Below are 53,655 nucleotides of genomic sequence, written 5' to 3'. Positions count from 1 at the left end.
ATGGGTGCGGACCACGGTGAACTCGGTCTCGGCCATCCCCGGCTCGATCGTGGTCACGCGCACGCCGGTGCCGTGCAGGTCCGAGCGCAGGCCGAGCGAGAACTGGCTGACGAAGGCCTTGGTACCGCCGTAGGCATTGCCGCCCGGGTACGGGTAGACACCGGCCACCGAGGAAATGTTGATGATCGCGCCCTTGCGCTCCACCAGCTGCGGCAACAGGCGGTGGGTCAGGGTCACCAGCGCGGTGATGTTGGTGTCGATCATCGTGGTCCAGTCCGACAGCCTGGCGCTCTGTGCCGGTGCGGTGCCCTGCGCGAGGCCCGCGTTGTTGACCAGCAGGTCGATCTCGCCGAAGGCCGGCGGCAGCGCCAGCAGCGCCGCTTCCATCGCCACCGCGTCGCGGATATCGAAGGCGGCGGCGTGCACCACGTCCTTGCCGTAGCGCTCGACCAGCGGCTGCAGGCGTTCACTGCGGCGGCCGGTGGCGATCACCTTCCAGCCCGCCTGGGCGAAGCGGTGGACAGCGGCGGCGCCGAAGCCGGACGTGGCGCCGGTAATCAGGACAGTGCGGGTCATCAGGCAACTCCAGGGGGAAAACCAGACCCCCATTCTGGCACCGTCGGTTGGCCTCTGTGTTGCCCGATCAGCCAGATCCGGGGTCAGATCCCCTTGCTCCGCAACGGGATCTGACCCCAGCTGCAGGGTGACCGGTACAATCGGGCCATGATCAACAACGATGTCCTGCGCAGCGTGCGCTATTCCCTGGACCTGGGTGACCAGCACGTGGTCGCCCTGTGCCAGATGGCCGATCCGGCCTTCACCGTGGATACCGAACAGGTGAAAGCCTGGCTGCGCCGCGAGGACGAAGCCGGTTTCGAGGCGATGAACGACAGCGCGCTGGCGCACTTCCTCGACGGCCTGATCGTGCACCTGCGCGGACGCGACGAGAGCCAGCCGCAGCGGGCGGTGGAAACCCGCATCGACAACAACCTGGTGCTGAAGAAGCTGCGGGTGGCCTTCCAGCTGCGCGACGTGGACCTGATGGAGATCTTCGCCAGCGCCGGCTTCAACGTGTCCAAGTCCGAAGTCGGCGCGCTGTTCCGCCAGCCCGGGCACGCCAACTACCGGCGCTGCCTGGACCAGATGCTGCGCAACTTCCTCAAGGGCCTGAGCCTGCGCCTGCGCGGCTGAGCACCGCCTCGACGAAGGCGCGCGCGGCCGGCGCCGGCAGTCGCTGCCAGACCAGGTGCACGCGCCGGGTCGGGGTCGGCTGCAATGGAATCCGCACCACGCCCTCGAAGCCGTCGGCGATCGACGCCGGCACGATGCCGACGGCCAGCCCATGGCGGACGAAGCGTTCGACCAGTTCCATCAGGTTGACCTCGAAACGCACCGCGTGCGGCACGCCAGCGGCGGCGAACGCATCGTCGGTCTGCCGGCGCGCACCGGTGCCGCGCGGGAAGTCGACCAGCGCCTCATCCTGCAGTGCGGTCAATGGCAGGCGCGGCTGCCCGGCCAGGCGATGCGACGGCGCCAGCACGGCCACCAGATCCTCCTCCTGCAGCATCTGGTGGCAGACGCCGTCCAGAGGCGCCGAGGGCGCCAGCCCGACCAGTGCCACATCCAGCGCGCGCGACTGCACCTGCGCGATCAGGTCCTCACTCCTGTCCACCCGCAACTGGAATTCCACCTGCGGGTGCACCTGCTGGAACGCCGCGAGCATCGCCACCAGGTCGATGCCGGCCAGCGAGGAGATCTGCCCGATGGCCAGCAGTCCGCGTACCTCGCCGCTGACGGCGGCCACGTCGGCGCGCAGGTGGCGCAGGCTGGCCTGCACCTGGCGCGCATGCACCAGCAACGCCTCGCCGGCCGCGGTGGCCCGTACCTGGCGCGGCAGGCGCTCGAACAGCGTGACCCCCAGTTCCTGCTCCAGATGGGCGATCTGGTGGCTGAGCGCGGACTGCACCACGTGGCAGCGTTCGGCGGCACGGGTGAAATTGCCCTCTTCGGCCAGGGCCACGGCGAACTCCAGCTGCTTGAGATTCATCCTGCTATCTTGTTTACAGATGACACGGATGATGATGATTCATTTCCATCATGCGCGCAGCAGGCGGACACTGTGTACCCCACTTGCTGGAACACCGCGTGAGTCCGTCGCTCCCCCCTCTGCACCGCTGGCAGGTGCTGCTGATGTCGGTCGCCACCGGCGTGGCCGTGGCCAGCAACTACTATGCGCAGCCACTGCTGCACACCATCGCCGACGCGTTCAGCGTGCCGTTCGGCCAGGCCGGCATGGTGGTCACCGCCGCGCAGCTGAGCTATGCCGCCGGCCTGATCCTGCTGGTGCCGCTGGGCGACCTGTTCGAACGCCGGCGCCTGATCGTGGTGATGAGCCTGCTGTCGGCCGGCGGGCTGGTGATCAGTGCCTGCGCACCGTCGCTGACCTGGTTGCTGGTGGGTACCGCGATCACCGGCCTGTTTTCGGTGGTGGCCCAGGTGCTGGTGCCGTTCGCGGCCACGCTGGCGGCACCGGAACACCGTGGCCGCGTGGTCGGCACGCTGATGAGTGGCCTGCTGCTGGGCATCCTGCTGGCGCGCACCGTGGCCGGCCTGCTGTCCAGCCTGGGTGACTGGCGGCTGGTGTATGCGATCGCCGCCGGCGCCCTGGTGCTGACTGCACTGGCACTGCAGCGCGGCCTGCCCCGCTTCCACCACAGTGCAGGGCTGGGTTATTTCGCGTTGCTGCGTTCGATCGGCGTGCTGTTCGTGCAGGAACCGGTGCTGCGCCAGCGCACGCTGCTGGGCGCCTGCAGCTTCGCCATGTTCGCGATCTTCTGGACACCGCTCGCGTTCCTGCTGGCACAGCCGCCCTACGGCTACAGCGACGCGACGATCGGCCTGTTCGGGCTGGTGGGTGCGGCCGGCACGCTGGCCGCCGGCCTGGCCGGCCGCATGTCCGACCGTGGCCAGAGCGGTCGCGCCACCGCCATCGCCCTGGTGCTGTTGCTGCTGTCGTGGCTGCCGCTGGGGCTGTCGTCGCACTCGTTGTTGGCACTGCTGATCGGCGTGGTGGTGCTGGACATGGCCGCGCAGCTGCTGCACGTCAGCAACCAGAACCTGATCTACGCACTGCAGCCTGCGGCGCGCAACCGGCTCAATGCCGGCTACATGACCGGCTACTTCATCGGCGGCTCGCTGGGTTCACTGCTGTCGGCACAGGTCTACCCGCGCTTCGGCTGGACCGGCGTGTGCGTGGCCGGTACCGCCGTGGCCGTGCTGGCGCTGCTGCTGTGGCTGCCCGGCGCGCTGCGTGCGCGCCAGGCGGCATCGTCGAACTAGAAGCTGCCCTGCAGCGCCAGCTCCCAGCGTCCACCGGCATTGCCCGGGAACAGGCGCTTGGCGGCGTTGTCGGTGTCATGCACGGTGGCGCGCAGCTCCCATGCCGGGGTCAGCGTGGCAATGGCACTGAGCTGGCCATGCAGGTAATCCGGGCCCTGTGCAGTGGCCAGCCAGTACTGGCCCACGGCCGCTTCCAGGCGGAAGCGTTCATGCAGCGGCACACGCACGCCCAGCTGGGCATAAGTGCCGCGATGGCCGCCGGCCAGTGCATCGTTGGAATGGGCGACCTGCAGCCAGGCACGCTGCTTCCAGGTCACGGTGGTGCTGAGCTCGGTCCAGTCCAGCGCGCGGCCGGTGCCCGGGTACACATAGCGGGTCAGGTTGGCATCCAGGGTCCAGTCCGGTGCCAGCGTGCCGGACCAGCCTGCCACCAGATCGAACTCGCTGCGCGCGCCATTGTCCGGTTTGAACGAGACGTTGGAACCCCAGACGCTGGCGTACCACCCCGATGCGATCGCGATCTTCGCGCCGGCCTGTACTGCCGGGTCGCCCTCGCTCTGCGAACTGCCGCGCCACACGTAGTCGCTGGTCAACGCGGCGCTGCCACTGGCCTGCACCTGTGCCTGCGCGCTGCCGATCCCGAGCAGCCCTGCCAGTGCGGCCACCACCGCCGCCATCATCCCCTTGCTGTTCACTGCACTGTGTTCCTCGTCGAAGGCGGTCGCGCCGCCGGGACGGCAGTGTCGGGCGCGTGCCCGTAACGGAGCGAGGGTGCTGCCCGGCCGGCGGCGCAAATTCGGCGTAAATCCCGTGGATCGGGGCCATGTGCCAGCGGCGCGGTATCATGGCGCCCTGTTTCCAGGAACCAACCGCGTGGACGCCATCCTGACCCCGGTATCGATCGGCGAGCTGATCGACAAGATCACCATTCTCCAGATCAAGGCCGAACGCATCGACGACGCCGCCAAGCTGGCCAACGTACGCACCGAGCTGGACGGCCTGCTGCCCCTGTTGCAGCAGCAGTTGCAGGCACAGCCGGCGCTGGCCGCGCTGCAGCAGCAGTTGAAGGCGATCAACGAGCGCATGTGGGACATCCAGGACCGGCTGCGCGACAAGGAAGCGGCGCAGGTGTTCGACGATGCGTTCATCCAGCTGGCACGCGGCGTCTATGGCACCAATGGCGAACGCGTGCAGGTGAAGAACGAGATCAACCGCGTGGCCGGTTCGGCGCTGGTGGAAGAGAAGCAGTACCAGGGCGAGTGAGCGCGCTCATCCGCAATCCAGCAGCTGCCGGAAGCGGAACAGGTCGCCATCGCCGCGGATGCCGAGCTTGCGGTAGGCCGAGGTTTTCTGCGAACTGATCGTGCTGGCCGAGCGCCCTGACCGCAGGGCCATTTCGCTGGTGCTGAACCCTTTCAGCACCAGCCCGAGCACTTCACGTTCGCGCCGGCTCAGTGGCGCCAGCGTGGGCGCCGGCATCCTGCGGGTGCGTGGCAGGTTGAGTGCCGCACGCAGCTCCGGAGGCACGAAGCGCCCTCCGCGGGCGACCACGTCGATCGCGCGCAGCAGCAGGTCCGGCGGCGTCGACTTGGACAGGAAGCCACGCGCGCCGGCACGCATGGCGGTCGTTACCGTACTGGCATTGCAGTGCGCCGAAAGCACCAGTACCGGCAGCGCCGGCCAGCGCTGCGACAGCACGTGCAACAACGCCATGCCATCGCCCAGGTTGCCCATCGGCAACGCATCGATCAGCAGCAGGTCGACACAGCGTGGACTGCGCTGCAGCAGCTGCAGCAGATGGGCCTCGCTGGACAGGCTCACCCGGACCTGCACGCCACTGTGCTGGCGCAGCAGCACTTCCACGCCCAACCGCAGCACAGGATGCGGGTCCAGCAGCGCCAGGCGGCATGGCCGATCAGGCAGCAGGGGCGGGAGAGTCGGCGGCATCGCGGCATGTCCAGGCAACATGGGGCATCCACCGTAGGCCGGTGCCCGCAGCGGCGGAATCCAATTCCTTGCAATGCCCGGCCCGCGCACGCCACCAGTCAGATGGCATTTCGTTTTGCATCCCCGCAAATGCAACAGGCCCGGCAAATGCCGGGCCTGTCGAAGCGTCTGCAGCGCGGAATCGCGCCGAGGGCGCAATTACCAGCTGAAGCGCGGGCCGACGGTGTATTCCTTGTCGCCGTGGCGGTTCATCTTCAGCTCGCCGTTCAGGCCCCAGTTCTGGTTCAGCTTGACCTGACCACCCAGGCGGCCGTACCACTGGCCATCCGGATTGACGCCGTGCTTCTTGGCGTAGTCTTCGTAGCCGACCATGCCGTAGACCTCGGCGTGGGCGCCGAAGGCGGTGCGGATACCGGCTTCAGCGCTGTAGCCGTTGAAGTCCAGGCCGTGCTTCGGGTCGAACTTCTGGTAGGCGACGCGGGCAACGAAGTCGGTGGTCGGCGCGATTTCGACGTTGTAGCCGGCACCGATCTTCCACTGGTCAACCTTCAGGTTGGTGTGGTCGATTTCCTGGCGGCTGTACTCGCCGAAGGCGTGGAAGTTCGGCAGGAAGCCGTACGAACCCTTCACGCCCCAGCCGTCGGCCTTGATGCCTTCGACGTCGGTCTTGGCGTAGTCGGCTTCGGCGTAGTTGTAGGACAGGTTCTCAGCAGCCGAGGCGGTGAACGGCAGGGCAGCGGCCAGGGCCAGAGCAATCAGCGAATTCTTCATGGGGGTACACCTTTACTTTCTTATGGTGTGCAGCAGCGCCAGGGCGCCATCGCATCGGGAATGTAAATTCTCCGTTATTCGCCACAACGCTCCCTGAAAACAGCAGTCTTCGCATTGCTGAATTTTCTGGCTTGATTCAGGCTCTATCTGGCATACGCGCGCGGCGCGCGTGCATTCTGCTTCCAGCTTTCACCCACCTTTCCCCCGATGTCGATCCGCGATGCCCGGGTTCGTCGGTTACTTGAAGACCGTGCATGCGGCACGGTCCATGCGGAGGTAGGCAATGAGCTACATCGATGGTTTCGTCCTGGCGGTACCCACCGCCAACAAGGAGAAGTTCCTCGCCCATGCGCGCGCCGGCGACGTGGTGTTCATCGAATACGGCGCGCTGCGCGTGGTTGAGTGCTGGGGTGACGACGTACCGCACGGCAAGACCACCGACTTCTTCGGCGCGGTGAAAGCCACGCCGGAGGAGACGGTGGTGTTTTCCTGGATCGAATGGCCGGACAAGCCGACCCGCGACGCCGGCATGAAGAAGATGATGGAGGACCCACGGCTGGATCCGGCGAAGAATCCGATGCCGTTCGACGGCGCGCGGATGATCTACGGCGGCTTCGTGCCAATCTACGAGCTGACGCGCTGAAGCCGGCGGACGTGCTCAGCGCGCGTCCGTTTCATCGCTGCCAGCGGCATGGCCGGCGCCCAGTGCGGCGCCGGCACCGAGGCCCATGCCGCCCATCCCGGCGCCCATGCCGCCCCCGCCGCCACCGCCCGCACGCCCACTCCTGGCATCGCCATCATTGCGGCCCTTGCCACCGCCACTGGCACCAGGCCGGGTCGGGCCCTGCGGTGGAATCTTCAGGTCGGCCGGAATCGGGGCGAGGTCCAGTGCTTCGCGCACGAAGTCACGCAGCGACACCACCAGTTCGTGGGTATGCACCGGGCGCCCCTGCGCCAGTTCATGGGCGGCACGCGCGGCCAGCCGCACCTGTTCGTCGGTGCCCAGCAACAGGATGTCCGACAATGCGGCTTCGACCGCGTCACGGATGCGCCGCGCGCGGTCCGAGCGCGGTTCGGCGATGGCTTCGGCACCTTCGCGCTGGCCCAGGTCGCGACGATGGCGCGGATCCACGCCCAGCTCGCCGGTGAACGAACCACCGAGGGTCTTGTAGGCCGCCATCAGCGTGCGCAGCCGCTCGTTGATCTGCCGGTTCTCGCGCTCGCGGCGCTGCTGCAGGGTCTGCATCACCAGCAGGCGGATGCCCACGCCCAGCAGGGTGATCAGGACCAGGCCGGCCAACGTGGACAGCACGCCCTGCCAGGAACTGAAGTCGATACCGCGCATGCGTGGGCTCCGGCGGGAAGAACCTGCATCTTGCCCCAGTCCCTGCCCCGGAAACGCGAAGGCCCCGCCACCCGGTGGGCGGCAGGGCCTTCGGTCACGGCGCGATTACTTGCGCTTGGCGACCTTGCGCACGGCCTTGGCCGGGGCCTTCTTGGCCGGCGCCTTCTTGGCGGCGACCTTCTTCAGCGGCGCTGCCTTCTTGGCGACCGTCTTGCGGGTGGCGGCAACCTTCTTGCCCACCGCCTTCTTGGCGACGGCGGTCTTCTTGCCGACAACCTTCTTGGCAGCGGCGGTCTTCTTGCCGACGGCCTTCTTGGCAACAGCAGCCTTCTTGCCGACCACCTTCTTGGCGGCTGCGGTCTTCTTGGTAGCGACCTTCTTGGTGGCGGCAACCTTCTTGCCGACAACCTTCTTCGCAGCCACGGCCTTCTTGCCGGCGACCTTCTTGGCGGCAACGGTCTTCTTGGCCACAGCCTTCTTGGCAGTGGCGACCTTCTTGCCGACCACCTTCTTGGCGGCCGCGGTCTTCTTGGCAACGGTCTTCTTCGCGACGGCGGCCTTCTTGGTGGCGGCCTTCTTCACGGTGGCGACCTTCTTGCCGGCAGCCTGGGTGGCGGCCTTGGTGGTCTTCTTGGCGGCGGCGGCCTTCTTGGTCACGGCCTTGCCCGCGGCGGCCTTCTTCTTGGCCACTTCCTTCTTCAGGGCAGCGGCTTCGGCCTTGGCGTTCTGCTTGGCCGCTTCCAGCTTCTTCCTGGCGTTGGCAACGGTCTTGCCGACCGACTTGGCGGCCTTCTCGGCCTTCTTGGCCACGGTCTTCTCGACCTTGGCGACAGCCTTCCTGGCCTTGGCAACGCGGGTGCCGGCCGCCTTGGTGGCGCGCTTGACGGTCTTCTTGACCGACTTCACTGCGTCTTCGGCAGCGTGGGCGATGGTCTCGCCAACGTTGGTGGCGGTTTCTTTGACGTTCTCGACGGCGTCGGTCACGACCGACACACCATTACCGTTGCTCATGTTGCCCTCCTGCGGGCCTTAAGTATCAAAACGGGGCGATGCTATACCGACATTGACGATCGTGGAACGGGGCATGTGCCAGCAATCGCATCTGCTGCGACACCGATGGTGTACGCAGCCGTCCCCACCATCGCCTGCGCTTTGCAGCAAACCCCTTTTTTTCAGCGATGTGCCGCGCCCATCGCGTGGTGTCCGGCAGGCCCCGCGCGTGCCCGCGCGAAGGCGGCAGCCTGCACGCATCGTGGCGCATTGCGGTGCCGGCTTGCGCGGAACTGCGCAAGGTTCGGCTGCGGCCGGCGCGCTCGGCGATCGCCTTCGGTGGCGCGCGAATCCGCTGCCCGGTGTGTCGCTACGGCCCTGTTTCCGCCCCTGCCGCCGACGTCCAGGCACGCCGTTTTCATGGCGCATTTATCCAGATCGCGACACACTCATTCAGCTTGTTTTACCGTAGGGCCGAACCGCCCCCACCCACGCCAGCGAACCGACTCCCATGCGACCGCTACCTACCCTGCTCACGCTCGCAATCGCCGCCGCCTTCGGTGGCTTCGTTGCCACCGGCCTCAATGCGCACCTGGACAACCGTGCCGACGCAGCGCCACTGCCTGCGGTGCTGCCAACCACCGCGGCGTTGCCGGCCTCGGTGGCCGGGCAGGCGGTGCCGTCGCTGGCGCCGATGCTGGAAAAGGCGATGCCGGCGGTGGTCAGCGTCAATACCAAGCAGGTGGTGCGCGTGCGCAACCCCTTCTTCAACGACCCGTTCTTCCGCCGCCTGTTCCCGGACATCCCGCAGGAACGCATCAATGAATCACTGGGCTCGGGCGTGATCATCGATGCCCGGGAGGGCCTGGTGCTGACCAACCACCACGTCATCGACAACGCCGATGACGTGCAGGTGACCCTGGCCGACGGGCGCACGGTGAAAGCGGAGTTCCTCGGTTCGGACCGCGATACCGACATCGCGCTGATCCGCATCCCGGCGCAGAACCTGACCGACATCAAGCTCGGCAACAGCGACCAGCTGCGCGTGGGCGACTTCGTGGTGGCGATCGGCAATCCGTTCGGCTTCAGCCAGACGGTCACCTCGGGCATCGTTTCGGCGGTGGGCCGCAGCGGCATCCGTGGGCTGGGCTACCAGAACTTCATCCAGACCGACGCGTCGATCAACCCGGGCAACTCCGGTGGCGCGCTGGTCGACCTGCAGGGCCAGCTGGTCGGCATCAACACCGCCAGCTTCAACCCGCAGGGCAGCATGGCCGGCAACATCGGCCTGGGCCTGGCCATTCCATCCAACCTGGCGCGCAGCGTGGTGGACCAGCTGGTCAAGCACGGCGTGGTGGTGCGTGGCACGCTGGGCGTGGAGAGCCAGAACCTGACCGCGCAGATCGCGCAGGGCCTGGGCCTGGGCGAAACCCGTGGCGCGCTGATCACGCGGGTACTGGCCGGCTCGGCCGCGGCCGCGGCCGGACTGAAGCCGGGCGACGTGGTGGTTTCGGCCAACGGCCAGCGCGTGGACAGCGCCGAAGCGCTGCACAACGTAGAAGGCCTGGCGGCGGTCGGCAGCCCGATGACGCTGGACGTGCGCCGCGAAGGCAAGCCCCTGCAGATCAAGGCAACGCTGAAGGAACAGGCGCGTGCGGTCAGCGGTGAGAGCCTGGACCCGCGCCTGACCGGCGCGACCTTCGTCGACCTGCCCGAGTCGCTGCGGCAATCGGGTGTCGGCGGCGTACTGGTCAGCGAGGTCAAGCGCGGCAGCCGCGCGGCCAGCAATGGCCTGCAGCAGGGCGACATCATCACCGACGCCACCGTCGGTGAGTTCGCCGATCTGGCCAGCTGGCGTGCCAACTTCCAGCAACGCCCGCCGACCCTGGTGGTGCGCGTGCTGCGCAACAACGGCCAGCAGCAGGGCCAGCTCGTGATGCGCTGATCGCCCTGCCGTAACACCCCCTATACCCTGGCAATGGTATTGCTGTCAGTCCAGGTCGGCACCGCCGACGCCCGTTCCCCCATCGCAACAGGAGTGATTCGATGAGCCCCACCAATACCGAGAACCTGAAGGAACACCTGGGTGAAGCCGGTTCCCACCTGAAGCAGGCCGCCAGCGCCGCCGGCGGTGCGATCAAGGGCGCCACCGGTGCAGCAACCGACGAGCTGCGCATCGGCAAGGCCAACGTGAAGGCCGAACTGTCCGACAGCGCGCTGTCCGGCCTGGCCGCCGCCGAGTTCGGCGGTGCCGCCGCCAAGGAACAGGTCGACGCACTGATGGACAAGGGCAAGGACCTGATCGACAGCGCCGCCGAGCTGATCCGCGAGCGTCCGCTGGCCTCGTTCGGCGTCGCCTTCGCTACCGGCTGGATCATTGCCAAGCTGGCCCGCGGCAGCAGCGACAAGTAAGCCGCGGCGTGAGCGAAGACAACGCGCAAGCCCCTGATCCGGCGGCCACCCCGCCGCTGGATGAGAGCATCCGCCAGGTCGGCGCGGCCGGTCGTGCCGCCGCCGATTCGGCCAAGCACACCGTGCGCTCGCTGCGCCGGCTGGCCTCGGCCGACTTCGCCCTGGCCCGCAGTGCCTTCGGCCGTGCACTGGCCTGGGCCGGCGTGGCGATCGTATTTGGTGCCTCGGCCTGGCTGCTGATGGCGGCCACTCTCATCGCGCTGCTGCAGAGCTGGGGGCTGAGCTGGCTGCAGGCGCTGCTGATCACCTCGCTGCTGAGCCTGGCCGTCACCGGCTATGCCATCTGGCGGGTGTCCTACTTCTTCCACCACACCGGCATGCACGCCACCCGGCGCCAACTGTCACGCCTGGGGCTGTTCGACGAGCCCAGCGAGGACGATCCGGATGCCGAGGTGCAGCTGCCCGAGGGCAAGCCATGAAGTTCGGTGCGCTGCAGCGGCGGGTAAAACGCTGCGAACAGGTGGTGACCGTGCGCCTGGTCGAAACCCAGGACCACTGGTCCACGCTCAGCCAGGTCTGGCGCCGGGGCTGGTCGCCGCTGCGCATCGTCGTGGTCGGACTGGCCGGCGGTTTCATCGCCGGCAAGCTGGAAGTGCCAGGCAAGGTGAACGGTGCGCGCTGGCTGCAGATGGCCGGTTCGGTCTCGAACCTGTTCGCCAGCGCACAGGCGGCGTTCGCCACCGCGATGGCGGCACAGGCGGCAGCCACAGCCGACGACGCGGCCGAAGAAGCCGGCGATGCCAGCGAACAGGCGCAGGCAGCCGTCTCCGCCGCCGACGCACGGCCCGCACCGGCGCCGCGACCGGTGCCGGAAGCGGAGCTGCGCGAACCGCGTCCGGCCGAAGCGGCCACCGAGCTGTCCGAACGTTGATCCATGGAAACCGCCGTGCCGCGGACGGCCGGCGGATAATGCGTTTCCCTTTCCGGCTGGTGCGTCGATGAGCGAGTCCCTCCTGTCCCCGTCACCGGCCGATCCACAGGAACCGGACGCGCCGCTGCCGCCTCCCTCGCGCCCGCGCGGGCCGATGTCACTGGTGGTGCTGGCAACCCTGGCCGTGGGGTACACGCTATGGGCCGCGCAGGACATCATCCTGCCGGTGCTGCTGGCGATGTTCTTCGCGCTGGTCGGCAATCCGATCCTGCGCCTGCTGCAGAAGCTGTGGATTCCGCGCGCCCTGGGCGCACTGCTGATCCTCGGCGCCGGCCTGGGCGTGACCGGTTCGCTGGCGGTGCAGTTGATCGGCCCGGCGATGGAATGGGCGCAGGAAGCGCCGCAGCAGCTGCGCAAGGTCGCCCGCCAGGTACAGAACCTGACCAAGCCGGTGCAGCAGGCCAACCAGGCCGCGGAGAACTTCGCGCGCGTGGCCGGCGGTGACAGCAACCACAAGGTGCAGGTGATCCGCACCCAGCTGGACGACCCGTACCGCATGCTGACCCGTGCCCCCCGACTGGCGGCATCGGTACTGGCGGTGGTGTTGCTGACGCTGTTCTTCATGATCTACGGGCAGAGCCTGCAGCGCGCGGCGATCGCCCTGTTGCCCAACCGCCAGCAGCAGCGCTTCACCACCGACATCCTGCGTTCGATCGAGCGCGAGGTCTCGCGCTATGTGCTGACCATCAGCGTGATCAATACGCTGGTCGGGCTGGTGTTCGCCGGCGTGCTGATGCTGCTCGGCATCGGCCTGCAGGAAGCGCTGTTGTGGGGCACGGTCGCCGCGCTGCTGAATTTTGCGCCCTACGTGGGCCCGCTGATCGGCGTGGCGCTGATGCTGCTGATGGGCTTCGTGGAATTCCCCGACCCGCTGCAGGCGCTGCTGCCGGCCGCCGCCTACCTGGCCCTGCACACGCTGGAAGGGCAGATGGTGACCCCGATCGTGCTGGGCCGGCGCATGAAGCTGTCACCGCTGGTGCTGATCCTGGCGCTGATGGTGTTCGGCTGGGCCTGGGGCATGATCGGCCTGCTGCTGGCGGTGCCCCTGCTGGTATGCATCAAACTGGTGCTGGCACGGCTGGATGGCACCCAGGGCTGGGCGCGGCTGCTGGAATGAAAGCCCGCGCGGGCAGGCGTAGAATGGCGGGGTGAATTTCCCCGTCCAAGCCATCACCCTCGACCTCGACGACACGCTGTGGCCGTTCGCTCCGATCGGCGCCCGCATCGAGCAGGTCCTGCACGCGTGGATGCGTGAACACAGCCCCGCCACCGCCGCGATGTATCCGGTGGCCGCGATGCGCGAACTGCGCGAGCGCCTGTACCACGCCCACCCGCATCTGCACCACGACCTCAGCGAACTGCGCCGGCTGACCCTGCACGAAGCGCTGCACAGCAGTGGCGCCAGCCTGGACCTGCTGGAGCCGGCGTATGAGGTGTTCTACGCCGCGCGCAACCAGGTCGAGTGCTACCCCGATGCGATCGATGCGCTGGCGCGGATTGCCGCGCGGGTGCCGGTGGCTGCGTTGAGCAACGGCAATGCCGACCTGGAACGGATCGGCCTGGCCCATCACTTCGCCTTCCAGCTGGGCGCGCGCGAACACGGCGCGGCCAAGCCCGAAGCAAGCATCTTCCACGCTGCCTGCACCCGCCTCGGCGTGGTGCCGGCACAGGTACTGCATGTCGGCGACCACGCCGAGATGGACGTGGCCGGGGCGATCGCCGCCGGTCTGCGCGGCTGCTGGATCAACCGCGACGCAGCCACCTGGACCCATCCGCAGCTGCAGCCGGACCTGCAGTTCGACACCCTCACCGGCCTGGCCGACTGGTTGGACGCCAACCTCGACGCCGCCGCATCCCGGAGTACCTGACGCATGAGCGAGATCACTGGTTTCACCGCCGACAGCGGCGCAGCACTGCCGCTGTACGTGCTGGACCGCGAACAGTTCGCGGCCTGGAAGGACGGCCAGCCGGCCGCCACCCAGGCGTGGCTGGCGTCGCAGGGCTTCAGCGCCGGCGCGCACAGCGTGGCGTTGCTGCCGGGCGCCGATGGCCTGGCCGGCGCCGTGATCGGCGTCGGCGACCGCGCCGATGCCTACAGCTATGCGCACGCCCCGCACGCACTGCCCGAAGGCAGCGTGTGGCAGCTGGCCAACGAACTGCCGGCCGCCGAACGGGCGCTGCTGCAGCTGGGCTGGGGCCTGGGCAGCTACCGCTTCGACCGCTACCGCAAGCGCAACCGTGCGCCGGCACAGCTGGTGGCGGCACCGTCCGGGGAAGTGGCCGACCTGATCGCTGCCAGCCTGCGCGTGCGCGACTGGGTCAATACCCCGACCGAAGACATGGGCCCGCAGCAGCTGGAAGACGCCGCGCGTGCCCTGGCCGCTGCCCATGGCGCGCAGGTCGAGGCGATCACCGGCGATGAACTGCTGAAGCAGAACTTCCCGGCCATCCACGCCGTCGGCCGTGCGTCGCACCGCGCGCCGCGCCTGGTCGTGCTGCGCTGGGGCAAGGACACCGATCCGGCGCTGGTGCTGGTCGGCAAGGGCGTCTGCTTCGATACCGGCGGGCTGGACATCAAGCCGGCCGACGGCATGCGCAACATGAAGAAGGACATGGGCGGCGCCGCGCATGCACTGGCGCTGGCCGGCCTGGTGATGGCGCGCGGGCTGCCGGTGCGCCTGACCCTGCTGGTGCCGGCGGTGGAAAACGCGATCGGTCCGGATGCATTCCGCCCGGGCGAAGTGATCGCCACCCGCAAGGGCCTGAGCGTGGAGATCGACAACACCGACGCCGAAGGCCGGGTGATCCTGTGCGATGCGCTGACCTTCGCCAGCGAGCAGAAGCCTGACCTGGTGCTGGACTTCGCCACCCTTACCGGCGCTGCACGCATTGCGCTGGGTCCGGACCTGCCGGCGCTCTTCAGCAATGACGACAGCGTGGCCCAGCAGTGGCTGCAGGCCGGCGACGCCACCCGTGACCCGGTCTGGCGCATGCCGCTGTGGCGCCCCTACCTGCGTTACCTGAGCAGCGGCATCGCCGACCTGGCCAACGCTGGTTCGCGCATGGCCGGCTCGGTGACCGCCGCGCTGTACCTGGAACGCTTCCTCGAAGACGGCCAGCGCTGGGCGCATCTGGACGTGTACGCCTGGAACGACGGCGAGCGCCCGGGACGCCCAGCCGGTGGCGAGGCGCTGGCCCTGCGTTCGGCGTGGGCGATGCTCAAGGCGCGTTACGCATGATGGCGGCGCCGGGCACGGCCCGGCGCGTCCCCAGGCGGGGCTGGCAATTCTGACGAAAAATTGAATTCCGGCCCCGGCCGGGTTCTGCGAGGATGTGAGGGTCGACCACCCACACGCTCCGTGAAGGCAGGACTCCGACCATGTCGCTCTTCCGCTACACCCGCGCCGGCCAGACGGCAGGCGCACCGCGCAGGCATTCGCCGCTGCTCTGGATCGCATTGATCGCACTCATCCTGGGTGGCGTCGCGCTGGCCTTTGCCTGGCTGGCCGGCTGGATGGGCGACCGCCTCACCGCGCAGCGCTTCACCGACACCATCGAGGCCACCGGCCCAGCCCATCCGGGCTTCCGTCGTGCGCACAGCAAGGGCATCTGCGTAAGCGGCTGGTTCGAACCCAGCGCACAGGCCCCCACCCTGTCCAGCGCGCGGGTGTTCTCGCAGGCCCGCGTACCGGTGATGGGCCGCCTGTCGATCGGTGGCGGTGATCCCTACGGCGCCGACAACACCGCACGCGTGCGCAGCCTGGCGGTGCAGTTGGTCAGCGACGATGGCCAGGAATGGCGGATGGCGATGAACAGCTTCCCGTTCTTCGCTGTGCCCAGCGCCGAGGCGTTCTACGAGCAGACCCGTGCCTCCATTCCCGACCCGGCCACCGGCAAGCCCGACCCGCAGAAGATGGCGGCGGTGCTGGCTAAGTACCCGAGCGCACAGGCGTTCCAGCAGTGGGCGAAGACGGCACCCTGGACCAGCAGCTGGGCCGACACCACCTTCAACAGTGTCAACAGCTTCTGGTTCACCAACGCGCAGGGCCAGAAGCGTGCGGTGCGCTGGCGCTGGCAGCCGCAGGCACCGGTAGTGGAGATGGACGCGGAAACGCGCAAGCAGGCCAGCGTCGATTTCCTCAGCGAGGAACTGCAGCAGCGCCTGGCCAAGGGCCCGGTGCGCTGGAACCTGGTCGTGACCACTGCCGAGCCCGGCGATGCCATCGACGATCCATCGGTACCCTGGCCGGAATCGCGTGACCAGGTGGTGGCCGGCGTGCTCAGCCTGGACCACATGCAATCGCAGGAACAGGGTGCGTGTGGCCAGATCAACTTCGATCCGTTGATCCTGCCCAGCGGCGTGCGCGGCAGTGACGACCCCATCCTGGCGGCACGCTCGGCGGTCTATTCGCAGTCCTTCAACCGCCGCGAACGCGAGCGCGCCAGCGGTAATGTCGAGCCACCGAAGGAGGCCGCACGATGAGCACCGGTAACGGCCACTTCAACCTGCTGGCGCGGGTGCTGCACTGGTCCATGGCGCTGATGATCATTGCCATGCTGTTCATCGGTGTGACCATGGTCGCCTCGCTGCACCTGCGGCCGATGCTGATCGACCTGCACCGCCCATTGGGCATCGCCCTCGGCGTACTGGTGCTGCTGCGCCTCTACAACCGGCTGCGGCATCGCCCGCCGCCGCTGCCGGCGGATCTTCCGGTGTGGCAGGTGATGGCGGCCAAGGCTTCGCACTGGATGCTGTATGCACTGATGCTGGCGATGCCGCTGATCGGCTGGGCGATGCTGTCGGCCGGCGGCTACCCGATCGTGCTGTGGGGTGGCCTGCACCTGCCGCCGATCGTGCCGCACACTCCGGCGCTGTATGCCGCGTTGCGCAATGCGCACAGCCTGCTGGCCTATGTGTTGTTTGCCACGGTGCTGATGCATGTGGGTGCGGCGCTGTTCCACCTGTGGGTGCGGCGTGACGGGGTGTTCCAGGCGATGGCGCGCGGCAAGGAGTGATGGTCGGGTTCACCGGGAGTTCCCGGCGGGTTGTTTGCGCGACCGCGGGGGTGTCACTTTCTTTGCGCGCAAAGAAAGTAACCAAAGAAACGCTCCGCCGGCCGCGAGCCGCCGCTACGCGACGGTTCCCTGCGCTCCTCGGTCCGTCGAGGTACGGCGCGGGAACTCGCTGCGCTCAAACACCCGCGCCTCTTCGCCCTCGCCGGACCTGCGGTGCTCGGCTCGCTCAAGGCGGACTGGAAGGTCAAGATCAACAGCAAGAGCATCCACGCATGGCGTGGATATACTGGGTGTGGCTTCTGCCTCAGAAACCCGCGCCTCTTCGCCCTCGCCGAACCTGCGGTGCTCGGCTCGCTCAAGGCGGACTGGAAGGTCAAGATCAACAGCAAGAGCATCCACGCATGGCGTGGATCTACTGGGTGCTGCTTCTGCCTTTGACGTTGGGTCCGCCTTTTAGCGAGCCGAGCATCGCAGGGGAATCAGGGGCGTAGAGGCGCCGGTGTCTGAGCGCAGCGAGTTCGGCGCCGTCCCCTGATTCGCCGAGAAGCGCAGGGAACCGTCGCGTAGCGACGGCTCGCGCTCTGGCGGCGTGTTTCTTTGGTTACTTTCTTTGCACGAGCAAAGAAAGTGACACCCCTCCACAGGCGCGGAAATGATCCGCCGGGCAGCGCCCGGCGCTACCAGTGCGTCGGCGCACGCCGCTACAGCCACCCCTTCTGCCGCGCCAGCCGGTACGCCTCGATCCGGTTGGCCACGCCCAGCTTGCCGATGCACTCGGACAGGTAATTGCGCACCGTGCCGTGCGACAAGCCCAGCTGCTCGGCGATCTCGCTGGCGGTACGGCCCTCGCCCGCCAGCCGCAGCACGCGGCGCTCGCGGTCGGTCAGCGGATCGGCCTGTGACCATGCATCCAGCGCCAGCTGCGGGTCGATCGAACGGATGCCCTGCTTCACCTTGCGCAGTGCATCGGCCAGGTTCTCGGCCGGTGCATCCTTCAGCAGGTAGCCCAGCACGCCGGCTTCCAGCGCGCGGCGCAGGAAGCCGGCGCGGGCGAAGGTGGTCACGATCACCACCTTGATCGGCAGCTCGTGGCGCGCGATGCGCTGGGCAAGCTCGAGCCCGGACAGGCCCGGCATCTCGATGTCGGTCACCAGGATGTCCGGCTGCAACTGCTGCAGCATGCGCCACGCGGTTTCGCCGTCGGCGGCGCTGCCCAGCACCTCGATATCCGGCTCCAGGCCCAGCAGCGCCGACAGTGCGCCGCGTACCATCGCCTGGTCCTCGGCCAGCAGGATGCGGATCATGCGGCACCGTCCTGCGCCAGCGACGGCGGCGTTCCCGGCGGCAACGGTGTGGTCGCGGCAGCCAGTGGCACGCGCACGGTCAGTCGCGTGCCCTCGCCCCTTGCGGACTGTACCTGCAGGCTGCCCCCCAGGGCGGCCACGCGTTCGCGCATGCCGCTCAGCCCGTTGCCCTCGGCCTGCACGCCGCCACGGCCATCGTCGCGGATCTGCATCGCCAGCATGCGTCCCTCCAGCATGAACTCCACCCGCGCCTGTGTCGCCTGTGCATGGCGCACGATATTGGTTGCGGCCTCGCGCAGCACCAGCGCCAGCCCGCGTTCGACATCCACCGGCATCGCCGGTGGTGGTGCGTATTGAAGGTGGACCTGCTGGCACTCCAGCAGCAGCCGCGCCGACGCCAGCTCACCGGCCAGGTCGCTGGCGCGGATGCCGGTGACCGCGCTGCGGACCTGTGCCAGCGCTTCGCGGGCGATGGCCTCGGCCTCGCCGATCTCCAGCCGCGCGCGCGCGTCGCCGCGGTCGTGCAGCTTGCGCGCCAGCTCCAGCTTCAACGTGATCAGCGACAGGGTGTGGCCGAGCAGGTCATGCAGGTCGCGGCCGATGCGTTCGCGCTCGGCCGTGGCCGCCAGCCGCCGCACCTCGTCCTGCGACAGCTGCAGTGCCGCATCCTTCTGCTGGTTGAGCGCTTCCACGTTCACGACCAGCCCCACGATATAGGACACGGCCGGGATCCAGACCAGGCTCTGCCATGGGTACTGGAACAGCAGCGCGAGGCTGCAGAACAGCAGATTCAGGCCAGTGAGCTGCAGCAGATACTGCCACCAGCCACCGCGTCCGCTCACCCGCAGCAGCACGCAGCCGAACACGAAGTAGGTCAGCCCGGACGGGTACCAGGGCAGCAGCACCAGCGACATCGCGATCAGGCCCAGTGCATAGCGCGGAGCGTGATGGCGCGGCGCCACCATCACCTTGGCGTACAGCAGCAGGAACACCGGATAGCTGGCCAGCGTCAGCAGCAGCCAGCGCAGGGTGAAGCCGTGGCCAAGCAAGGGCGTCAGGAAGATCCACACCGACCACAGCAGGTGGATTGCCTCGCTCCAGGGCGATTTTCCACGGCGCAGCGTATCGGCCACCGCCGAGTCCGGCGCGGGGCGCAGCAGCGAGGCAAGCCATGTCGAGGGCACGGGCGGTTCCAGGCGGGGACGATCGCCGCCGATCATGCCAGTTCAGCCGCCTGCGCGCAGGCGCCGCCGACCGGGCGGCACCGGCGCAACCGGGCGCAGATCACGGTACGCTTGGCGGCGCCGCTGCGGCGGGCCGGCAATGGGGCGATCGGATCCATGGGCAGTACCGGTAGCGGGAACGTTGCCATCCTGTGCCGCCGTGGTCACATTTCGCAGTTGCCGCCGTCAGTGTCATCGGGTGACAGCTGTCACTGCCGTCATCGCTGTGCCTGCCTTCATGCTGTGCCGCACGCTCCACCGCCGGAACCGCCGCCGTCCGCCCTTCCGGCCACACCCGCCCGAACGCCTGTGATGGAACGAATGAACGCTTCTGCCGAGCTGTTGAAGGAACTCCGTATCGACCGCAAGTCGCCACCGCCGGCCTCCGGAGGCAATGGCGGTGGCCGCCGCTGGCTGTGGATCGCGATCATCGTGGTCGTGCTGCTGCTTGCTGCTGCCGTGGCCTTCGTGTTCGGCCGCGCGCCGGCCGTGGAGGTGGAAACCGCGCCGGCGGTGGCCATCCAGCAGGGCAGCGCCAGCAGCTCGGTGCTCGACGCCAGCGGCTACGTGGTCGCCCGGCGCATGGCCACGGTATCGGCCAAGATCACCGGCAAGGTGCGCGAGGTGATGATCGAAGAAGGCATGCGGGTCGAGGCTGGCCAGGTGATGGCGACGCTGGACCCGATCGACGCCGACGCGCAGCGCAGCCTGTACGCCTCGCAGCTGCAGGCCGCACGCAGCCAGGTCGCCGGGCTGCAGGCGCAGCAGAGGCAGGCCGCCGCCGAAGCCAGCCGCCTGCAGGCGCTGGTCGGCCAGCAGCTGGTGTCACGCTCGCAGTACGACCAGGCCGTGGCCCAGCGCGACAGCCTGCGCGCGCAGCTGGATACCGCGCAGCGCAACGTCAAGGTCGCCCAGGACCAGCTGGCCATCGCCGACCTTGGCGTGGACAACAACGTGGTACGCGCGCCGTTCTCCGGCGTGGTCACCGCCAAGGCGGCGCAGCCGGGTGAAATCGTCTCGCCGCTGTCGGCGGGCGGTGGTTTCACCCGCACCGGCATCGGCACCATCGTCGACATGGACTCGCTGGAGATCGAAGTCGAGGTCGGCGAGGCCTTCATCGGCCGCGTGCAGCCGAAGATGCCGGTGGAAGCCATCCTCAACGCCTACCCGGAATGGAAGATTCCCGGCGAGGTGATCGCCATCATCCCCACCGCCGACCGCGGCAAGGCCACGGTGAAGGTCCGCGTGGCGCTGAAGGTGAAGGACCCGCGCATCGTGCCGGAAATGGGCGTGCGCGTCAGCTTCCTGGAACAGGCGCAGCCGCAGGCCGCGGCCAAGCCGCAGGGCGTGCGCGTGCCGGGCGGCGCCGTGGTGCAGCGCGACGGCGCCTCGGTGGCCTTCGTGCTGGGTGACGAGAACCGCGTGCAGCAGCGCACGGTCGAGGCTGGCCAGGCGATGGGCAAGGACCGCCAGATCCTCAAGGGCGTAAGCGCCGGTGAATCGGTGGTGGTGAACCCGCCGGACACCCTGCGCGATGGCGCCAAGGTGCAACAGAAACAAGCGCAGTAACGGCCTGGCGCCCGTGGGCGCCGCCGGCAGCACCGCTCGACGCTCGCCCGCGGCCATCGCGGGTGCGCTTCCCCGTTTCCCGCCTTCCGTGGAGAACCACCCATGTCGACCCTGGTTTCACTGCGCAACATCACCAAGACCTACCAGCGTGGCCCCGAGAAAGTGCAGGTGCTGCACGGCATCGACCTGGACATCGCCAGCGGCGACTTCGTCGCGCTGATGGGCCCGTCCGGCTCGGGCAAGACCACCCTGCTCAACCTGATCGGCGGCCTGGACAACCCCAGTGGCGGCGAGATCAGCATCGAGGGCGAGCGCATCGACCAGATGAGCGGCGGCCAGCTGTCGACCTGGCGCAGCCACCATGTCGGCTTCGTGTTCCAGTTCTACAACCTGATGCCGATGCTGACCGCGCAGAAGAACGTGGAACTGCCGCTGCTGCTGACCCACCTCAATGCCGCTCAGCGCCGCCGCAATGCCGAGATCGCGCTGACCCTGGTCGGCCTGGCCGACCGCCGCAGCCACCGCCCGAATGAGCTGTCCGGCGGCCAGCAGCAGCGCGTGGCGATCGCCCGCGCGATCGTCTCCGACCCGACCTTCCTGATCTGCGACGAACCCACCGGCGACCTCGACCGCCAGTCCGCCGAGGAGATCCTCGGCCTGCTGCAGCAGCTCAACCGCGAGCACGGCAAGACCATCATCATGGTCACCCATGACCCGAAGGCTGCCGAGTACGCCACCCACACGGTGCACCTGGACAAGGGCGAGCTGGCCGACGCGCCGCTGGCCCACTGACGGAGGCCACGGCGATGAAATACTTCTCGTTGGTGTGGGCACAGCTGTTCCGCAGCCGCACCCGTACCCTGCTGACCCTGCTTTCGGTGGTGGCCGCGTTCCTGCTGTTCGGCATGCTCGATTCGGTGCGCGTGGCGTTCTCGTCCGGTGGCAGCGTGGAAGGGGCCAACCGCCTGGTGGTCGCTTCTCGGCTGTCGATCACCCAGTCGCTGCCGATCCGCCTGGAAACCCAGGTGCGCCAGGTCGCCGGCGTGCGCGACGTGGCCTATGGCATGTGGTTCGGCGGCATCTACCAGGACCCGAAGAACTTCTTCCCGAATTTCTCGGTGTCGCCCAACTACTTCGAGGTCTACCGCGAACTGCAGATCGACCCGGCGCAGCTGGAAGACTGGAAGCAGACCCGTACCGGCGCCATCGTGGGCGAGACCCTGGCCAAGCAGTTCGGCTGGAAGATCGGCGATACCATCCCGCTGCAGGCCACGATCTTCCCGCGCGGCGGCAGCAACGACTGGCCGTTGGTGCTGAAGGGCATCTACCGCTCCAAGGACCGTGCGCTGGCCGCCAACGAAGAGCGCCAGCTGATGATGAACTGGAAGTACTTCGATGAATCCAACGACTACATCAAGAACCAGGTGAGCTGGTACACGGTGACGCTGGACAACCCGGACCACTCTTCGCGGGTGGCTCAGGCCATCGATGCGATCTCGGCCAACTCCGACCACGAGACCAAGACCCAGACCGAATCGGCGTTCCAGCAGGCCTTCGTCAAGCAGTTCGCGGACATCGGCATGATCGTCACGTCGATCATGGGCGCGGTGTTCTTCACCCTGCTGCTGCTGACCGGCAACACCATGGCGCAGGCGGTGCGCGAGCGCGTGCCGGAGCTGGCCACGCTGAAGACGCTGGGCTTCAAGGACAGCACCGTGCTGACCCTGGTGATGGTGGAGTCGGTGCTGTTGATCGGCCTGGGCGGCCTGATCGGCATGGGCCTGGCCGCGCTGATCCTGCCGGCGATCGGGCCGAAGAGCATGGGCATGCTGCCGCCGCACGTACCGACGCCGACCTGGCTGATGGGGCTGGGCCTGATCGTGGTGATCGGCATCATCGTCGGCCTGTTGCCGGCGCTGCGTGCCAAGCGCCTGAAGATCGTCGACGCACTGGCCGGCCGCTGAGGAGGACACCGACATGTTCAAGAGCAAACTCAAGAAGTGGCTGGGCAACGGCGTGACGGTGCTGCTGCTGGCGGTCGGCCTGGTGCTGTGGATCAGCCTGCCGTGGATCGGCGTGCTGGCCGTGGCCGTGCTGGTGGCGCTGTGGCTGCTGCTGACCCGCGGTGGACGGCTGGCGCTGGCCGCCACCCGCATCGGCGTGGCCAGCCTGCCGCAGCGCTGGGGCGCGTCCTCGGTGATCGTGGTCGGCATCGCCGGCGTGGTCGGCGTACTGGTGGCGATGCTGGCGATGGGCGAAGGCTTCCAGGCCACGCTCAACAACACCGGCGATGACACCACCGCCATCGTGCTGCGCGGGGGCTCGCAGGCCGAGACCAACTCGGTGATCACCCGCGAGCAGGTACCGATGCTGTCCACCCTGCCCGGCATCAGCCGCGATGCGCAGGGCCGGCCGTTGCTGTCGCCCGAGTTGTCGCAGGTGGTCAATCTGGTGTCGAAGTCCGATGGCACCGACGTCAACGCGCAGTTCCGCGGCGTCGGCCCGCAGGCGTGGCCGGTGCATGACAAGGTCAAGATCGTTGAGGGCCGCAAGTTCGCCACTGGCCTGCGCGAGATCGTGGTCGGCCAGGGCGCCAAGGGCCAGTTCCGCGACATGGAGGTCGGCAGGACGCTGACGCTGGGCAATCAGACCTGGACCGTGGTCGGCACATTCGCCACCGGCGATGCACATGATTCGGAACTGTGGACCGACGCCGATACGCTGGCCACCACCTACCAGCGCAGCGCCTGGCAGTCGATCAGCGTGCGCACCGAGGGCAAGGCTGGCTTCGAGCAGTTCAAGGCCGCCGTCGCCGCCGACCCGCGCCTGAAACTGGACGTGGAAACCACCCGCGTCTACTACAGCAAGCAGGGCGGCGGGCTGACCAAGCTGATCGACATCCTCGGCAAGGTGATCGGCACGATCATGGCGGTGGGTGCGGTGTTCGGCGCGCTCAACACCATGTATGCGGCCGTGGCCACGCGCGCCCGCGAAATCGCTACCATGCGTGCGATCGGCTTCCGCGGCCTGCCGGTGGTGACGGCAGTGATGCTGGAGACGATGCTGCTGGCGCTGCTCGGTGGCCTGCTCGGCTGTGCGGTGGCGTGGCTGCTGTTCAACGGCTACAGCGTGTCCACCATCGGCAGCAACTTCAGCGCGGTGGTGTTCAAGTTCCACGTGTCGCCGGAACTGCTGTGGACCGGCCTGAAATGGGCACTGGGCATCGGCCTGGTCGGCGGCCTGTTCCCGGCACTGCGCGCGGCGCGCCTGCCGATCACCACGGCGCTGCGCGAAACCTGAGCCCCCGGCTTCGCAGCGGCACACCCGCAAGGACGGAGCGAAGGCTCCGTCCTTTTTTTTTGTCATGCGTCTGTGGATTGTTGGACGCGATTCATCTTGGCGGCACGCTGCCGGACCATCGCCAATGGAAACCCTCTAGAATCGCGCGCCCATCATCTGTATCCGCGTTCCCACCACGGCCATCTCTCTCCTGGCCATGGCTGGAAGCAGAACGGCGCCTCTCGGGGCGCCGTTCTTTTTTGCGCGAAAACGGGGTCAGAGCCCTCCGCGTTGGGGAGGGATCCGACCCCGTAGCTGCGCCTGCGCTACCGCTTGGCGCGCATCGTGCGGATGTTGTCGCCGACGAACAGGATCAGGCCGGCCCAGATCGCGGCAAAGCCGATCGCCTTGGCGGTATCGAACGCTTCATGAAAGAAGAACACGCCCAGCAGCAGCTGCAGGCTCGGTGCGATGTACTGGAGGATGCCGACCAGCGACAGCGGAATGCGCTTCACACCGTAGGCAAAGCCGATCAGTGGAACAGCAGTCACTACGCCACCGAAGATCAGCAGCAGGTCGTTGCGCCAGCCCCAGCCATGGAAGAACGCGCCGCCATGGCCGTTCTCGGCCCAGATCGCGAAGGCCAGCGCCGGCAGGAACAGGTACATGCTCTCCACGCCCAGCCCCGCCACCGGGTCGACCGAGACCAGCTTGCGCAGCAGCCCATACAGGCCGAACGAACAGGCCAGGCCCAACGCGATCCACGGCGGCGTGCCGGCGTCGATGGTCAGCCACGCCACGCCCACCGCCGCCATCGCCACCGCCACCCACTGCAGGCGGCGCAGCCGCTCCTTCAGTACCAGCACGCCCAGCAGCACGTTCACCAGCGGGTTGATGAAATAGCCCAGGCTGGTCTCGATCACATGGCCGGCGTTGACCGCCCAGATGTACAGGCCCCAGTTGAACGCGATGGTCAGGCTCGAGACCAGCAGGATCGGCAGCGCGCGCGGCTGCGCGGCGATCTTGCGCCACCAGCCCAGGCGTGCGCTGAGCAGCAGCCAGCCCAGCACCAGCACGGTGCTCCAGATGATGCGGTGGGCGATGATCTGGAACGACGGCACCTCATTGAGCAGGTGCCAGTACACCGGCACCAGGCCCCAGATGACGAAGGTGGAGGCCGTGACCAGCAGGCCCCGGCGCTGTTCTTTCTCGTCCATGCTCATTTCTTGCGCGTCCTTGCCATCGTCAGTACCACCACACCCAGGAGAATCACCGCCATCGCCAGCAGGTCGCGCCAGCCGAAGCGCTCACCGTTGAGCAGCGCGCCCAGCAGCACCGCGATCACCGGATTGACGTACGCATAGCTGCCGGCCAGCGCCGGGCGCACGTTCTGCAGCAGCCACACGTAGGCGGTGAACGCGACGATGGAACCGAACACGCACAGGTAGGCCATCGCCAGCAGGCCACCGGTATCGGGCAGCGTGGTCGGGCGCTCGCCGACCGCCAGGCCGATCAGAACCAGCAGTACGCCACCGCAGATCATCTGCCCGGCCGCCGTCATGAACGGGCCCGGCAGGTCCAGCCCGCGTGCCCACACCGAACCGAAGGCCCAGCCGATCGGCGCGATCAGCAGCAGCACCAGCCCGGTCGGCGAAGCGGTCAGGCTGCTGCCCGCATTGAGCCAGACCACACCGAGGAAGCCGATGGCAATGCCCAGCCATTCACCGCGGCTGGCGTGCTGGCCGCGCAACGCCGAGAACAGTGCCATCCAAAGCGGCACCGAGGCCACCGCGGTGGCGGCCAGGCCCGAGGACACCTCACGCTCGGCCAGCACCACCATGCCGTTGCCCAGCACCAGCATGGTCACGCCCATGATGACCAGGTTGCGCCACTGCCGCAGTGTCGGGTTGGGCAGCTTCCAGAACAGGCGCAGCGCCAGGAACATCAGGCCGCCCGCGACGATGAAGCGGCTGCCGGACACCATCGTCAGCGGCAGCGCGCCGCCATGCAGGGCCTTGGCGATGCCCAGGTAGGTCGAGCCCCACACCACATAGACCAGCAGCAGCGCCAGCGCGACAAGGCCACCCCGGGGGGCAGCCGCAGACGAAGAGGGGGGAGCCGACATGACACACCAGGGAGCCGGGGGAAGGCGGATTCTAGGACGTTTTGAGTATGGTCCGGCACCCCGTACGGTGGCACGCTGTCATCCATCCATGCACCCTGCGCTGGTCTGCTACCCCGTGTTGACGGCCGATGCAGTACCAAGAAGGCTGCCCGGTCGCGCCGTCCCGATGACCGTGCGCCGTTTTCCCTGCGCACGGACGCGCCGCATCGAGGATTTCCACCCAGATGAGCACCACGTCCCAACCCGCCGTCCCCGCCAACGACCGCGCCGCCCTGCGCCGGTCGATCTCCAACACACTCAAAGGCTCCGCCGGCAACCTGGTGGAGTGGTACGACGTCTACGTGTACTCGGTGTTCGCCGTGTACTTCGAATCGCAGTTCTTCTCGCCGGACGACAAGAACTCCACGATGTACGTGTGGGCGATCTTCGCAGCGACCTTCCTGATGCGCCCGATCGGCGCCTGGTTCTTCGGCCGCTTCGCCGACCGCCACGGCCGCCGCCTGGCGCTGACCGTCTCGGTCACGCTGATGGCGCTGTGTTCGTTCCTGATCGCCGTCACCCCCACCGCCGCCAGCATCGGCATCTGGGCCGCCGTGATCCTGCTGTTCGCGCGCCTGCTGCAGGGCTTCGCCACCGGCGGCGAGTACGGTGCCAGCGCCACCTACATGTCCGAGGCTGCCATTCCGGGCCGACGCGGCTTCCTGTCCTCCTTCCACTACGTCACCCTGGTCGGCGGCCATGTGCTGGCCCAGCTGACCCTGCTGCTGATGCTGACCTTCTGGGGCAAGCCGGAGATCTCCGAGTGGGGCTGGCGCATCGCCTTCGGCATCGGCGGCATCGCCGCGGTGGTGGTGTTCTGGCTGCGCCGGGGCATGGACGAGTCGCTGTCGGAGTCGTCGATCGAAGCTGCGCGCGAGGGCAAGGCGCAGAAGTCCGGCTCCATGTACGAACTGTTCGTGCACCAGTGGCGGCCGCTGCTGCTGTGCTTCCTGATCACCGCCGGCGGCACCGTGGCCTTCTACACCTACTCGGTGAACGGCCCGAAGATGATCCAGAGCGCCTTCGCCGGCAACGATCCGATGACCGGCACCCTGATCAACCTGGGCGTGCTGGCGTTCCTGATGGTGCTGCAGCCGGTCGGTGGCTGGCTGTCGGACATCATCGGCCGCAAGACCCTGCTGGTGTTCTTCGGCGTCGGCGGCGTGCTGTACAGCTGGTACCTGATCACCCAGCTGCCGCACCAGCATGATGCCACCCTGGCCTTCCTGACCCTGGCGCTGGCCTTCGTCATCCTCACCGGCTACACCTCGATCAACGCGGTGGTGAAGGCCGAACTGTTCCCCACCCACGTGCGTGCACTGGGCGTGGGCCTGGGCTATGCGCTGGCCAACTCGCTGTTCGGCGGCACCGCCCCGCTGCTGTACCAGGGCGCGCTGAAGACCGGCCACGTCGACTGGTTCGCCATCTACGTGACTGCCACGATCGCGGTATCGTTGGTGGTCTATGTGTTCTTCCTCACCAACAAGGGCCCGAACTGGCTCGACGGCACCCGCAAGTAAGCGCGCTGCCGTGATCGCGGCCACCGGTGCACTGCCGGTGGCCGCGGCTTCTCCCGCCGCCCCGTTGATGTGGATCGCGGCGACGCTGGTCGCAGCCACGGCACTGGCCTGGCTGCTGCGCCGCCCCAGCGCACAGGCCACGTGGCCACGCATCGGTTTCGGGATTGCCCTGCTGGTGTTCTGCGCCGCACTGATGCTGCAGCTGGCAGTGGACCTGGGCAGCGGCCACAGCTCGCTGCAGTTGCGCCTGCATCGCGGCGTCAACGGCGGATCGCTGGTCGGCCTGCGTACGATGGTGGCGTGCTATCTGGCAGCGCTCGCCGCCAGTGGCTGGGCCGCCTGGAAGCTGCTGCGCCGGCGCTGACGAACACCCGATGGTGCCGGCCGCTGGCCGGCAACCTCATGAACCTCCGGGAAGAGCAGCGAGTTGCCGGCCAGCGGCCGGCACTACCTCAGCGGCGAGCCGCTTCGCTCTTGTCACGCGCGCTGCGGAACTCCGATTCCTTTTCCCACGTGGGCCAGCGGCGGCTGTTGGCCAGCTCCGCACCCAGGTCGTAGACCAGCAGGGTGTCGGCGGCGTGGCCGCTCGGGTCCCAGTTCGGCGTCCAGGCATCGCAGGCCTGGTGATAGCAGTCGGCGAAGTACTTCTCGCGCAGCGCGCGGCCGGCTTCAACCCCACCGTCCAGCTTGTCCAGGCCCGGGCCGATGGTGATCGCCGGCACGCCCAGGCGGGCGAAGGCGAAGTGGTCGGCGCGGTAGAAGAAGCCGGCTTCCAGGTTCGGGTCCGGGCTGTAGCTGCGGCCGCGGGCCTTGGCCACGCGTTCCAGGTCGCCTTCCAGCGACACCCGGCCCTTGCCCCACGACGCGATGTCGCGGGTCGGGCCATCCGGACTGAACATCTCGATGTTCAGCACCGCGGCGGTCTTGTCCAGCGGCGCCAGTGGGTGCGCAGCATAGTAGCTGGCCCCCAGCAGGCCCTTCTCTTCAGCGGTCAGCGCCACGAAGTACAGCGTGCGCTGCGGCTGCGGGCCGGCAGCGAACACACGGCCCAGCTCCAGCACCGTGGCCACGCCGGTGGCATTGTCGATCGCACCGCGGCGGATGCGGTCCCCCTTGGCGTCGGGCTGGCCGATGCCGAAGGCATCCCAGTGCGCGGAGAAGATCACCGCCTCGTCGCCATGCTCGCCACCGGGCAGCTTGGCCACCACGTTGCGGGTGACCACCTGCTCGCGCTTCAGCGCGAAATCCACGCTGAGCTTGGCGTTGTCCAGTGCCACCGGGCGGAAGTCGGCGCGCATCGCCTTGCGCTTCTCCGCATCGAAGTCGAGGCCGGCGTCGGCGAAGATCGCCTCGGCCAGCTCGCGCTGCATCCAGCCGCGCAGCGGCGTGTGCTGCGCCATCGCTTCGGCCTGGCCGCGCTCGATGTCGAACAGCGACGACGTGCCCGAGCTCTTCACCGTGGCCCAGCCGTAGGCGGCCGGCGCGGTCTCGTGCACGATCAGCACGCCTTCGGCACCACGGCGCGCGGCTTCCTCGAACTTGTAGGTCCAGCGGCCGTAGTAGGTCACCGCCTTGCCGTCGAACGCGCCCGGCGCATCGGCCTCGAAATCGGCATCGTTGATCAGCACCACGGCGATCTTGCCGTGCAGGTCCACGTCCTTGTAGTCGTTCCAGTGGCGTTCCGGCGCATCGATGCCGTAGCCGACGAACACCAGCGGTGCCTCCTTGATCTGCACGAGCTTGCGCGGCTGCAGGCTCTGCAGGGTCACGTCCACGCCGTTGGTCAGCGCGCGGCGGCCCTGCTTCAGCGCCAGGCTGGCCTTGGCCGGGCCGTCCAGCTGCGCGCGCACCAACGGCACCGGCTGCACCCAGCTGCCATCCACGCCGCCCGGCTGCAGCCCGTAGCTGCGGAACTGCTCGATCAGGTACTGCACCGTGCGCTCTTCGCCCTCGGTGGCCGGCGCGCGGCCCTCGAATTCATCCGACGCCAGCACACGCACATGGCGCGACAGTGCCTGCGGATCGATGCCACCACCCGGCAGGTCGTTGGCCGCATGGGCCAGGCCCCCGACAAACAGGCAGGACGACAGCAGCAACACGCGCATCGGATTCACGGCAATACCACGGCTAGCTTGGAAGTCACCAGAGTGTAACGTGGACGTGACATCACGGCGCAGCGTTGGCCACCTCATCCACGCATGGCCGGGCTCTACGGGCGGATGCGGTCCAGCCAGCAGGCCAGGCCCTGCGCGTTGAGTTCGATGTCCATCGCCAGCACCGCAGTCACCGCCGCATCGTCCAGCGCACAGCCATGCAGCTGTGCACGTTCCAGGTACAGTGCCTGCAACGCCGCCAGCAGGCAGCGGTGGCGGTCAGGCCGGCCGTCGCACTGTCGGCCGATGGCCGCCATCGCATCGATCTGCTCGAACAGGTCCTCGGCCAGTTTCTCCACCTGCTGCACCCGCCCGTAGTGGGTCAGGTACATCGCCTGCGGCGCGTAGCCCAGCATGCGCCGGATCGAGGCCTTCATCGCCTCCGGGTCGAACTGCACCGGCGAGGAGGTGGGGAAGATGAAAGCGCCCTGCGCGCTGTCCAGCTCGCGGTAGGAGATGCCGAACGTATCGCCGGTGAACCAGCTGCGGCTGCGCGCATCCCATACGCAGTAGTGGTGCAGCGCGTGCCCCGGCGTGTGCAGCATCACCAGCTCGCGGCCGGCCAGGTCGATGCGGTGGCCATCTTCAGCCACCACGACCCGCTGTTCGGGAATCGGTTCGATGCGGCCATAGCTGCGCGCGATCTCTTCGGCGCCATACACCGCCGTGGCACCGGCGATCAGCCGGGTCGGGTCGATCATGTGCGGTGCACCGCGCGGGTGCAGCACCGCTTTCGCGTTCGGCAGCTGCTGCATCAGCAGACCCGCACCGCCGGCGTGGTCCAGGTGCACGTGCGTGAGCAGCAGCCAGTCCACCGCATCCACGCCCAGGCCGGCGTCGGCCAGCGCCTGCAGCATGGCCGGCACCGACAGGCCGGTGCCGCAGTCGACGAACGCGGCGCGGCCGTTTTCAACGATCAGGTAGGCCGCGTCGAAGTCCGGGCGCTGGAAGCCGGTATCGATGGTGTGGATGCTGGGGTCGGCGGTCATCGGCACGCACCTGGCAGGGTCGGGAACAGACACCCATGGTAGGCGCGCGGGTGGCCCGGGTTCGATGCGGCTTTGGTCGGGTAATGCCGGCCGCTGGCCGGCAACGGGGTAGCCCATTGACTGCCGTTGCCGGCCAGCGGCCGGCACTACCGGTGCAGCCAGCGCGGCCGCAACAGCAGGGCCAGCACCAGCACCGCCAGGAACGCGCCGTAGGCGTACAGCACCGCCAGCACCTGCGGCCAGATCGGGCCGGCACCGGGTTGCACCACGCCGATACGGTAGCCCCACAGCATCGACACGATGCTCAGCGCGAAAGCCAGTACCAAGGTAGTACCGTCGAACAGGCGCCGCCGCACGCTGCGCGGCTGGCGCGGGAACAGCCAGTACAGGCCGCCCAGCAGCAGGAACCAGGGCAGGAACAGCAGCAGCGACAACCAGGCCATCGCAGACTCCATGTCATCGCGCCGGCGGCGCGCGGACATCATGCCATGACCTTCGTTGGCGGGTAGTGCCGGCCGCTGGCCGGCATTTCCTATGCAAATACCGTGGTAGTGCCGGCCGCTGGCCGGCGTTTCCCATACAATTGCCGGCCAGCGGCCGGCACGACCTTTAGTCTTCGCGCAGCACGGCCAGCGCGGCCAGCACCGCGTCCACCTCGGCGTCCAGCTTGAACAGCTCGCTCTGCAGCTGGTCGCCCTGCTCGGCCTGCTTGATCACGGCAATCAGCTGGCCGGCATCACGCGGCGAATCGAAGCCTTCGCTCTGGATCAGCAGCGTGCCGTCGCCGGCGGTCAGCTTGAAGTAGAACCGGCCGTCCTTCTCACGGTACTGCTTGAACTGCGGCGGCGCCACCCGGGCCACGCCGGCATCTTCGCTGGCGATGTCGCCCGCCGTGGACAGGTCGCGCAGGCCCACGGCGTGGCGCAGTTCTTCCAGCAGCGGTGCCGCCAACTGCTCGCGCAGCTGCTGGCCACGGCGCTTGAGCAGCGCTTCGATCTTCTCCGGCTCGGCCATCAGCGCGTTGTAGCGCTCGCGCAGCGGCGACAGCTCGCTGTCGATGCGCTCGAACAACTGCTGCTTCGCATCGCCCCAGCTGATGCCCGCAGCGAACGCCTTGGCGAATTCCGCGGTCTGTTCCGGGGTGGCGAACGCCTGGTACATCTGGAACAGCGCCGAGCCTTCGGTGTCCTTCGGCTCACCCGGCGCGCGCGAGTCGGTCAGGATCGAGAACACCAGCTTCTTCAGCTCCTCGCGCGGCACGAACAGCGGAATGGTGTTGTGGTAGCTCTTGCTCATCTTGCGGCCATCCAGGCCGGCCAGCGTCGCCACCTGCTCGTCGATCACCACGTCCGGCAGCGGGAAGTACTCCTTGCCATACACGTGGTTGAAGCGCTGGGCGAAATCCCGCGCCATCTCGATGTGCTGGATCTGGTCACGGCCCACCGGTACCTGGTTGGCCTTGAAGATCAGGATGTCGGCAGCCATCAGCACCGGGTACATGAACAGGCCGGCGCTGACGCCTGCGTCCTCGTCCAGGCCTTCCTCGCGGTTCTTGTCCACCGCCGCCTTGTAGGCATGCGCGCGGTTGAGGATGCCCTTGCTGGCGATGGCGGTCAGGAACCACATCAGCTCCGTCGTCTCGCGGATGTCGCTCTGGCGGTAGAACCACACGTGTTCCGGGTCCAGGCCACAGGCCAGCCAGCTGGCTGCGATCTCCAGGGTCGCGCGCTGGGTGCGCTGCGGGTCCTGCGACTTGATCAGGCTGTGCAGGTCGGCCAGGAAGAAGAAGCTCTCGATCCCCGGCGCGCGGCTGGCCGCGATGGCCGGACGGATGGCGCCAACGTAGTTGCCCAGGTGGGGCGTGCCGGAGGGGGTGATGCCGGTAAGGACTCGGGTCGTCATGACTGCGTGGGGAAACCTTCGATGAACGGGGCCAGTTTACCGTGCCGGCGGCCAACCCCGTCAGGGCCGGCGGCGCGTTCATTCACCCAACCCCGCTGGAGACGCCCGATGAAACGCCTGCTGCCCCTGCTGCTGATCCTGCCCCTGGCCGGCTTCCGCCCGGCACCGCCGCCGCCGGCCTACGAGGGCGGCCCGGTGCGCATGACCCTGGTCGACCGCGACCGCGGCACCGAACTGCGCAGCTACCCCGCCGACGGCCAGCGCTGGGTAGCCGGCGAGCGCGGCCACCGCTACGCCGTGCGGCTGTACAACGACAGCCCGCGCCGAGTGCTGGTGGTGCTGTCGGTGGACGGCATCAACGCCATCTCCGGCGAGGATGCCGATCCCTCGCAGACCGGCTACGTGCTCAATCCCGGCCAGCGCGCCGACATCACCGGCTGGCGCAAGAGCCAGGACGAAGTTGCGCAGTTCGTGTTCAGCAGCCCCAGCGGCAGCTATGCCAGCCGCACCGGCCGCCCGGACAACATCGGCGTGGTCGGCGTGGCGGTGTTCGAAGAGGCACGTCGCTGGCGCCCCGAGCCCATCCTGCGCCGTGGCCTGCCATTGCCGGCGCCGGCCGCACAGGCCGAAGCGGCCGCCGATGCCAGTGCCAGCCGCATCGACGGCCATGCCAGCAAATCGCAGGCCCCGGCGCTGGGTACCGGCCACGGTGCGCGCGAACAGTCCTCGGTGCGCGACACCGACTTCGAGCGCGCCAGCCGCAGCCCGGCCCAGGTGCTGCAGCTGCGCTACGACAGCGCCCGCAACCTGCGTGCGCGCGGCATCCTGGTGGACTCGCCCTCGCGCCTGCCGCGCGAACCGCAGGCCTTCCCCAACCGCTACGTCCCGGACCCGCCGGCGCGCTGATCGCCCGGCCCAGACGGCACAACGCCCGCGACCTCACGGTGCGGGCGTCGTGCTGTGGGGGGTAAGCGGTCAGCGCTTACTTGTAATCCGGATAGTCCTTGCTCACTGCGTCCTGGAACTCACGGACTTCCTTCTCAGCGCGGTCCTTGGCCCAGCCATAACGTTCCTGCAGGCGGCCGGCCAGATACTCGGCATTGCCTTCGGCCACGTCGAAGTCGTCGTTGGTCAGATCGCCCCACTTGGCCTGCGCCTTGCCCTTCAGCTGCGACCACTTGCCGGAAATGATGTCTTTGTTCATTGCTGGGAGTCCTTGGTTGCAACGGCGTTCTTACCGTGGTTGCAGCTTCCCGCAGCGGCTGTTGAGCAGCGGTCAACCCGCAATGAAATGCATGCTCACCTGCTTGAATGGTTCACTCCGCTTCGACACTCGTGCAGCGGACGCCGCGCAGAAAAAAAGGCCGGGGAGATCCCCGGCCTTTTCGTTTTCCAACCCGCGCCGGGCTCACTTGCCCTTGGCGGCGTCCTCAACCTTTTCACCGGCCTTCTGCACGTCCTTGCCGGCACCGGCAACGGTATTGCAACCGGCCAGCAGGGCCACCGAGAACATCGACAACAGCATCAGGGCAACTACGCGCTTCATGGGCTTCTCCTTGGGTTCGCCGCTACACCGCTTCATTCGCGGATGGGGTTCTGTCGCTCGGCGGGAGGGCGCACTGCCACCACCGCCGCGTGACGTGCAATCTGGCGGCAGCGGCGTGGAGCGGGTGTGAACGGATCAGCGATCCGTTCAGGCCAGGCCCTCAGTCGCGCATCAGGGTGGACTTGCCGAACAGGCTTTCGACCAGGTCCACGGCCAGTTCGGCGGTGGCATTCTGCTTGTCCAGCAAGGGGTTGAGCTCGACGATGTCCAGCGATCCCATCCGCCCGGTGTCGGCGATCATCTCCATCACCAGCTGCGCCTCGCGGTAGTTCACCCCGCCCGGCACCGTGGTGCCCACGCCCGGTGCGATGCTGGGGTCGAGGAAGTCGACGTCGAAGCTGACATGCAGGTGGGTGTTCTCATCGATGCCGGCCAGCGCCGCTTCCACCGCGCGCTTCATGCCGTTTTCGTCGATGTAGCGCATGTCGTACACATCGACCTTGTGGGTCTTGATCAGGCGCTTTTCCTCCGGGTCCACCGAGCGGATGCCGATCTGGTGCATCTGCGCCGGGGTGATCGCCGGGGCGCTGCCGCCCAGGTGGGTCAGCGCCTCCGGGCCGAGCCCGCACAGGCAGGCCACCGGCATGCCGTGGATGTTGCCCGACGGGGTGACATCGCTGGTATTGAAGTCCGAATGCGCATCCAGCCACAGCACGCGCAGATTCTTCCCCTGCTCGCGGCACCACCGCGCGACGGCGGTGATCGAACCGATGCCCAGGCAATGGTCGCCGCCGAGCATGATGGGCATGCGGCCGGCCTGCAGTTCGGCGTAGCTGGCTTCCATCAATGCGTGGTTCCAGGCCACCACCTCATCAAGGTGGCGGTAGCCTTGCACCGGCGCAGTCCACGGGTTGCGTGGGCCATCCAGGTTGCCCACGTCACGAACGTCCACACCGCGCGCTTCCAGCGCCTCCGGCAGGCCCGCCACGCGCAGCGCCTCCGGCCCCAGCCGTGCACCGCGATGGCCCGCACCGACATCGGTGGGAACGCCAATCAGGGATACGGAAATGGGATGGGCCATGGGTGCCTCCTGCAGTGCGGAAAAAGAAGCACAGTCTAGCCAGAGCTGTGTGACACCACTCGCGGCGGTGCAGCAGGGCAATGGCCGGATCACCGCTGCCTGGCAGCCGTATCCGGTCAGGTATTCCAGCGCTGAGCGGTCAGAAACCCGCCCTTCCTTGATCCGCTTCACACCCGAGTCGGCATCGCCTCTTACCCACGGCGGTCCTTGTCTCCACTCTGCGTCGGCACCCGGACGGTGCGGCTTCATTTCCCCAACCCTGGAGAACGACGCACATGAAACATGCACTCAATGGACTTGCGGTACTGGCGATTGCCCTGGGCGGACTGATTCCGGCAGCTGCCAGTGCGTCCTCGCAACGCATCACGCATACGGTGACCACCGACGCGTATCCCATGCAGACGGCGGGCGCACGCGAAGTGCTCGACTGGGTGGCGCAGCGGGTAAAGCCGACGTTCGCCCCGCAGGGCTACGGCAATGTACAGGTGGAACGGCGGGCGTTCTCCGTAGGGCGCGCGTCTGCACGCGCGGACGGATCGATTCCCGGAAAGCTGCCGGAGCAGGGCGTTCCCGGTGAGATCTACCGGGTGGAGAACCTGCTTCCCGATGGCTCCATCCAGACGTGGGAATTCACCTGGGTGGAACCCTCATCCGGCCATGGCGGCGGCTGGGATGTCACCGGGTACTCCTACAAGAAGGGCAATGACCCGGTGAATCAGCAATAGCGGGACAGGGGCAATGCGTGCTGCGTTGCCCCGTTCCGGACATACGCCAACGCCGAATGTGCCGTTGCGCGTCAACCGCCGCGGTGGCGAACCGGCGTCAGGCTTTGCACCTGGCCGCTGTTGCGCATCATGCACAGGAAACGGCCATCGGGATAATCGATGATCAGTTCCTGGTAATCGCTGCCCACCGGCATCTGGGTGACCAGTGCGCCCTGAGCGCCCTTGCGCATGTTGCAGGCGCCCAACGCGGTATCGCCTGCCGGCGCCGGGGTGGTCACCGAAGACACGTTGCGGAACACCGCGCGGCATCCACCATTGACCCACACCGAGTGCCGCGACAGGCCCCAGTTCTTGCCTTCCTCGCAGCGGGTGCGGCTGAGCTGGCGCACGATTTCCACATTGCCGCGAGTATTCAGATCGCACGACACCTGCTGCTCGTCAGTGGATTCGCAGGTGACTTCGCGCGGTAGCGCGGCATCGCCACCGGCGGCGTCGTGAGATTGCGCGCCACTTGCGGCGGGCGCGGGTGTGCCGCGAGTACTGACCTGGCAGATGCCATTGGCGCCGCCACGGCCGGTATAGCTGATCTGCGGCGTGCCGTCATCGCTGCGGCTGATCGACAGGGTGACACCACTATTGGCATCGCGTGCTTCGACGTAGCGGTCGTTGAAGCGTTTCAGCGCCGCCTCGCGGCCCTGCACGTAGACCGGGCCGCCTTCGTCGGCGTGCACGTCGATGCCGCCCGGGCAGCTGGCGTTGAAGAACGGCACCGCGGCCATGGCCGGGGCCACGAAAGCGGTGGACACCAGTGCGACGGTGAGCGACAGGGCGTGGCGACGCATGTGCGGATCCCGAGGGGGCCCAGGGTGGGCGTGTGGCGGCAGTATGCGGTGGGGCGCTGCGGCCTGTCCGTGAGGAATATCAAGAACCCGGTGACACGCGTGGGGGATTCAGGTCTGCTAGGGTACTCTTGGAGCCCTGCCGGGGCGGTTAAGCCAGCTTTACGTCGTGGGCCGCGATGTGCCGTGCGACAGCAATGGCACAGCCGGATGTTTCGTGGTTTGCGGCACTGCGCGAACTGTCGCTTCTGGCATTACGCTGCTCGAAACAGGCCAAACGCGATAATTCATTTTTCCTTTCAGATCGCCCGATGCCATCGAAACAAACGACTGGCAGGCGGGGATTTCGCCTGCGCATGATGAATCGCCACCTTCAGCGAGGTGGCCGGGATTTCCAACCCGAAGACTGAAAGCTGTATACGCTTGCCAGCCGGCGTCGTCCTTCCCAGGTGCGGCGCCGGCTGGCAATCCGTTCGCCGATCGACGGCGGGCGGTGCGTGGGGGCTTCGTGCCCACCGGCTCATTCAGTCCCGGGATTGGAAACCACGTATCGCCCGCCACCCTTCTCCGGTGGCATCTCTGTTCCTGCCGAGGATGCCCGCATGTCCAGACCCTACCACCCGTACCTGACCGCCACCCTCGGCGAGGCCGCCCTGCGCCTGCCGCCCGAACTGGCGCAGCCATTGGAAGCCGCTTTCGCCGCTGCGAACGAAGCGCCTGCGTCCATCAACCTGCCCAGCTGCCTGCAGCGCATCCGCGCCGGTGATGCCGCCGATGGACAGCCGTGGGCGGGGCCCGCCAGCACACCCGGCCAGGCGGTGGCCGCCGCCCGCCGGGATCGCGCTGCGGTGGGTTTGGTGTCGCTGTTGGAGCTGTACCACGCCGCCGAGCGCGTGCGCGTGGACGGGGAAGAGAAGGACGATATCGGCGATGGCACGCGCGAAGGGCTGATGCTGGCCTGCCGGGGGCTGGTGGAGTATGTAGCGTTGCAGGTGGGCGGGGCTCAATAATGCGCAACGTTGGCATCCCCAACGCACAGGTTCAACACGTCGCAACCCCGGCCAACGAATCAGGCAGACCCGCTGCTGGGATGAGCACACCCTACCCAAACCTGAAACCTGTCCTCGTTGAACTGCGGCTGGACGAAGTGGATTCGCGCGGCGGCGCTGTTACCGAGATGATCGCCTCCACCGCACGCCCCATGGCGCTTTCCATAAGCCCTGAACTCATGTGGTACAGCTTCGTGCTGAATGACCGCGACATCACCCGCATCACGCCTGGAACGCGGGCACACTGCACAATCTCCTTCATCAACCATGACGGTGCGAAAGAGGTATTCCCCTGTGGCACGGTGGCCGCCTTCGGAGACGGATCGTCAACAAGAGGGTTGATCCGCATCATTCGGTTTGATTGAGACTGATCGCACCGGACTTCTTGAGGCGGCGGAAGTGGAGCGCAGTGTCTTGATGCCTCACACGGCACTGGCATGCAGGCGCACACCCAAGGCACGGGTCACCTTCAGGATGGTGGCGAAATCGGGGCTGCGTTCGCCGGACAGTGCGCGGTAAAGACTCTCGCGCGACAGGCCCGCCGCGCGCGCAACCTTGCTCATACCGTGAGCGCGCGCGATGTCGCCAAGCGCCTTGGCGATGAATGCGGAATCGCCGTCGCTTTCCTCGATGCAGGCATCGAGGTAGGCGGCCATTTCTTCGGGTGTCCGAAGATGTTCGGCCACATCAAATGCTTTGAGTTCGACTTTTTTCTTAGTGGCCATGATGGAACAGCTCCAGTACTTCGGTATTGATTCGTTTCGACTACAGCCGGTTCGACGCTCACAGGGCACGCGCAATCTCCCTGGCCTTTTCGATATCGCGTTGCTGTGAGCTTTTGTCACCTCCGACCAAAAGAATCAGCAACTGCCTGCCGCGCTGGGTGTAGTACAGGCGGTAGCCCGGCCCTGCATCGATACGCAGTTCGGAAATACCGTCCCCCAGATAGCGGTGATCACCCGGATGGCCTTCGGCGAGCCGACCGATGCGGGCCAGGATGCGAGCGCGTGCAGTTACGTCCTTGAGAGCATCAATCCATGTCGCGAACTGACGGGTACGCTGGATCTTCATGGAGGACTGTAGCCTAAAGGCTACAGTCTTTCAACTATCGGATTGCCCGCATGGAGGTGTGCTCGGCCTTCCGTCTGATGTTCCCTCCCTCGCAGCTGACGCCCCGTTTTTTAAACTGGAAAGTGGAACCGGGTGCGTTTTCAGTAGCTCATTTTTCACGGGAACCCGATCCGTACTCACAAAACGCTGTGCTAGATTCAAGAGCGTGACATTGGCGCGAGAGATGCTTTCATGGATGCGTGGGTCGAGGAATGCGATTCTTCATCAAAACGCGGACGTCGGCGCCGCCTCTGGATCGCAGCGCGTCGTCGCCTCGCGATCGTTGTTCCGGCGCTTGTGCTGGCAGCATGTTCGAGCGCCGCGACGTCGCCCCCATCAGATCATGTGAATCAAAGACAGACCATCAAATCAGGGAGTGAAGCTGGTATGGAGCGATTCAAGAACAGCATCGAGCGATTGTCCAATGTGCGGTTTGGCGATATCGATGCATTGAACGAACAGCTTCACACGCATCTTGGAAAACCGGCTCGGCAGGGCCTGAGAGACGAGCGAACCGCAGAACGTGGAATGTTGGGCGGCCTTGAAGTTCGGAACATCACACTGAGAAGTGCTGTCGATAATCCTGCGCAGGCGAAGCTGACCTTCGATGTCGCGCCACCGAGCGTCGCGCTCAAAGAAGTCATCTGGGAGGGAACGGCGCAGTATCCACCTCGGCCTGATGCCCCTGACTCCCTCCCCTACTGGACCGCGCCAGTCAACGGTGCTGAGGTTGTACTCACTCTGGCCCCTGACAATGCGACATTGACCCACGTATTGATCAGTCAGCGTTGACCCCCTGGGCAGGAGCTCGAACATGGAACGTACTGAAGACTCTGAACTGCCGCAGCCGCAGGACGGGCCTCGCCCAGGACCCGTACGTCGGCCGGAGTCCCCGTTGGCTGACCCTTCGTTGGCGCCGCTTCTGGCGAAATCACCAACACTTCGAGCGGGTCTCGCACAGGCCGAGCGCGACGATCTGGATGTTGTCTGGGGACAAGCCGGTAGGGGCACCTATCTTGTTCCCGGTGAGAAGATCGTTATTGACGAGAACGCGGTTGGGCAAGGCCCCAGAATCGCGCGCTCTCTTTCCCATGAAGTGGGGCACCATCTCTTCACTGAACGTCCCGATCCGACGTCCAAGCAATCCTATGTAAACACCCTGCTACGCGGAGAAGCAGCTGCGACGCTCAGTAATGTCCAGGTCCAGCGTGAACTCATTGCAGCTGGTGGGCCGGACATTGGTGTGTCCGGCACGGGTAATCGTCCACAACAGTATGGAGCTATTGCCGTTGAACTCCAGGCCGGGCGGATCAATCGAAACCAAGCGCTTGGGCAGATCGCTGAAGTGTTCAAAACAGAGGCTCCTTCTGTTGGTCCTCATGCGACATACGAGCTTTACTATGGCGCGCACTATGATCAGCACATAGCACCCACGCAGCGTCGACGTAGGCCCGAGCCAGAACTTGACGCCGAGCGCACTTCGGCTGCGGAAAGAGTCGCCGTGGTCGGCGATGACTCACTTTCGCTGCAACGAGCGGCTTTCTCAGTAGCTGAACTCTGCGATGCTGACCGTTCTCTCTATAAGCAGATAAGAGCGGGTGTGGAACGCCTGGATGCCGAGAGCGGGAAGCAGTGGGATGAGTCGAGCCAACGCATGTCCGCGAGTTTGCTGGTGCTCGCGAAGGAGCACGGGCTTTCAAGAGTTGACCACGTCGTAGTGAACAACCCGACAGAGTCCCTTGCACGTGGCGAGAGAGTATTCATCGTCGAGGGAGCGATGGACGATCCTGCCCAACGCCGTGGAACCATGAATACGATGGACGCGCTTCGCGCGCCTGAAGCGGAGTCACTTCATCGCGCTGATTCATTGGCAGCAAATCTTGAACAGCAGTCAGCGCAGCAGGTCCATGCGCAGGACGGACCATCATTCTCAAGGTAAGACTGCCGAGGCACCGGGTGTACCGCCTTTCGAACCACTGGGCGAGTACCTGGAGCAGCGCAAAGAGGCGCTGACTCATGGGGATGGTGCCGCTTATCCGAATCGAACGGATGACCTACTGTTTACAAGACAGTTGCTCTACCAACTGAGCTAAAGCGGCATGGGTGAATCACCGGCGGCAGCGCCGCGGTCCGGGGATTCTAGCGCAACCGCGTGCATTCCAGCGACCGGCTCTGTGCCGCTCCGCTGCGCTGCTGGGCCTGGGCCGGCTGCGTGCCCGCCGCCAGTTGCGCTTCCAGCCACCACTGCCCGGCGTCGCCGCTGGCGACCAGGCGCGGCTGGAAGCCGGCGGCCTGCACCGCTGCCATGCGGCGCTCGGCGCCCTCGCGGTTGCGGTACTGGCCCAGCGCCACGGCGTTGGCGTCCTCGCCCTGGCTGATGATGTAGTAGTCGCTCAGGCCGGCGGCGACGATGCGCTTCACGGTGGCCTGCGCTTCGTCGCGGTTGGCGGCGGCCGGCAGCATCACCCGGTAACGGGCACTGCCGCTGGCAGCGGGCTGTTCGCGCAGGCGCACCTGGCTGAGCAGCGTGCCGGCCTTGCCCTGCGCGCTGCTCGCGGCGGCGCGGTCGGCGAACGGGCCCAGCGCGACGCAGCGCGGCGGCTCAGCGGCCGCGGGCGGGGTTGCGGGCGTTTCCGGTACCGGACCGGGTGCAGGCGGTGGTGCCGGCTTGGCAGCGGCAGCAACCGGCGCAGCCTCAGCCACCTGCGGCTTGGAAACTTCCGGCTGGGCCGGCACGGCCGGCGCGGGCGCAGGCGTCGCAGCCACCGCGGTCTTCGCAGCCGGTTCGCGCTCCATCAGCGGTGCTGTCGGAGCGGCGGCGGTGGCCTCGGCTGCGGCATTGGCATCCACGCCACCGGGCACCCAGCGCAGCTCGGCCACGCCCGCGGGTTGCAGTGGCGGCGCAGGCTTCTGTGGTGCATCGCGCAGCAGCCACCAGCAGGCGACGCCAAGGTTGAGGATGGCCAGTACGACGATCAGGGCACGGGTCAGCATGCGCGGATACTAGCCTGCGGGCTGGTGCACCGCCCAGCGGGCGAGGCCATCCAGCACCAGCGAGGGGTGGTAGTCGGCGCCGGGCAGCAACGGCATCAACGCCGGTGCGCCGCCGCCGTGCACCAGCAGCGACGGCGCCACGCCCAGCAGCGTGTGCGCGTGCTGCGCACTGCGTTCAATCAGCGCCACCGCGGCGCCATCGCAACCGGAGGCCAGCGCATCGGCGGTGTCGTTGGCGAACTCGCTGTAGTCGCCGCCAGTGGCCGGCAGCTGCACCGCACGCGCGTGCAATGCCTCGCGCATGGTGGTGGGCGATGCGGAGATGCGGCCACCGTGGTGCTGACCGTCGGCGTCGAGCAGGTCAATCGTCAGTGCGGTGCCCACGCCGACCACCAGCACCGGGCGCTGCGCCTTGGCTGCGGCCAGCAGGGCCAGGAAGCGGTCGACGCCGAACTTTTCCGGCTTGGCATAGGCAATGCGCACGCCGGCGCATTCGGCGCTGGTTCGCACCACATGCACATGCTCGAAGCGGCGCTGCAGCTGGTCCAGCATGGCGCTGGTCAGCGACGGTGCGGCCACGCTGGCCACGAACGCGGTGCGGCCGCTGGGCAGGCTATGCGGTGGCTGCCCGGCCATGCCTTCGGCACCATGCGCCCAGGCCTGCACGTCACCGGCACGGTCACCCTGCAACGGCGCGAACTTGAAGCGCGAGTTGCCGAGGTCGAACAACCAATCGCTCATGCCGCCCTCACGCTGACTTCGCCGGCGTGCAGCAGGCGCTCACGGCCATCGATGCGCACGCGCAACGCGCCGTCATCGGCCAGGCCGAGTGCGGTGCCATGCTGCCACTGCCCATCCAGTTCCACCCGCACCTCGCGGCCGGCCAGCATGTCGAAGGCGGCGTAGCGCGGCAGGAACGGAGCAAGACCTTCACGATCGAATTCCTCCAGCGCCGGCAGCAGTCGCGCCAGCACGGCGGCAACGACCACGTTTCGATCCACTGGCTTGCCAGCCAGCGTGTCCAGGTCCACCCACGGCTGGCTGATCTGCTCGGCGAACGAGGGCGGCATGTGCGTGTTGATGCCGATGCCGATCACCGCGCGCGCCGGGCCGGCGTATTCGCCACCGCCTTCTGCGAGCAGGCCAACCAGCTTGCGGCCATCGACCAGCAGGTCGTTCGGCCACTTCAGCTGCGCCTGGGTGTAGCCCAGATCGTGCAGCGCTTCGGCCACGGCGATGCCGGCCACCAGGCTCAGGCCAGCCAAGCGGCCGAGGCCTCCGGAGAACAGCCGCAGCACCGACAGGTAGACATGGGCGGCCAGTGGCGAGGCCCAGGTACGGCCACGACGGCCGCGGCCACCGGTCTGGCGTTCGGCCAGCAGCACGCTGACCCCGCGCTGGGGCGCGCTGCACCGCAGCAATTCGGCATTGGTCGAGTCCACCGTCCAGGCCACCTGCAGGTCGTGCAGCAGCGCCTGGGCGTCGGCGGGCAGGCCAGCGCGGATCGCCGCCGGGTCCAGCAGGTCAACCGGGCGGGTCAGGCCATAGCCCTCGCCGGCACGGCCCTCGACATCCACACCGGCGGCCCTAAGCCCTTGAATACGCTTCCAAATAGCCGCCCGGGTCTGGCCCAGCTCACGGGCCAGGGCGTCGCCGGACAGGCGACCGGCAGCGAGTTTGGCCAGCAATTGGCGATCGTCCACGGCAGCTTCCACGAAGTCAGGCAGGAATTATGCGGTAAAGCCGCCAGCGACGCCCGCCACGCTGGGTTCTGCGGGGGCTTCCAACGGGGCGCCGGGTTCGGGCTAGAATCGGGAACTCACCCTCCCTTAACGTGGATGTCGTCAATGCGCCGTTATGCCCATTGCCTGATCCTGCTGATGATGCCCTTCGCGGCGTCTGCGACGGCAGCGCTGGACGACAGCCGCGGCGCTTGCGTGTCCTCCAACGGTGATGCCGCCTCGCAGCGCGCGCCGACCGCGACCGCCGCGGCTGCGACCACCAAGCCGGCACCGGTACGCCCTGCGGCCAGCAGTGCCACCAGCACCGGGGGCGGCGGCAGCGACGACGACGTCCTGCAGCGCATCCGTGCGCCGAAGTGGCACAGCTACCTGCCGGGAATGTTCCGCTGATCAAGTCGTTGCTGCAGTGGCTGCGGCCTGCGCCGCGGCCGATCGACGATGCACTGTGGGAACACGCCTGCCGCCGTGCGGCCTGGCTGCACGGACTGGACGACGAACGCCGTGCGCGCTTGCGCGTGTTGGTCACGCGCTTCCTGCATGAGAAGACCATTACCCCGATCGGTGAGCTGCAGTTGCAGGCCGACGACGGCGTGCTGCTGGCCGCGCTGTGCTGCCTGCCGCTGCTGGAGTTCGGCGCGGTGGGGCTGGAGGGCTGGTCGCAGCTGATCGTCTACCCCGACGCGTTCCGCGTGCACCGCAGCCACATGGATGCGGCCGGCGTGCTGCACGAGTGGGATGACGAGCTGATCGGCGAGTCGTGGGACAGCGGTCCGTTGATCCTGTCCTGGGCCGATGTGCAGGCCGACCTGGCGGCGCCGCACGAGGGCTACTGCGTGGCGGTGCACGAGATGGTGCACAAGCTGGATGCGCTTGATGGGGCGATGGATGGCACGCCGCCGCTGCCGCGTGCGTGGCAGCGCGAGTGGGCGGCCACGTTCCAGCGCGCCTACGATGCCTTCTGCGCGCAGGTGGACGCTGGCCAAGAGACCCTGATCGATCCGTATGCGGCCGAGGCGCCGGAGGAGTTCTTCGCGGTGGCCAGCGAGTACCACTTCTCGGCACCGGATCTGCTGCAGCAGGCGTTGCCGGAGGTGGCCGCGCAGCTGCGGCGGTTCTACGGCGAGCCGCCCAGCATCGCAATACGGTAGTGCCGGTCGCTGGCCGGCACCCTCATGCTCTTCGATGGCATGGCCTGGTTGCCGGCCAGCGGCCGGCACTACCGATCAACGAAGTTTACGGCCCTGTCGGCAAGCGCACTTCGAAGCGGGCGCCGCCCAGTTCGGCCGAACGGCCCACGGCCAGTTCGCCGCGGTAATCCTTGATCAGGTCCTGCACGATCGACAGCCCGATGCCGTGGCCCTGCACGCGCTCGTCGCCACGCACGCCGCGCTGCAGTACCTTGCCGATGTCGTCCGGGGCGATGCCCGGGCCATCATCGTCCACCGCCAGCAGCAGGCCGGCGCGGCGCGCGTTCGGTGCCGGCAGCGGCTGCGCGGTCAGCAGCACGCGGCGGTTGGCCCACTTGAAGGCGTTCTCCAGCAGGTTGCCGAGCAGTTCCTGCAGGTCGCCCGGTTCGCCGTGGAAGCGTGCGGCCGGATCGATATCGAATTCGCACAGCACACCCTTGGAGGCATAGACCTTCTCCAGGCCACGCACGATTTCCTCGGCGTTGGACTCGATCGGCAGCGGCGCGGAGAACAGCTTGTGGCCCGAGGAGGCCGCGCGCGCCAGCTGGTACGAAACCAGGTTGTTCATGCGCTGCAACTGCACGTCCAGTTCTTCGCGCAGCGCGCCGTCGCCGGCACCGCTGTCCATCTGCGTGCGCAACACCGCGATCGGCGTTTTCAGGCTGTGCGCCAGGTCGGCCAGGGTGTTGCGCTGGCGCTCGAGGTTCTCGCGCTCGCTTTCGATGAAAGCGTTGATGCTGTCGGTCAGCGGTTCCAGCTCGCGCGGGTGGCGCTCGCTCATGCGCTCGGTCTCACCGCGCTGCACCTTGGTCAGCTCGGTGATCACCCGGCGCAACGGGCGCAGGCTCCACTGCAGGATGACGGTCTGCAGCAGCAGCAGGATCAGGCCGATGCCGCCCAGGTAGAACCAGACGCGGCCACGGAACACGCGCAGCTGGGCACCCAGCGCGCGCGAGTCTTCCATCACATAGATGGTGTACGGGAATTCGGTGGCAGGATCGGCGTCGGCGCCCCACACCAGGCCCAGGCCGTAGCGGTACACCGAGCCCTGGCTGCCATCGATCTGGATCATCGGCAGCGGCCCTTCGAACACCTCCTGGCGCGGTGCCAGCAGGCCGCCGCCGACGGTGGGCAGCATCGGGCCTTCGGCGGACATCGAATTGCCCTTGCCGTGCGGCATCACTACCTGCAGGTACAGGCCACTGCCGGGCACGTCGAAGCGGGAATCCGGCGGCTGCTCGCGGATGTACAGCGAGCGGTCGCGGGTGAAGTCGATGCCGGCCGCGTAGGAGGTGGCGTAGTTCTTCAGGCGCTCACGCAGGTTCGCCTTCGCCGTGTCGGCGAAGGCGGCGTCGAGCGCGTAACCGGCCAGGGCCAGGAACGCCACCAGGCCCACGGACGCGGCGAGCATCTGGCGCGCCTGCAGTGAGCGCGGCCGCCAGCGTCGGAAGAACCACAGACGGCCGGACATCGTGTAAGCGCCAGGGTGAGCCGGCTCAGCCCTCGTTGCGCGGAATCGCGAAACGGTAGCCGCGGCCGCGCACGGTCTCGATCGGCTTCAGCTCGCCATCCGGGTCCAGCTTCTTGCGCAGGCGGCCGATGAACACTTCCAACACGTTCGAGTCGCGGTCGAAGTCCTGCTGGTAAATGTGCTCGGTGAGGTCGGCCTTGGAGACCAGTTCACCGGCATGCATCATCAGGTACTCCAGCACCTTGTACTCGTAGCTGGTCAGGTCGACATTGCTGCCGGCCACGCTGACGGTCTGGGCGGCGAGGTCCAGGGCGACCGGGCCGCATTCCAGGGTCGGCTTGCTCCAGCCAGCGGCGCGGCGCAGCAGCGCGTTGACGCGGGCCAGCAGCTCTTCGACGTGGAACGGCTTGACCAGGTAATCGTCGGCGCCCTGCTTCAGGCCCTCGACCTTGTCCTGCCAGCTCGAACGCGCGGTCAGGATCAGCACCGGGAACTTCTTGCCTTCGTCACGCAGGGCCTTGATCAGCTCCATGCCCGACATCTTGGGCAGGCCGAGGTCGATGATGCCGACATCGAACGGAACTTCGCGCCCCATGTAGAGGCCTTCCTCGCCGTCCTGCGCAGCATCGACGGCAAAGCCTTCGCGCTTGAGCCGGGCTGCCAGGGTCTCACGCAGCGGGGCTTCGTCTTCGACCAGAAGGATACGCATGAACTCTCCCTAGTGTCCTGGGTGTGGCCCGGAGGCCAGTGGGGTACGGGTTGATAGCGACGACTATCCCTGTTCAGGGGTTATCGCCGCGTAGTGATGACATATCCGACCGCGGCGTGCGCGGCTGTGAACGCGACGGGGCGGGGTCGTCCATGTAGCGGACCCGGCCCCGGTCGTCCATGTATTTCACCCGGTTGATGTCACGACCATCGAACGGCACGCGCTCGGCACCGAGGATGTGGCCACCGGTGGTGCGCTGCACGCGGCGCACGGCATCGGACAGCGAACGTTCGTCGCCACGGTTGCCGCGCTCGCCCCGCTCCATCATCTCTGCACGCCCCTGCTCGCCACGCGTCGGCTGCTGCGCCAGCGCCGACGACAGCGGCGCGGCCGCCAGCACCACGCACGTGGCCAGGGCAATGCGGCAATGAAGGGGAGCGGAAGACATCGATGCGATCCTAGCCGAGCACGGCGATTCGTTCAAAAGTCGTGAATCCGGATGCCGGGTTCGGGACCCGGCCTTTTACAAATCCTTTGCAAATTCTTGGTTTGAGGCAGTGAATCCGGTCTGAACTTTTCCGGTCGCGACCCCATGATGTTCAGCTATGTGAACATTCGGGACCAATTGCCGCGCGGCGTCAAGTCAGGAATGTGACTGCGGTCACGCTGCGGCACGATCCGCGTCACGCTCCGTGACCGCCAGCGCCTGTTCGACCAGGCCCCAGTCGGCGCCCGGACGGTGCGCGCCTTCGCTCAGCACCTGGCGGAATGCGCGGCCACCGGGCTGGCCGTGGAACAGGCCGAGCAGATGGCGGGTGATGTGCTTCAGCGCCAGGCCCTCGTCCAGCCGCGCTTCCACGTAGGGGCGCAGCGCGCGCAGCAGATCGCCGCGAGACTGCAGTGGAGCGCCGGTCTGCAGCGCCTCCAGCTGATGCAGCAGGTAGGGGTCGTGGTAGGCCGCGCGGCCCAGCATCACGCCATCGACGTGCGCGGCCTGCGCCTGCACCGCCTCGATGCTGGCCAGGCCCCCATTGAGGACCACCGGCAGCGCCGGGCGCTCCTGCTTCAGGCGGTAGGCCCAGTCGTACTTCAGCGGCGGAACCTCGCGGTTCTCCTTCGGCGACAGGCCCTTCAGCCACGCGTTGCGCGCGTGCACCACCACCATCGCCGCGCCGGCGGCGACCTGGCGGTCGACGAAGGCGGCGAACACGTCGTAATCGTTGTCCTCGTCCACGCCCAGGCGGCACTTCACCGTCACCGGGATCTGAACGGCATCGACCATTGACGCCACGCACTCGGCCACCAGCACCGGTTCGCGCATCAGGCAGGCGCCGAAGCGGCCGGCCTGCACGCGGTCGGACGGGCAGCCGCAGTTGAGATTGACCTCATCGTAGCCCCACTCCGCCGCGATGCGCGCAGCCTGCGCCAGCAGCGCCGGGTCGCTGCCGCCCAGCTGCAGCGCCAGCGGCTGTTCGCTGCGGTCGAAGCCGAGCAGGCGTTCGCGATCACCGTGGATGACCGCGTTGGCGTGCACCATCTCCGTGTACAGGCGCACGCCCGGTGCCAGCACGCGGTGGAATACGCGGCAATGGCGGTCCGTCCAGTCCATCATCGGGGCAACGGACAGGCGCAGGGAATCGGCGTAACGGGCGGCGGCGGACGTCATCGGGCTGGTGATCGCAGAGACTGGCATTGCCAGTGAGATCAATAGTTTACACCGACCGGCTGAATGGCGGCGGGTGGCCCTGGGACCGGTCGACCGGCCCCAGGGACGCGCAGGGCTTACAGCCCGCGGTTGCGCACCTGTTCCTGCTGCTGTTCCTGCGCACGCGGATTGAACTGGCTGTCCAACGCCTCGCTCTGCCGGCTGCTGGCCTCGACCGAGTGCGATACCGCCTGCTGGCGGTCGACGAAGGTCCGCTGCGCCGCCGGATCCCCCAGCTCGCCCTGCACGGCGAACAAGCCGGTGCCATCGGGGCGGGCCACGACGTGGTCGATCTGGCGCATGCCGGACACCTTGCTCTCGTAGGCCAACTGGCCGGCCGCACGCTCGGCCTCCTGCGGGTTGGCGAACAGCGGCTTCAACCCGGCCTGGGCGCGCTGCTGCTCAAGCGCCTGCAGCTTGTCCAGGGCCTGGCCGAAGCGCGCGTGGTCGGCATGCCCGGGGTCGCGCATGCTGGCCGGCGCCACCGGTTCGGCCCGACCCGGTGCTGCCGGCGGGGTGCCAGCCTTGACCGCGTTGGGGGCGTCGACCTGCGCCAGGGTCTTCCGGCCTGCCTTGCCATCGTCGTCGAGGCCGTTGTTGGCCTGGAACTGCTTGACCGCTGCGACCGTGTCCTTGCCATACACGCCATCGGCATGCAGCGGCTTGCCGTCGGCCCCCGCGTAGCCCAGCGCCGCCAGCTTGCCCTGCAGGGCCTTGACCTCATCACCACGTTCGCCCTGCTTGAGCACGCCATCGGCCATCGGTGCCTGCTGCGCACTGCGCGCGGCCTGCGCGGCCTCGGGGCCCTGCGCGTGGACCTTGCCGCCCAGGGTGATGCGGTCATTGAGCATGTCGCCCAGATAACGCCGATACTGGTCCGGTTCGACTTCGATGTGCGCGTGAACCGCCCCCGGCGAGCCCACGTCCGACTGCCGCACCAATGGCGCACCATACTCCACGAAGTCCCCGTTCTTGTACGGAATGGATCCGCGTGCACCGTGCAGCACTTGGCCCACCAGTTCGCGGCGAGGATCGCCGACCGGGTGGCTGTAGATGCTGATGGAGTTGGTGCCATCGTTATTGAGATTTACGTAGCCGGCCACCGGGCTGGGAATCATCACGCCACGCCCGCCTGACGGATTCGTGAGGATCAAGTCTTTCTGTACCAGGGGAATGCCGTTGACGTCGCCACGCCTGCGCACGGCCTCCAGCTCGCCCTCGACCATTTCCGCGGTACGGTCGACTCTACTGGCATCGCCAGCACGAACCGCGGCGGCATTAGTGTTGGGGTGGTGGATCTTCAGTTCGCGGAACGCTTCTTCGCCGCTGATCCCATGGCGCAGGGTGCGGTTGCTGCCGCCATTGCCGAACGGCTCCACTATCGAGATGCGCTCGCCGCCGGGTGCGGCGGCGGCAGGCCCGCTGTGGCGTTCGGGTGCAGGTGCCGCGGCCGGTGGTGCAGCAGGCGCAGCGGGTGCGGACGGTGTCGGCGTTGCAGCGCGTTGCTGTGCCGCTTCGGCCTGGATCGCACTGCGCGTGCCTGCGTCGGCCGTGCCAGTGGCCGGCAGATGGTGCTGCCGCTGGAAGGTATTGAGGGCGTGCTGGCTCCCTGCCCCCAGGTAACCATCGGCAGTAATCGCTTTGCCCCGTGCATCGGTCAGCCCCAATGCCGCCATGTCAGCCTGCAGCGCGCGCGCCTCGCGGTCGATCGCGCCAAGCGTTGCCGGCCCGGCCTTGCCATCCACCGGGGTCAGGCCATGATCACGCTGGAAGGCTTCGACGGCCTGCCGGGTAGTGGAATTGAACTGTCGGTCGGCATGGATGGCCTGCGCGCCTGCGCCGCCATAGCCCAGTGTGTGCAGGTTGTGTTCCAGCTTTTCCACCGCGCGGCCGCTGGAGCCTTCCTTCAGGACCTGCGGCCCTCCCACGCCATGCCCATTCGGACGCGTCTGTTCCAGCGCGATCCTGATGTCCGGGTCGCTGGCTTCGTCAGCGGGCGCGAAGTCGCTGCGGCCGACCTTCAGATGCGCCCGATCCATCTCCACCGAGTGGCGGGAATAAGCGTCTTCATAGCCGGCGGCGACGTCGGCGGCCGTCAGCCCGGCATAGTATTTCCTGTCCTGGCGTATCTCGGCGGCCTTGTCACGCAGGTCCTGGTAGTCGCCGCCCCGCTTGAGCACGGCCTCCAGCTGCGGCAACGTGCCGGGCAACTGGTTGGCGGACTTGGCAATCAACGCGATCGCTTCAAAGCGCTTGTCTTCGGCAATGGCACTGCCATGCTTGTCAAGCATGGTCATGGCGATACGGGTGGCGTTACGCACCTGCGGGTAGTCAACGTGAGTGTGAATCCACTGCTTGCCTTCGGGTGAACCGGCCCAGGCATTGATGCTGTCACGGGTGGGGACGTCGATGAAGCGGATCGACGATCGCTTACCCTGACCATCACCGTGGCTGAGCAGGTCCGCACGCAGGTCGGCGCGGTCGTTGCTGAAGGGAAGCCGGTGGGACTTGGCGTAGGCACTGGCCTGGTCGATGATTGCATCCACATAGGTGGTCTCGCCGGGCTTCAGCGCACGCTCTTGCGTAGCACCCAGTGGCCATTCGCCACGCTGACCCAAGTCAACTTGGATCGTGCCCAGCGAGTAGCCGCTATTGGCGGCCACCGCACTCACCGTGCCCCATTCCGGCTCGTCCAGTCCTTTGGTGATGCCGGCAATGCTGAGGTGGTATGACGAACCGCCCCCTTCGGTACCGCGTCCCACAGCAAAAAAAACTGCACCGGCGGTGGCGTCGAGATTGCGGGTATCGATGTTGTTTGGCATGACTTACTTCCTTGTCATTGAAGGGACACCGGGCTTCACCTTACGGGCTGGTCAACCGCAAGTAGCTTTCCAGCTGGTCGGCGCGTGAGCGTAGTCGCTCGATATCGTTGAATTTCTGCTGCAGGTTGCCTGCTTGCGATTCCTCATAAAGCCCAGCTTCCAGTTCGTCATCGCGCTCACGCAGCTGAAGCCATGCCCGCTGCGCAGCCAGCAGCCGGGCTTTGGCAGCGGCGTCAAGGCGCCTCTGCAACTGCTGGTACACCTGATTCAACCGACGGTCTTGCCGATCCGACTCACTGGACAGGCAGGCCGCCTGCTCGATGGCACCCTTCGCCTGCTGCGCACACGACTGGTAGGCTGCGCTCAAAGTTGGGGACGCATGGGCCTGGCATACGCCCAGGATCGCCATCACGGCCACACTGACCAGAAACCTGCCCACCATCTTCTGCTGCCTACCGATCAGAGCCCTGCTGCGATGCTCATGTTGCGGCATCATCATGGGGCCAGCACGCGCTTCTGCAGCTCCAGCGCACGGTTCGCGTAGCGATTGATGAAGCATGACTGTGCATCCGACGCCTGGCCCACGCTGTCGGTGGCCGGGCTGCAGCGCTTATCGGTATCTTCAGCCCAGTGCGCTTGCTCGTCCATCCAGCGGTCCTTGGCTGGGCCATCGGGGCCGTCCATCAGCCGCGCAACTTGAGCTTCCAGCAGCGTCTTGTGGTGGGCGAGTTCAGCTGCATCGCAGGCTTCCAGCTGGTCGTCCATGCCACGGGCGTCCTGCACGCAGCGCGTGTATTCCGGACGCAGCGTTGCCTGGGTGTACGAGGTATCCGGCGGCGCGCTCTGTGCCGACAATTGATCGGCACGATTGGCGACACGGAACAGGCGGCATTCCTGCGCGCGCTGCAGCTGTTGGACCTGGCCGTTGGAAGCCTGACGACAATAACGGTCCGTATCGCTGCGCCAGCTCGCTTGGGTCGCCTGGAACGAAGTTCTGGCAGCTGCGTCAAGCCCGTCCACCATCTTGCTGGTCGCCTTGGCGAGACGCCCTTCCTGATAGGCCAGCTCCTCCTTCCCGCAAGCCTGCAGTTTGCCCGCATCCTCGACGCCATCCACGCACCAGCCATAGGCGGGCCGCAGGCGACCTTCGGAATAGGATGCATCCGGGTACCCAGAGGACTCTGCGGATGCTCCACTGGAGGAAGCCGGCGACGATGCTGTGGTAGCAGCCGTTTCGGCCGATGCCTGGGACGACGGCGCTTGGCATGCAGCAAGCGCCAAGCACAGGGCCAGCACCTTCCAATGCCCACGTCCACGGCCGATCCGTCCATTGCGCTCAAGCGCACCCGTTGCCTGCATTGCCTGCGTCTCCCTTGCGTGTCGCCAGCAGATGCCGGCAAGGAGGGACCGTCCATCGGCCCCATCACGTGGACAATGCTACGACAGCGCAGATTTCAGATGCCTGACTGAATTCAGAATGTGTGCACCCGATCGCAGCCGCTTTGGCCCGGTCCCGCGCGGATTGCGGCGGCGGTGTCGGAAGGGCACGCACGACCGGCCCAGTGGGGCGCGGCGGCGCTCTACAATCGCTCCATGGCCGCCGATCGTCCGCAGTTCTTCGACTCCACCACCGAACAGGGCGTACTGCGCCTGTCCATCGCCGCCTCATTGCTGCTGGCTGCCGCTGCGGTGGTATTCGGTCTTCTGGCCAATTCCTCGCTGATCATCTTCGATGGCATCTACGGCCTGATCGATGTAGTG

Annotated in this window: 61 protein-coding genes and 1 tRNA gene (2 of these 62 only partly in view); 29 read left to right on the top strand and 33 right to left on the bottom strand. The window is 67.3% G+C overall.

The genetic code is table 11. From position 1 onward, the window contains the following. A protein-coding gene (locus LRM18_RS05955) for an SDR family NAD(P)-dependent oxidoreductase (RefSeq protein WP_053461952.1) crosses the window boundary here: on the bottom strand, positions 1 to 576 show its 5' portion. The gene continues 177 nt to the left of window position 1, outside the view; 576 of the gene's 753 nt are visible here — the first part of the coding sequence; it begins with the start codon at positions 574 to 576; its stop codon lies off the left edge, out of view. 147 nt (positions 577 to 723) lie between these two features. Here LRM18_RS05955 and LRM18_RS05950 point away from each other — a divergent pair, with 147 nt between their 5' ends. After that, positions 724 to 1,191 (top strand): DUF1456 family protein, encoded by a 468-nt coding sequence (locus tag LRM18_RS05950; protein WP_049465947.1) that lies wholly within the window; start codon positions 724 to 726, stop codon positions 1,189 to 1,191. Here LRM18_RS05950 and LRM18_RS05945 read toward each other — a convergent pair. Next, the gene (locus tag LRM18_RS05945) at positions 1,160 to 2,047 is read right to left on the bottom strand and encodes a LysR family transcriptional regulator (protein ID WP_049465949.1); all 888 of its coding nucleotides are present in this window, start codon (positions 2,045 to 2,047) and stop codon (positions 1,160 to 1,162) included. The genes LRM18_RS05950 and LRM18_RS05945 overlap by 32 nt on opposite strands. Before the next feature lie 98 nt (positions 2,048 to 2,145). On the opposite strand from LRM18_RS05945, the gene LRM18_RS05940 reads away from it, so the two are divergent. After that, the gene (locus LRM18_RS05940) at positions 2,146 to 3,339 is read left to right on the top strand and encodes an MFS transporter (protein WP_336297077.1); all 1,194 of its coding nucleotides are present in this window, start codon (positions 2,146 to 2,148) and stop codon (positions 3,337 to 3,339) included. Here LRM18_RS05940 and LRM18_RS05935 read toward each other — a convergent pair. Beyond that, positions 3,336 to 4,034: a TorF family putative porin gene (locus LRM18_RS05935; RefSeq protein ID WP_270952361.1), complete on the bottom strand. Its 699-nt coding sequence runs from the start codon at positions 4,032 to 4,034 to the stop codon at positions 3,336 to 3,338. The two genes, LRM18_RS05940 and LRM18_RS05935, sit on opposite strands and share 4 nt — an antisense overlap. A 178-nt stretch (positions 4,035 to 4,212) precedes the next feature. Here LRM18_RS05935 and LRM18_RS05930 point away from each other — a divergent pair, with 178 nt between their 5' ends. Then, positions 4,213 to 4,602 carry a DUF6165 family protein gene (locus tag LRM18_RS05930; protein ID WP_270952359.1) on the top strand — a complete coding sequence of 130 codons (390 nt, stop codon included), beginning with the start codon at positions 4,213 to 4,215 and terminating at the stop codon, positions 4,600 to 4,602. A gap of 6 nt (positions 4,603 to 4,608) precedes the next feature. On the opposite strand, the gene LRM18_RS05925 is transcribed toward LRM18_RS05930, so the two are convergent. Continuing rightward, entirely contained in the window at positions 4,609 to 5,286 is a 678-nt protein-coding gene (locus LRM18_RS05925) for a response regulator transcription factor (RefSeq protein ID WP_064237491.1), read from the bottom strand. A gap of 198 nt (positions 5,287 to 5,484) precedes the next feature. Beyond that, the gene (locus tag LRM18_RS05920) at positions 5,485 to 6,057 is read right to left on the bottom strand and encodes an Ax21 family protein (protein WP_049465959.1); all 573 of its coding nucleotides are present in this window, start codon (positions 6,055 to 6,057) and stop codon (positions 5,485 to 5,487) included. Between the two features lie 283 nt (positions 6,058 to 6,340). On the opposite strand from LRM18_RS05920, the gene LRM18_RS05915 reads away from it, so the two are divergent. After that, positions 6,341 to 6,700: a DUF1428 domain-containing protein gene (locus LRM18_RS05915; protein ID WP_053461947.1), complete on the top strand. Its 360-nt coding sequence runs from the start codon at positions 6,341 to 6,343 to the stop codon at positions 6,698 to 6,700. Positions 6,701 to 6,715: 15 nt separating this feature from the next. On the opposite strand, the gene LRM18_RS05910 is transcribed toward LRM18_RS05915, so the two are convergent. Then, positions 6,716 to 7,402 carry a hypothetical protein gene (locus tag LRM18_RS05910; RefSeq protein ID WP_053461946.1) on the bottom strand — a complete coding sequence of 229 codons (687 nt, stop codon included), beginning with the start codon at positions 7,400 to 7,402 and terminating at the stop codon, positions 6,716 to 6,718. A gap of 105 nt (positions 7,403 to 7,507) precedes the next feature. After that, complete coding sequence (locus LRM18_RS05905) at positions 7,508 to 8,413, bottom strand: histone (RefSeq protein WP_164688757.1); 906 nt, start codon at positions 8,411 to 8,413, stop codon at positions 7,508 to 7,510. Positions 8,414 to 8,903: 490 nt separating this feature from the next. Between LRM18_RS05905 and LRM18_RS05900 the strand changes: the two genes are divergently transcribed. The 10 genes from LRM18_RS05900 (at position 8,904) to LRM18_RS05855 (ending at position 17,249) form a co-directional block, all read left to right on the top strand. Continuing rightward, entirely contained in the window at positions 8,904 to 10,337 is a 1,434-nt protein-coding gene (locus tag LRM18_RS05900; protein ID WP_049465966.1) for a Do family serine endopeptidase, read from the top strand. 101 nt (positions 10,338 to 10,438) lie between these two features. Further along, positions 10,439 to 10,804 (top strand): hypothetical protein, encoded by a 366-nt coding sequence (locus tag LRM18_RS05895; RefSeq protein ID WP_053461944.1) that lies wholly within the window; start codon positions 10,439 to 10,441, stop codon positions 10,802 to 10,804. Between the two features lie 8 nt (positions 10,805 to 10,812). After that, positions 10,813 to 11,283 carry a phage holin family protein gene (locus LRM18_RS05890; protein ID WP_049465970.1) on the top strand — a complete coding sequence of 157 codons (471 nt, stop codon included), beginning with the start codon at positions 10,813 to 10,815 and terminating at the stop codon, positions 11,281 to 11,283. Continuing rightward, positions 11,280 to 11,735 (top strand): hypothetical protein, encoded by a 456-nt coding sequence (locus tag LRM18_RS05885; protein ID WP_049470024.1) that lies wholly within the window; start codon positions 11,280 to 11,282, stop codon positions 11,733 to 11,735. The genes LRM18_RS05890 and LRM18_RS05885 overlap by 4 nt, the downstream gene beginning before the upstream one ends. Before the next feature lie 67 nt (positions 11,736 to 11,802). Further along, on the top strand, positions 11,803 to 12,912 hold the full coding sequence (locus LRM18_RS05880) for an AI-2E family transporter (protein ID WP_049470021.1): 1,110 nt from the start codon (positions 11,803 to 11,805) through the stop codon (positions 12,910 to 12,912). Between the two features lie 31 nt (positions 12,913 to 12,943). Next, positions 12,944 to 13,663, top strand: coding sequence for an HAD-IA family hydrolase (locus LRM18_RS05875; RefSeq protein ID WP_049470017.1), 720 nt, complete (start codon positions 12,944 to 12,946; stop codon positions 13,661 to 13,663). Between the two features lie 3 nt (positions 13,664 to 13,666). Then, positions 13,667 to 15,034 (top strand): M17 family metallopeptidase, encoded by a 1,368-nt coding sequence (locus LRM18_RS05870; protein ID WP_206632868.1) that lies wholly within the window; start codon positions 13,667 to 13,669, stop codon positions 15,032 to 15,034. 140 nt (positions 15,035 to 15,174) lie between these two features. Continuing rightward, the gene (locus tag LRM18_RS05865; RefSeq protein WP_154329903.1) at positions 15,175 to 16,278 is read left to right on the top strand and encodes a catalase family peroxidase; all 1,104 of its coding nucleotides are present in this window, start codon (positions 15,175 to 15,177) and stop codon (positions 16,276 to 16,278) included. Beyond that, a complete protein-coding gene (locus tag LRM18_RS05860) occupies positions 16,275 to 16,811 on the top strand; it encodes a cytochrome b (RefSeq protein WP_057494446.1) in 537 nt (178 codons plus the stop codon). Before LRM18_RS05865 ends, LRM18_RS05860 begins: the two co-directional genes overlap by 4 nt. 213 nt (positions 16,812 to 17,024) lie before the next feature. Then, on the top strand, positions 17,025 to 17,249 hold the full coding sequence (locus tag LRM18_RS05855) for a hypothetical protein (protein ID WP_270952347.1): 225 nt from the start codon (positions 17,025 to 17,027) through the stop codon (positions 17,247 to 17,249). A 263-nt stretch (positions 17,250 to 17,512) separates the two neighbouring features. Here LRM18_RS05855 and LRM18_RS05850 read toward each other — a convergent pair whose 3' ends face one another. Genes LRM18_RS05850 through LRM18_RS05840 form a run of 3 tightly spaced genes read right to left on the bottom strand, consistent with a single transcriptional unit; the run spans position 17,513 to position 19,457 of the window. After that, positions 17,513 to 18,115, bottom strand: coding sequence for a response regulator transcription factor (locus LRM18_RS05850; protein WP_270952345.1), 603 nt, complete (start codon positions 18,113 to 18,115; stop codon positions 17,513 to 17,515). Continuing rightward, positions 18,112 to 19,335: a sensor histidine kinase gene (locus LRM18_RS05845; RefSeq protein ID WP_154329902.1), complete on the bottom strand. Its 1,224-nt coding sequence runs from the start codon at positions 19,333 to 19,335 to the stop codon at positions 18,112 to 18,114. The genes LRM18_RS05850 and LRM18_RS05845 overlap by 4 nt, the downstream gene beginning before the upstream one ends. Beyond that, positions 19,332 to 19,457 carry a hypothetical protein gene (locus LRM18_RS05840; RefSeq protein ID WP_254918072.1) on the bottom strand — a complete coding sequence of 42 codons (126 nt, stop codon included), beginning with the start codon at positions 19,455 to 19,457 and terminating at the stop codon, positions 19,332 to 19,334. The genes LRM18_RS05845 and LRM18_RS05840 overlap by 4 nt, the downstream gene beginning before the upstream one ends. A 202-nt stretch (positions 19,458 to 19,659) precedes the next feature. On the opposite strand from LRM18_RS05840, the gene LRM18_RS05835 reads away from it, so the two are divergent. From LRM18_RS05835 to LRM18_RS05820, 4 genes are all read left to right on the top strand, one after another. Continuing rightward, the gene (locus tag LRM18_RS05835; RefSeq protein ID WP_103283161.1) at positions 19,660 to 20,907 is read left to right on the top strand and encodes an efflux RND transporter periplasmic adaptor subunit; all 1,248 of its coding nucleotides are present in this window, start codon (positions 19,660 to 19,662) and stop codon (positions 20,905 to 20,907) included. Between the two features lie 102 nt (positions 20,908 to 21,009). After that, entirely contained in the window at positions 21,010 to 21,699 is a 690-nt protein-coding gene (locus LRM18_RS05830) for an ABC transporter ATP-binding protein (RefSeq protein ID WP_004137569.1), read from the top strand. A gap of 14 nt (positions 21,700 to 21,713) precedes the next feature. Then, positions 21,714 to 22,871 (top strand): ABC transporter permease, encoded by a 1,158-nt coding sequence (locus LRM18_RS05825; protein WP_049468681.1) that lies wholly within the window; start codon positions 21,714 to 21,716, stop codon positions 22,869 to 22,871. Positions 22,872 to 22,884: 13 nt separating this feature from the next. After that, positions 22,885 to 24,207, top strand: coding sequence for an ABC transporter permease (locus LRM18_RS05820; protein ID WP_270952330.1), 1,323 nt, complete (start codon positions 22,885 to 22,887; stop codon positions 24,205 to 24,207). Between the two features lie 305 nt (positions 24,208 to 24,512). Here LRM18_RS05820 and rarD read toward each other — a convergent pair whose 3' ends face one another. Beyond that, positions 24,513 to 25,409: an EamA family transporter RarD gene (rarD, locus tag LRM18_RS05815; protein ID WP_053461935.1), complete on the bottom strand. Its 897-nt coding sequence runs from the start codon at positions 25,407 to 25,409 to the stop codon at positions 24,513 to 24,515. Further along, positions 25,406 to 26,311: a drug/metabolite exporter YedA gene (yedA, locus tag LRM18_RS05810; protein ID WP_049468675.1), complete on the bottom strand. Its 906-nt coding sequence runs from the start codon at positions 26,309 to 26,311 to the stop codon at positions 25,406 to 25,408. Before yedA ends, rarD begins: the two co-directional genes overlap by 4 nt. 224 nt (positions 26,312 to 26,535) lie before the next feature. On the opposite strand from yedA, the gene LRM18_RS05805 reads away from it, so the two are divergent. Together LRM18_RS05805 and LRM18_RS05800 are read left to right on the top strand one after the other, a co-directional pair. Beyond that, entirely contained in the window at positions 26,536 to 27,870 is a 1,335-nt protein-coding gene (locus tag LRM18_RS05805; RefSeq protein ID WP_057494450.1) for an MFS transporter, read from the top strand. A 67-nt stretch (positions 27,871 to 27,937) separates the two neighbouring features. Beyond that, the gene (locus LRM18_RS05800) at positions 27,938 to 28,234 is read left to right on the top strand and encodes a hypothetical protein (RefSeq protein WP_270952444.1); all 297 of its coding nucleotides are present in this window, start codon (positions 27,938 to 27,940) and stop codon (positions 28,232 to 28,234) included. 88 nt (positions 28,235 to 28,322) lie between these two features. On the opposite strand, the gene LRM18_RS05795 is transcribed toward LRM18_RS05800, so the two are convergent. From LRM18_RS05795 to LRM18_RS05780, 4 genes are all read right to left on the bottom strand, one after another. Beyond that, complete coding sequence (locus LRM18_RS05795) at positions 28,323 to 29,975, bottom strand: M28 family metallopeptidase (RefSeq protein WP_270952443.1); 1,653 nt, start codon at positions 29,973 to 29,975, stop codon at positions 28,323 to 28,325. A gap of 104 nt (positions 29,976 to 30,079) precedes the next feature. Next, the gene (locus LRM18_RS05790; RefSeq protein ID WP_057494452.1) at positions 30,080 to 31,012 is read right to left on the bottom strand and encodes an MBL fold metallo-hydrolase; all 933 of its coding nucleotides are present in this window, start codon (positions 31,010 to 31,012) and stop codon (positions 30,080 to 30,082) included. A 146-nt stretch (positions 31,013 to 31,158) separates the two neighbouring features. Beyond that, positions 31,159 to 31,455: a hypothetical protein gene (locus tag LRM18_RS05785; protein WP_053461930.1), complete on the bottom strand. Its 297-nt coding sequence runs from the start codon at positions 31,453 to 31,455 to the stop codon at positions 31,159 to 31,161. 166 nt (positions 31,456 to 31,621) lie between these two features. Further along, on the bottom strand, positions 31,622 to 32,914 hold the full coding sequence (locus tag LRM18_RS05780; RefSeq protein ID WP_057494453.1) for a tryptophan--tRNA ligase: 1,293 nt from the start codon (positions 32,912 to 32,914) through the stop codon (positions 31,622 to 31,624). A gap of 108 nt (positions 32,915 to 33,022) precedes the next feature. Between LRM18_RS05780 and LRM18_RS05775 the strand changes: the two genes are divergently transcribed. Beyond that, positions 33,023 to 33,820: a hypothetical protein gene (locus tag LRM18_RS05775; RefSeq protein ID WP_270952325.1), complete on the top strand. Its 798-nt coding sequence runs from the start codon at positions 33,023 to 33,025 to the stop codon at positions 33,818 to 33,820. A gap of 76 nt (positions 33,821 to 33,896) precedes the next feature. Here LRM18_RS05775 and LRM18_RS05770 read toward each other — a convergent pair whose 3' ends face one another. From LRM18_RS05770 to rocF, 3 genes are all read right to left on the bottom strand, one after another. Then, positions 33,897 to 34,118, bottom strand: coding sequence for a CsbD family protein (locus LRM18_RS05770; RefSeq protein WP_004153772.1), 222 nt, complete (start codon positions 34,116 to 34,118; stop codon positions 33,897 to 33,899). A 204-nt stretch (positions 34,119 to 34,322) separates the two neighbouring features. Beyond that, positions 34,323 to 34,460, bottom strand: coding sequence for an entericidin A/B family lipoprotein (locus LRM18_RS05765; protein ID WP_014035659.1), 138 nt, complete (start codon positions 34,458 to 34,460; stop codon positions 34,323 to 34,325). Positions 34,461 to 34,620: 160 nt separating this feature from the next. Then, positions 34,621 to 35,541 carry an arginase gene (gene rocF / locus LRM18_RS05760; protein ID WP_053461927.1) on the bottom strand — a complete coding sequence of 307 codons (921 nt, stop codon included), beginning with the start codon at positions 35,539 to 35,541 and terminating at the stop codon, positions 34,621 to 34,623. A 275-nt stretch (positions 35,542 to 35,816) separates the two neighbouring features. On the opposite strand from rocF, the gene LRM18_RS05755 reads away from it, so the two are divergent. Then, entirely contained in the window at positions 35,817 to 36,266 is a 450-nt protein-coding gene (locus tag LRM18_RS05755) for a hypothetical protein (protein ID WP_270952299.1), read from the top strand. Between the two features lie 71 nt (positions 36,267 to 36,337). On the opposite strand, the gene LRM18_RS05750 is transcribed toward LRM18_RS05755, so the two are convergent. Continuing rightward, entirely contained in the window at positions 36,338 to 37,108 is a 771-nt protein-coding gene (locus tag LRM18_RS05750; RefSeq protein WP_270952297.1) for a DUF3011 domain-containing protein, read from the bottom strand. 599 nt (positions 37,109 to 37,707) lie between these two features. Between LRM18_RS05750 and LRM18_RS05745 the strand changes: the two genes are divergently transcribed. Continuing rightward, positions 37,708 to 38,115, top strand: a complete 408-nt coding sequence (locus LRM18_RS05745; protein ID WP_270952295.1) for a hypothetical protein — start codon at positions 37,708 to 37,710, stop codon at positions 38,113 to 38,115. Positions 38,116 to 38,195: 80 nt separating this feature from the next. After that, on the top strand, positions 38,196 to 38,519 hold the full coding sequence (locus LRM18_RS05740) for a hypothetical protein (protein WP_053461924.1): 324 nt from the start codon (positions 38,196 to 38,198) through the stop codon (positions 38,517 to 38,519). Between the two features lie 57 nt (positions 38,520 to 38,576). Here the strand turns inward: LRM18_RS05740 and LRM18_RS05735 are convergent, their stop codons facing one another. Both LRM18_RS05735 and LRM18_RS05730 read right to left on the bottom strand, forming a co-directional pair. Beyond that, positions 38,577 to 38,879, bottom strand: coding sequence for an addiction module antidote protein (locus LRM18_RS05735; protein ID WP_270952292.1), 303 nt, complete (start codon positions 38,877 to 38,879; stop codon positions 38,577 to 38,579). Between the two features lie 58 nt (positions 38,880 to 38,937). After that, positions 38,938 to 39,225, bottom strand: coding sequence for a type II toxin-antitoxin system RelE/ParE family toxin (locus tag LRM18_RS05730; protein ID WP_012478870.1), 288 nt, complete (start codon positions 39,223 to 39,225; stop codon positions 38,938 to 38,940). A 231-nt stretch (positions 39,226 to 39,456) separates the two neighbouring features. Here LRM18_RS05730 and LRM18_RS05725 point away from each other — a divergent pair, with 231 nt between their 5' ends. Then, positions 39,457 to 40,056 (top strand): hypothetical protein, encoded by a 600-nt coding sequence (locus tag LRM18_RS05725; protein WP_164082502.1) that lies wholly within the window; start codon positions 39,457 to 39,459, stop codon positions 40,054 to 40,056. Positions 40,057 to 40,078: 22 nt separating this feature from the next. After that, complete coding sequence (locus tag LRM18_RS05720; RefSeq protein WP_270952284.1) at positions 40,079 to 41,203, top strand: XVIPCD domain-containing protein; 1,125 nt, start codon at positions 40,079 to 40,081, stop codon at positions 41,201 to 41,203. An 84-nt stretch (positions 41,204 to 41,287) separates the two neighbouring features. On the opposite strand, the gene LRM18_RS05715 is transcribed toward LRM18_RS05720, so the two are convergent. The 4 genes from LRM18_RS05715 to birA form a co-directional block, all read right to left on the bottom strand. After that, positions 41,288 to 41,363 (bottom strand) — tRNA-Thr (locus tag LRM18_RS05715). A gap of 40 nt (positions 41,364 to 41,403) precedes the next feature. Continuing rightward, a complete protein-coding gene (locus LRM18_RS05710) occupies positions 41,404 to 42,258 on the bottom strand; it encodes an SPOR domain-containing protein (RefSeq protein ID WP_270952282.1) in 855 nt (284 codons plus the stop codon). Positions 42,259 to 42,267: 9 nt separating this feature from the next. Next, on the bottom strand, positions 42,268 to 42,999 hold the full coding sequence (locus LRM18_RS05705; RefSeq protein ID WP_150828232.1) for a type III pantothenate kinase: 732 nt from the start codon (positions 42,997 to 42,999) through the stop codon (positions 42,268 to 42,270). Further along, a complete protein-coding gene (gene birA / locus LRM18_RS05700) occupies positions 42,996 to 43,961 on the bottom strand; it encodes a bifunctional biotin--[acetyl-CoA-carboxylase] ligase/biotin operon repressor BirA (RefSeq protein WP_049466222.1) in 966 nt (321 codons plus the stop codon). The genes LRM18_RS05705 and birA overlap by 4 nt, the downstream gene beginning before the upstream one ends. A gap of 144 nt (positions 43,962 to 44,105) precedes the next feature. Between birA and LRM18_RS05695 the strand changes: the two genes are divergently transcribed. Then, positions 44,106 to 44,390 carry a hypothetical protein gene (locus tag LRM18_RS05695; protein ID WP_270952280.1) on the top strand — a complete coding sequence of 95 codons (285 nt, stop codon included), beginning with the start codon at positions 44,106 to 44,108 and terminating at the stop codon, positions 44,388 to 44,390. Continuing rightward, positions 44,357 to 45,148, top strand: coding sequence for a M90 family metallopeptidase (locus tag LRM18_RS05690; protein ID WP_270952278.1), 792 nt, complete (start codon positions 44,357 to 44,359; stop codon positions 45,146 to 45,148). Before LRM18_RS05695 ends, LRM18_RS05690 begins: the two co-directional genes overlap by 34 nt. Before the next feature lie 85 nt (positions 45,149 to 45,233). Here the strand turns inward: LRM18_RS05690 and LRM18_RS05685 are convergent, their stop codons facing one another. From LRM18_RS05685 to LRM18_RS05655, 7 genes are all read right to left on the bottom strand, one after another. Further along, on the bottom strand, positions 45,234 to 46,658 hold the full coding sequence (locus LRM18_RS05685; protein WP_049466224.1) for a sensor histidine kinase: 1,425 nt from the start codon (positions 46,656 to 46,658) through the stop codon (positions 45,234 to 45,236). 25 nt (positions 46,659 to 46,683) lie between these two features. Beyond that, a complete protein-coding gene (locus LRM18_RS05680) occupies positions 46,684 to 47,367 on the bottom strand; it encodes a response regulator transcription factor (RefSeq protein WP_004136763.1) in 684 nt (227 codons plus the stop codon). Positions 47,368 to 47,440: 73 nt separating this feature from the next. Further along, positions 47,441 to 47,815 carry a hypothetical protein gene (locus LRM18_RS05675; RefSeq protein WP_053504938.1) on the bottom strand — a complete coding sequence of 125 codons (375 nt, stop codon included), beginning with the start codon at positions 47,813 to 47,815 and terminating at the stop codon, positions 47,441 to 47,443. A 213-nt stretch (positions 47,816 to 48,028) separates the two neighbouring features. Continuing rightward, positions 48,029 to 49,060 (bottom strand): tRNA dihydrouridine(20/20a) synthase DusA, encoded by a 1,032-nt coding sequence (dusA, locus tag LRM18_RS05670; RefSeq protein ID WP_270952241.1) that lies wholly within the window; start codon positions 49,058 to 49,060, stop codon positions 48,029 to 48,031. Positions 49,061 to 49,149: 89 nt separating this feature from the next. Further along, positions 49,150 to 51,894 carry a peptidoglycan-binding protein gene (locus LRM18_RS05665; RefSeq protein WP_270952239.1) on the bottom strand — a complete coding sequence of 915 codons (2,745 nt, stop codon included), beginning with the start codon at positions 51,892 to 51,894 and terminating at the stop codon, positions 49,150 to 49,152. A 40-nt stretch (positions 51,895 to 51,934) separates the two neighbouring features. After that, positions 51,935 to 52,393: a lysozyme inhibitor LprI family protein gene (locus LRM18_RS05660; RefSeq protein WP_270952237.1), complete on the bottom strand. Its 459-nt coding sequence runs from the start codon at positions 52,391 to 52,393 to the stop codon at positions 51,935 to 51,937. Further along, entirely contained in the window at positions 52,390 to 53,010 is a 621-nt protein-coding gene (locus LRM18_RS05655; protein WP_270952234.1) for a lysozyme inhibitor LprI family protein, read from the bottom strand. The genes LRM18_RS05660 and LRM18_RS05655 overlap by 4 nt, the downstream gene beginning before the upstream one ends. Positions 53,011 to 53,487: 477 nt before the next feature. On the opposite strand from LRM18_RS05655, the gene LRM18_RS05650 reads away from it, so the two are divergent. Continuing rightward, positions 53,488 to 53,655, top strand: partial view of a cation transporter gene (locus LRM18_RS05650; RefSeq protein WP_049466253.1) — the 5' portion only. The gene runs 789 nt beyond the window's last position; the window shows 168 of its 957 coding nt (coding positions 1-168); its start codon is at positions 53,488 to 53,490; its stop codon lies beyond the right edge, outside the window.

This window comes from Stenotrophomonas sp. PI_27 (assembly GCF_027854495.1).
Classification (GTDB): domain Bacteria; phylum Pseudomonadota; class Gammaproteobacteria; order Xanthomonadales; family Xanthomonadaceae; genus Stenotrophomonas; species Stenotrophomonas pavanii.
Note: the sequence above shows the minus strand (reverse complement) of the source record. Positions and strands in the feature narration are given on the sequence as shown.

Coding starts and splice junctions, on each gene's coding strand:
- LRM18_RS05745 (WP_270952295.1), top strand. CDS start 37,708: ATGTCCAGACCCTACCACCCGTACCTGACCGCCACCCTCGGCGAGGCC.
- LRM18_RS05920 (WP_049465959.1), bottom strand. CDS start 6,057: ATGAAGAATTCGCTGATTGCTCTGGCCCTGGCCGCTGCCCTGCCGTTC.
- LRM18_RS05895 (WP_053461944.1), top strand. CDS start 10,439: ATGAGCCCCACCAATACCGAGAACCTGAAGGAACACCTGGGTGAAGCC.
- LRM18_RS05840 (WP_254918072.1), bottom strand. CDS start 19,457: ATGGATCCGATCGCCCCATTGCCGGCCCGCCGCAGCGGCGCCGCCAAG.
- LRM18_RS05710 (WP_270952282.1), bottom strand. CDS start 42,258: ATGCTGACCCGTGCCCTGATCGTCGTACTGGCCATCCTCAACCTTGGC.
- LRM18_RS05880 (WP_049470021.1), top strand. CDS start 11,803: ATGAGCGAGTCCCTCCTGTCCCCGTCACCGGCCGATCCACAGGAACCG.
- LRM18_RS05750 (WP_270952297.1), bottom strand. CDS start 37,108: ATGCGTCGCCACGCCCTGTCGCTCACCGTCGCACTGGTGTCCACCGCT.
- LRM18_RS05770 (WP_004153772.1), bottom strand. CDS start 34,118: ATGAACAAAGACATCATTTCCGGCAAGTGGTCGCAGCTGAAGGGCAAG.
- LRM18_RS05805 (WP_057494450.1), top strand. CDS start 26,536: ATGAGCACCACGTCCCAACCCGCCGTCCCCGCCAACGACCGCGCCGCC.
- LRM18_RS05865 (WP_154329903.1), top strand. CDS start 15,175: ATGTCGCTCTTCCGCTACACCCGCGCCGGCCAGACGGCAGGCGCACCG.
- LRM18_RS05740 (WP_053461924.1), top strand. CDS start 38,196: ATGAGCACACCCTACCCAAACCTGAAACCTGTCCTCGTTGAACTGCGG.
- LRM18_RS05850 (WP_270952345.1), bottom strand. CDS start 18,115: ATGATCCGCATCCTGCTGGCCGAGGACCAGGCGATGGTACGCGGCGCA.
- LRM18_RS05685 (WP_049466224.1), bottom strand. CDS start 46,658: ATGTCCGGCCGTCTGTGGTTCTTCCGACGCTGGCGGCCGCGCTCACTG.
- LRM18_RS05870 (WP_206632868.1), top strand. CDS start 13,667: ATGAGCGAGATCACTGGTTTCACCGCCGACAGCGGCGCAGCACTGCCG.
- LRM18_RS05905 (WP_164688757.1), bottom strand. CDS start 8,413: ATGAGCAACGGTAATGGTGTGTCGGTCGTGACCGACGCCGTCGAGAAC.
- rarD (WP_053461935.1), bottom strand. CDS start 25,409: ATGAGCATGGACGAGAAAGAACAGCGCCGGGGCCTGCTGGTCACGGCC.
- LRM18_RS05790 (WP_057494452.1), bottom strand. CDS start 31,012: ATGACCGCCGACCCCAGCATCCACACCATCGATACCGGCTTCCAGCGC.
- LRM18_RS05835 (WP_103283161.1), top strand. CDS start 19,660: ATGAACGCTTCTGCCGAGCTGTTGAAGGAACTCCGTATCGACCGCAAG.
- LRM18_RS05730 (WP_012478870.1), bottom strand. CDS start 39,225: ATGAAGATCCAGCGTACCCGTCAGTTCGCGACATGGATTGATGCTCTC.
- LRM18_RS05755 (WP_270952299.1), top strand. CDS start 35,817: ATGAAACATGCACTCAATGGACTTGCGGTACTGGCGATTGCCCTGGGC.
- LRM18_RS05780 (WP_057494453.1), bottom strand. CDS start 32,914: ATGACGACCCGAGTCCTTACCGGCATCACCCCCTCCGGCACGCCCCAC.
- LRM18_RS05785 (WP_053461930.1), bottom strand. CDS start 31,455: ATGGCCTGGTTGTCGCTGCTGCTGTTCCTGCCCTGGTTCCTGCTGCTG.
- LRM18_RS05830 (WP_004137569.1), top strand. CDS start 21,010: ATGTCGACCCTGGTTTCACTGCGCAACATCACCAAGACCTACCAGCGT.
- LRM18_RS05860 (WP_057494446.1), top strand. CDS start 16,275: ATGAGCACCGGTAACGGCCACTTCAACCTGCTGGCGCGGGTGCTGCAC.
- LRM18_RS05660 (WP_270952237.1), bottom strand. CDS start 52,393: ATGATGATGCCGCAACATGAGCATCGCAGCAGGGCTCTGATCGGTAGG.
- LRM18_RS05845 (WP_154329902.1), bottom strand. CDS start 19,335: ATGATCGGCGGCGATCGTCCCCGCCTGGAACCGCCCGTGCCCTCGACA.
- dusA (WP_270952241.1), bottom strand. CDS start 49,060: ATGCCAGTCTCTGCGATCACCAGCCCGATGACGTCCGCCGCCGCCCGT.
- LRM18_RS05820 (WP_270952330.1), top strand. CDS start 22,885: ATGTTCAAGAGCAAACTCAAGAAGTGGCTGGGCAACGGCGTGACGGTG.
- LRM18_RS05900 (WP_049465966.1), top strand. CDS start 8,904: ATGCGACCGCTACCTACCCTGCTCACGCTCGCAATCGCCGCCGCCTTC.
- LRM18_RS05765 (WP_014035659.1), bottom strand. CDS start 34,460: ATGAAGCGCGTAGTTGCCCTGATGCTGTTGTCGATGTTCTCGGTGGCC.
- LRM18_RS05800 (WP_270952444.1), top strand. CDS start 27,938: ATGTGGATCGCGGCGACGCTGGTCGCAGCCACGGCACTGGCCTGGCTG.
- yedA (WP_049468675.1), bottom strand. CDS start 26,311: ATGTCGGCTCCCCCCTCTTCGTCTGCGGCTGCCCCCCGGGGTGGCCTT.
- LRM18_RS05925 (WP_064237491.1), bottom strand. CDS start 5,286: ATGCCGCCGACTCTCCCGCCCCTGCTGCCTGATCGGCCATGCCGCCTG.
- LRM18_RS05775 (WP_270952325.1), top strand. CDS start 33,023: ATGAAACGCCTGCTGCCCCTGCTGCTGATCCTGCCCCTGGCCGGCTTC.
- LRM18_RS05945 (WP_049465949.1), bottom strand. CDS start 2,047: ATGAATCTCAAGCAGCTGGAGTTCGCCGTGGCCCTGGCCGAAGAGGGC.
- LRM18_RS05950 (WP_049465947.1), top strand. CDS start 724: ATGATCAACAACGATGTCCTGCGCAGCGTGCGCTATTCCCTGGACCTG.
- LRM18_RS05825 (WP_049468681.1), top strand. CDS start 21,714: ATGAAATACTTCTCGTTGGTGTGGGCACAGCTGTTCCGCAGCCGCACC.
- LRM18_RS05720 (WP_270952284.1), top strand. CDS start 40,079: ATGGAACGTACTGAAGACTCTGAACTGCCGCAGCCGCAGGACGGGCCT.
- LRM18_RS05915 (WP_053461947.1), top strand. CDS start 6,341: ATGAGCTACATCGATGGTTTCGTCCTGGCGGTACCCACCGCCAACAAG.
- LRM18_RS05680 (WP_004136763.1), bottom strand. CDS start 47,367: ATGCGTATCCTTCTGGTCGAAGACGAAGCCCCGCTGCGTGAGACCCTG.
- LRM18_RS05665 (WP_270952239.1), bottom strand. CDS start 51,894: ATGCCAAACAACATCGATACCCGCAATCTCGACGCCACCGCCGGTGCA.
- LRM18_RS05795 (WP_270952443.1), bottom strand. CDS start 29,975: ATGCGCGTGTTGCTGCTGTCGTCCTGCCTGTTTGTCGGGGGCCTGGCC.
- LRM18_RS05695 (WP_270952280.1), top strand. CDS start 44,106: ATGCGCCGTTATGCCCATTGCCTGATCCTGCTGATGATGCCCTTCGCG.
- LRM18_RS05675 (WP_053504938.1), bottom strand. CDS start 47,815: ATGTCTTCCGCTCCCCTTCATTGCCGCATTGCCCTGGCCACGTGCGTG.
- rocF (WP_053461927.1), bottom strand. CDS start 35,541: ATGGCCCATCCCATTTCCGTATCCCTGATTGGCGTTCCCACCGATGTC.
- LRM18_RS05910 (WP_053461946.1), bottom strand. CDS start 7,402: ATGCGCGGTATCGACTTCAGTTCCTGGCAGGGCGTGCTGTCCACGTTG.
- LRM18_RS05725 (WP_164082502.1), top strand. CDS start 39,457: ATGGATGCGTGGGTCGAGGAATGCGATTCTTCATCAAAACGCGGACGT.
- LRM18_RS05885 (WP_049470024.1), top strand. CDS start 11,280: ATGAAGTTCGGTGCGCTGCAGCGGCGGGTAAAACGCTGCGAACAGGTG.
- LRM18_RS05735 (WP_270952292.1), bottom strand. CDS start 38,879: ATGGCCACTAAGAAAAAAGTCGAACTCAAAGCATTTGATGTGGCCGAA.
- LRM18_RS05705 (WP_150828232.1), bottom strand. CDS start 42,999: ATGAGCGATTGGTTGTTCGACCTCGGCAACTCGCGCTTCAAGTTCGCG.